The sequence below is a fragment of the Rufibacter hautae genome, from assembly GCF_008271695.1.
Lineage (GTDB): Bacteria > Bacteroidota > Bacteroidia > Cytophagales > Hymenobacteraceae > Nibribacter > Nibribacter hautae.
In genome coordinates, this window is sequence record NZ_VKKY01000002.1 from 57,672 (window position 1) to 115,342 (window position 57,671).

Below are 57,671 nucleotides of genomic sequence, written 5' to 3' on the forward strand. Positions count from 1 at the left end.
TTTCGTCCTCCACCAGCATCAGCAGCCGTGACAGTTTTTCTCCCGGAATATCGTTCAAGGTGGCTACTTGCAAAACGTCCGGGTTCTGGGTCAGTTCCTGCATGACCACCGGCAGTTTACCCAAGGTAGTAGAATCTGCTTTGGGCATTTCAATGGCTACCACCTGCTCTTTGTTGAACCCCAGGTTCTTGTTTTTCAGGAACTGCAACTGGCTGTACACCACCGCCGTGCCGATGATCAAGACCAGCGAAATGGTGAACTGTAGTACCACCAGGCTCCGCCGCAGCCAGGCATTGCTACCCCGGGGGCTCTTGTCAGATTTGAGCACATCTACCGGCTTAAACCCGGACAGGAAGAAGGCCGGGTAGCTGCCCGCCACCAAACCCACAAACAGCAGAATGGCCAACACTAGCAAACCAAAATTAAGGTTCAGGAAAGAGGAGAGGGCAAACTCGTTTCCGGTGAGTTGGTTGAAAAGGGGCAGCGATAACTCCACCATGGCCAAGGCTAGGATCAGGGCCAAAAGCGTGATCAGGATGGATTCGCCCAGGAACTGGCCCATGATCTGGCTTCGGTGCGCCCCCACTACTTTGCGCAAACCCACCTCGCGGGACCGGTTGACCGAGCGGGCGGTGGCCAGGTTCATGTAGTTGATGCAGGCAATGAGCAGAATAAACACCGCCACCAAAGAGAAAATGTACACATAGGCGCGGTTCCCCGAGGGACTGAGATCGGTCTGGAAATCATTGTTGAGGTGAATGTCCGTGATGGGCTGCACCGTCAATTCCATGGAGGCCGTGATCTGGTTTTCCTTCATCCAGGGCACCGCCCGCTGCTGCACCAAGTCGGCCAGTTTCTGCTCAAACGTGGGCAACGCAGCCGGGCTGTGGAGGGTGACATAGGTGTAGTAGGCAAAGTAAATCCACTCGTTTTGTTCCTGGGCAATGGTCTCGGCATCTTTCCCGGCCCTTTCCGCTTCTTCGCGGGTGACCATGGAGAGAAAGGCATCGGCCTCCAGGTGCGAGTGCTTTTCGGGTTGGAAGATGCCCGTAACGGTGTATTGGTTTTTGCTGAACTGCAGCGGTTTGCCCAGTGCCTGCTCGGTTCCCCCGAAATACTTCTGGGCCAGTTCGGCAGAGATCACGATGGTTCTGGGAGCTTTGAGCGCATTTTCCGGATTTCCGGCCAAAAACGTGTAGGGCACCACCTGGAAGAACGTGCTATCGGCGAAGAACAGCTTGTCTTCCAGGAAAGGTACCTGGTCTTTCCAGATGGTCTGTTTGGAGGAAGGCGCCAGGCGAGCCACTTTTTTCACCTCTGGAACTTCGCGCCGCAGATGGTCGGCGAGGGGTTTGGGGGAAAGCGAGAACAGGTCATTGTTGCCATGGAAATTCACGCGGCTCACCACCCGGTAAATATGCTCGGCATCAGCAAAGTTGCGCTCGTAGGTAAGCTCGTGGCCCACATACAGGAAAATAAGCAGGCACGCCGAAATGCCGGTCGCCAGCCCGATGATGTTGATAAACGAGTACGCTTTGTGCCGCAGCAGATTCCGCCACGCTATTTTGAGGTAATTCCTGAGCATCCGGTTGTAACATATCGCCCCGCCGTGGGCCGTACTAAGTTCTGAAATAGTTTTCGTTTAGGGGCCTTTTTCCCGAAATCAGCCCCTAAACGGCTTACTCGCTTCTGAGGGCTTTGATGGGGTCCAGCAACGCCGCCTTGGCCGCCTGCACACTCACCGTAGCCACCGCAATCGCCAACGCCACCACAGCCGCTCCCACAAACAGCCACGGGCTCAAAGGCACGCGGTAAGCAAATTCCTGCAGCCACTTCTGCATGCCGTACCAGGCCAGCGGCGAAGCCAGTACAATGGCAATGACCACCAGCAACGCAAAATCCTTGGTCAGCAGCATGACAATGCCCATCACCGAGGAACCCAGCACCTTCCGGATGCCGATCTCGCGGGTGCGCTGCTCGGCCATGAAAGAAGTGAGCCCGAACAAGCCCATGCAGGCGATCATGATGGTCAGAATAGAGAAGTACCCGAAGATCTTGAGCATCTTCTCCTCGCTCTGGTATTGTTGGTTGAAGCTTTCGTCCAGGAACGTGAGGTCAATAGGGCGGTTAGGGTCAAAGCGGGCCCAGGTGGTTTTCACGTGCGCCAGAGCTTCCTCAAAGTTATCGCCGGAGAGCCGCGCCAGCAGGTAGCCCGAGGTTCTGGGCCGCACCCGCAGCACCACCGGGGCAATCTTATCGTGCAAAGAGGTGTAGTTGAAATCCTTGACCACCCCAATGACTTTGCCGCTGGTAGTGTCACTGAACCCGATGCGTTTGCCCACGGCGTCCGGCCAACCTAGCAGGTTGGCCGCTGCCTCGTTGATGATGAAGCCCGCGCTTTGGTCGGTGCCCATATCTTGGGAGAAGTTGCGGCCGGCTTTAAGTTTGATGCCCATCAACTCCAGAAAGTCATAGTCCACGGTCATCATGTTCATGGTTTTCTCCACCATGGCGTTGTTGCGCTCTACCATAAAGATGAGTACCCCCGCACCCTGGCCCGGAATCTGAGCCGAGGCCGAGACCTGCGTCACGTTCGGGTTAGCCAGCAGCTCGCTCTTGATCAAAGGCAGCTTGGCCGTGAGCGTGGTGTCTCCGCTGGGAATGTCAATCACGGCCACCTGCTCTTTGTTGAAGCCCAAATCAGCCTTCTTCAGGAAATCCATCTGGCTGTAGACAACCACCGTCCCGATGATGAGCACCAGTGAGATAGTAAACTGCAGAATCACCAGCCCTTTGCGCAGGGTAGCCCCGCTGCCCCGCGGCGCTTTATCAGACTTGAGCACATCTACCGGCTTAAAGCCCGACAGGAAGAACGCCGGGTAACTGCCCGCTACCAAACCAATTAACAGTATAATGCCCAGCAACGTAAGCCCGAACACCGGGTTGAGCAGGTACGAAGAACCAATGTCTTTATTCGTGAGGCCATTGAACGTAGGCAACAGCAGTTCCACCAGCGCCAACGCCAGCAACACCGCCAGCAGCGTAATCACCAGAGACTCGCCCAGGAACTGACCTACCAACTGTGAGCGGTGTGCGCCCACCACTTTGCGTAGGCCCACTTCCTTCGCGCGTTTCGCGGAGCGGGCCGTGGCCAGGTTCATGTAGTTGATGGAAGCGATGAGTAGCACAAAAATGGCCACCGCCGAGAAAATGAAAATGTAAGACCGGTTGCCCGAGGGCGAGAGTTCATACAGCCAGTCGTTGGTGAGGTGAACATCGGTCAGCGGCTGAATCTTGTAGTCTACCCGGCCGGTGGACTGCATCTGGTCATAGGCTGGTTTTACCCTCCTTTGAAATAAATCGCCCATTTTCGCCTGCAAAGAAGCCATTTGCGAGGGGTTGCGCAGCACCACATACGTGTACGTGTTGGTGTTGCCCCATTCCCCTTCCATCATCTGCATGAACTCGTTGCCCAGCGAACTCAAGGAGGCATAGAAATCCGGCGTGAGGTGCGAAGGGCCGGAAGGAGCCAGTACGCCCGTCACCTTAAACGACTCGCCCTGGATTTTCACCAACTGCCCCTGCGCCGCCGCCGCGCTCCCGAAAAGCTTCTCGGCAGTAGCCTGGGTGAGGACCATGGAAAAAGGCGCCGCCAAGGCCGTGGCCGGATCGCCGCTCTGGAACTCGTAATCAAAAACAGAGAAAAAGGTGCTGTCTGCAAAGTAGGAATTGTTGAGGTAAAAGACCTTGTCATCGCTCACGCTTACAGCCTGCTTGTCGCCGTTGACCAGGCGTACAGCGGATTCCACCTCGGGGTAATCGGCTTTGAGGGCCGGAGCCAGGCCGCCGGTGGTGAGAGAGGCTTTCTCAATCTCGTCATCTACAATCAGGTCGTTCACCACCCGGTACGTGCGGTCGGCTTTGGCGAAATGCTTCTCGTAACTCAGCTCGTGCTGCACAAACAGAAAGATGAGCAGACACGCGGAGATGCCCGTCGCCAACCCGATGATGTTGATGGCCGAGTACGCTTTCTGCCGAAGCAGATTCCGCCAGGCTATTTTAAAGTAGTTTTTTATCATGAGGTTAGGTTTGTTTTAAAGAAGCAGGGTTCGTTAGAAGGAAGCTTGCCGCTTAGGTACAGGCGTGGCCCGATCCGTTCGCCGCTGGTGCAGGTAGTGGTCCAAAGACAAGGCGCCGGCGCCGTGCAGCAGGAAAAACACGCCTACCGCCATCAGCTGTACCGGCTGGAAAAACTGCTCGTAACTCTGCCCGCGGTGCGCAATGAGGAAAGCCAGAATAAAATTCACCAGGATGAAAAAGCCCGCCACCCGCACCTGCCAACCCACGATCAGGAAAATGCCACACAGAAACTGAACCGCCACCGAGACAATCGCCCCTACCAACGGAAATGGCACGCCTCGCACCTCTAAAAAATCCCGGAACTCCAGCATGCGCACATAACTGAACACATTGTCCTGCGTGAAATAAATGAGGTGAAACCCAAACGCCAGGCGCAGCAAAACCGCCGCGTACGGTTTGTACCGGTCCAGAAAGTCGGAAAGCGCCAGTTGGTCTGCCATACAAAGGATAAGTAAGGGGTTGAGGTGGTACAAGAAGCTCTGTTTCGGGGCCGATTTCCCATAACCCACCCCGAAACGGAAGCATAGTTTATTCTGTCCGAAGGGCTTTCACAGGGTTGAGGAAAGCGGCTTTGGCGGCATGGAAACTTACGGTGAGCATGGCAATGGTCATAGCAATCAAACCCGTCAGGATGAAGGTGCTCCAGTTCAGCGGCACACGGTAGGCGAAATCCTCCAGCCAGCGGTCCATGCTGAACCAGGCAATCGGCGAAGCCAGGGCAATGGCGATGATCACCAGCAGGGCGAAATCTTTGGACAGGAGCAGGATGATTTCCCGTACAGAAGACCCCAGCACTTTTCTTATGCCGATCTCCTTCGTGCGCTGCTCTGCGGTGTAGGACGCCAATCCGAACAGCCCCAGGCATGCGATGAAGATGGCGATAGCCGCGAAAATGGTGAAGATCTGCTGTTTCAGGACCTCGGCCTCGTAGAGCTTGCCAAACAGGTCGTCCATAAACTGGTATTCAAACGGGGTGCTGGGCAGGAATTTCTTCCAGGTGGCCTGGATATGCGCCAATGCCTCCTGCGGATCTCCCTTGAACTTCACGGTAATGTTGCTGTAGTTTCTGTTGTTGGGCGGCAGAAGGTACACCATAGGCGAAATGGCCTCGTGCATGGACTCAAAGTGGAAATCCCGCACCACCCCAATGACGTGGCCTTTGGTATCGCCGTACTTAAAGATTTGCCCAATGGCCTCCTGCGGGCTCTTCCACCCAATCATGCGCACCGAGGATTCATTGAGGATAAAGGAGGAGGTATCGGTAGGGTGGTCTTTGAGGAAGTTTCGGCCCGCCGCCAGTTTCACTCCGTAGGTAGGGAACAGGTCATGGTCCACGTTCACGAACCGGATGGTCAGATTGGTGCCTTGCAGGGAATCGCCCCGCTGCACGGCGGCACCCGAGGAGTTGAGCAACCGGTCTGAGGGCACCAGCAGCGAGCGCCCCACGTTCTGGATGTTGGCCGAAGCCACTAGATCGTTCCGGAATGCCTCGTATTTGTCGGTGAGCTCGTTGTCAAAGTCAAGCACCACCAGCCGCTCCTTGTCAAAGCCCAGCGCCTTGTTCTGCATGTAATTCAACTGCTGCGAGATGACGCCCGTGGCGATGATGAGCACGATGGAAATGGAGAACTGCGCCACCACCAGCGTCTTGCGCAGGAAGGGGTTACGGACGCTGCTACCAAGCGAGCCTTTCAACACCAACACCGGCCTGAACTTGGAGAGGTACACCGCGGGGTACAAACCGGCCATGCCGCCAATCACCAACGGCAGTAGCAGGATGATGCCCAGCAGGTAAGGCTTGGAGAACAAATCCAGGGCAAGCGTTTTACCCGTGAAATTATTCAACCAGGGCAAAAGCGCCTCGGCTAGGCCCAAGGCCAGGAAAGTAGACAAAATCGCCACCAGGATAGACTCCATCAGAAACTGCCCCACCAAGGTCTGCTGGTGCGCGCCTACTACTTTTCTAATGCCTATTTCCTTCGCACGGCTGGTGGACCGGGCGGTGCACAGGTTAATGTAGTTGATGCAGGCAATAAGCAAAATGAACAAGGCTACTGCACTCAAAATCAGAACCGTGTTGATGTCGCCGTTGGGTTCCTCCTCAGAGTCCAGGTGGGAGCGAAGGTGCACATCGGTAACTTTCTGCAGGTGCAGCGTGGTGAACGCAGAAGGTTTGCGGGAACGGGCGTGGTCTGTGCCGCCCAAGTGCTTGTCCAGAAAAGCAGGGAACTGGTCCTGCAGGTTCTGAGCCGGGTAGTTTTTGGGCAGCAGCAGGTACGTCCCGAAGGAGTTGTTCCCGAAATTGGTGGCCAATTGGTTGGCGCCGTAGATGGCGGTATCGGCTAAGGTGGTGAAGGACACCAGGAAATCGGGGTGCATGTGCGAATTGGCCGGAAACGCCTTGTACACGCCGGCCACCTTCACCGAAAACTGGCTGTACACTTTCAGGACCTTGCCTACGGGGTCGGCGCCGGAATAATATTTCTGGGCCATGGCATCACTCATGAGCAAGGTATAAGGCTCGGTGAGGGCTTTTTTGCCGTTGCCTTTGAGCATGGGAATGGTGAAAATATCCAGCAACTCCGGCTCCGCGAAGTACACCCTTTTTTCATTGAAGGCTTTCTGCTGCTCTTTGTCCTCCACCAACACCTGGGTGTTCAGCACGCGGGCTACCTTCTCAATATCGGGGAAATCCTGCTTTATCAACGGCCCGAACGGCGGCGCTACGTGCCCCAGCGCCAGACTCACGCTCCCGTCATCGCTTTTGAAATCGCGTGTCACGCGGTAGATGCGGTCGGCATTGGCGTGGTAGCGGTCATAGCTGAACTCGTCCAGCACATACAGCGAGATCAAAATACAGGCCGTGATGCCAATGGTGAGCCCGGCGATGTTGATGGTGGAGTAGATCTTCTGGCGGACAATGTTGCGCCAGGCTACTTTCAGATAGTTTTTGAACATTGCGGTAGTAGTTCTGAGTCTATAGTTCTGCGTCTTGAGTCAGGGAAAGCACGGGATGAAAAAGAGTCCTGAGTTCTAAGTCTTGAGTTCTGAGTCAGGGAAAGCACGAGTTCGTGTTGAGCCTTTTTCTATAAAAGTGAGCTGTAAATGGAGTCTGAGGTGAGTTTATCGATCTTAAGCCTATAGCTGCTGCCATTACCGTTCGCAACCAAGATCCTTTCAGGATGACAAAAGAGGAGGGAGGTTTGAGAGGAGGGTCGTTCACTTTTACCACTCAGGACTCAAGACTCAGAACTCAGAACTCAGGACTCAGGACTCTTTTCAAAACTCTGGACTCAGAACTCGTGCGGAGTGCCGCTCAGTAATGCTTTCAGTCACAATCTGGCCGTCTAGCAGGCGGATGATGCGGTGGGCGTAGTCGGCATCGGAAGGGGAGTGGGTGACCATCACCACGGTGGTGCCGGCCTCGTTCAGGGCGCTGAGCAGTTCCATGACCTCGCGGCCGTGGGCTGAGTCCAGGTTACCGGTGGGCTCATCCGCGAGGAGCAGGGCGGGCTTGCCTACCACTGCGCGGGCAATGGCCACTCGCTGCTGCTGTCCGCCGGAGAGCTGTTGCGGGAAGTGGTTGCGGCGGTGCGCGATCTGCATCTGCTCCATGGCCTCGTTCACCCGTTGGTTGATCTCGGAAGTAGACATCTTCTGGTAGATGAGCGGCAGTTCAATGTTTTCCTGCACGGTGAGTTCGTCAATGAGGTTGAAACTCTGGAACACAAACCCGATGTGCGCCTTGCGCAGATTCGCCCGCTGCCGCTCAGAAGTTCTGGACACCTCCTGACCCAGAAACCAGAACTCGCCGCTGTTAGGATTATCCAGCAACCCGATGATGTTGAGCAGCGTGGACTTGCCGCAGCCCGAGGGTCCCATCATGGCCACAAACTCGCCTTGTTTTATTTCAAAGGAAATGCCGTTGAGGGCGGTGGTCTCCACTTCATCGGTGGTGTATTTCTTCTGGAGGTTGACGGTTTTTAGCATGGTTCTTTTCTAGGCGGGTTAGTGGGTGAGGATTTCGCGCGGTTTTCCGGATTACAGGCCCTAAACGGTGAGGCCTGGCCGGAGCTTGGGCGCAGAAAGCAGCCTCCAAATGCAATGCCAAAAGAGGTAAGATGCAGAGTACGAGGCGCTTTGCAGGATTGGGCCTCTGGTGCTTGCCCAAAAGTGCACGGTTTCGTACATTTATTCGTCTGTAAGCGTACACCCCCTCCGCCGTAACCCTCACCGGGGTTGGCAGAAGCCTCTGATAAACAGTGCATAAGCTTACGTAAGGCTGCGAAATGGCCTTTGTGGCACCCTACTTGTGATACCTCGGCATTCACCTTTGAAATACCCCTTGCCCCATGAGCAAAATACCCTGCCGCCTCTTGATTGTGGATGACCAGGAAGACATCCTTACCGCCGGACGCATCTTCCTGAAACAGCACTTCTCGCTGGTACGCACCGAAATCAATCCGCAGCGCTTGCCAGAATTGCTCCAGAAAGAGCCTTATGACGTGATTCTGCTGGACATGAACTACACCGCCGGGGCTACGTCCAGCCGCGAGGGGCTTGATTTGCTGCAGCGGATTCTGGAGGTAGACCCGCAGGCAGTGGTGGTGATGATGACGGCCTACGGCGACATAGACCTGGCCGTGCAGGCCCTGAAACTGGGTGCCACCGATTTTGTGGTGAAACCCTGGCACAACGAGAAACTACTGGCCACCATGACCTCGGCGTGCAAACTCCGGCAGTCCACCTCCGAGGTCCAGCACCTGCGCACGAAACAGCAGCACCTGAACCAAACCCTCAACGAGCCGGGTGTGGAACTGGTAGGCTCTTCGCCGGCCATGCAGCGCGTGTACCAGACCTTGGAGAAAGTAGCCGCCACCGATGCGAACGTCCTCATTCTGGGTGAGAACGGCACCGGCAAGGAAGTAGCGGCCCGGCTGCTGCACCGCCTCTCGCACCGCGCCAAAGAAGTTTTTATTCCCGTAGACTTGGGCGCCGTGACCGAGAGTTTGTTTGAGAGCGAACTGTTCGGGCACGTGAAAGGCTCCTTCACCGATGCGAAGGAAGACCGCGCCGGCCGCTTTGAAGTCGCCTCCGGCGGAACCCTGTTTCTGGACGAGATCGGGAACCTGAACCTGCCGCTACAGGCCAAGTTGCTGACGGCGCTGCAAAGCCGCGTGATTACGCCGGTAGGTTCTAATCGGCCAAGGCCGGTGAACATCCGATTGGTGAGCGCTACCAACATGCCGCTGTACGAGATGGTGAAACAGGGCAGGTTCCGGCAGGATTTGCTGTACCGCATCAATACCGTGGAAATACAACTGCCGCCGCTGCGCGAGCGCAAAGAAGACATTCAGCCGCTGGCCGAGCATTTTCTGGCCAATTTTTCCAAAAAGTACCAAAAGCAGAATCTTCGGCTGGAGAAGCCGGTGCTGCAGAAACTGCTGGGGTATTCCTGGCCGGGCAACATCAGGGAACTGGAGCATACCATAGAGCGGGCCGTGATCATGAGCGAACCCGGCCACCTGCACCCCGCCGATGTGTACCTGGCGGAGCCTTCGAACCACACCGCGGTCACTATTGAAACGGAGGCTACGTTGGGCAACGTGGAGAAAACGCTGGTGCAGCAGGCGCTCCTCAAGCATAACGGCAACATCACACACGCATCTAAAGAACTGGGAATCACGCGCACCGCTTTGTACCGTCGCATAGAGAAGCATGGTTTATAACTACAACTATTTCACAGTAAGGGTGGTGGTGCGGGTGGTGTTACTGGCCTTCACGCTGCTGGTGGCGGTGTACGTGGGTTCGGTGCACGCCTGGTACATCTCGCTGTTTTGTCTGCTGGTCTTAGCGGCCGGGCAGGTGCTGGAACTCACCGAGTACGTGCAGCGCACGAACCGTGACCTCATCCGTTTCCTAATGGCTATCCGGCACTCAGATTTCACCCAGCGCTTCGCGGTGGAAGGCGCCCCGCCGCAGTACCGCGAGCTGCACACCATGTTCAACGACATCACGGGGGCTTTTGCCCGCATCAAAGCCGAGAAAGAGGTGCACCATTTGTACCTGCAAGGCGTGGTGGAACACCTGCGCATCGGGTTGATCACGTTTGACACGGAGGGGCACGTGCAACTCATGAACAAGGCCGCGCACCGCCTCCTGGATTTGCCATTCCTGCAGAACATCCACTCCGTAGACCGCATGTATCCGGCCCTGGCCGAAGCTGCTTTCGCGGAGCCCCGCAACGAGGCCCGCCTTATCCGGCTGCGGCAACTCACCGAGGAAGTGCTGCTCACCGTGCACGTGACTTCCATCCGGCTCCAGGACCAGGAAGTCAGGATCATGTCTTTCCAGAACATCCGCTCAGAGATGGAGGCGCAGGAACTGGAATCCTGGAAGAAACTGATCAGTGTGCTCACCCATGAAATTATGAACTCCGTGACGCCTATCATCTCGCTTACCTCGTCCATCAGCGATCTGGTGCAGTCAGAGCTTTCGCCCATTTTGGAGGCGGGCCACCTGGAGGAAGATACCATGGAAGACCTGCAGCTGGGCTTGCGCACCATTGAGAAACGGACCCGTGGGATGCAGCACTTCGTGGAGAACTACCGCCGCCTGACGCGCGTGCCGCCGCCGCACTTGGAGGAACTGTCTCTGCAGGCGTTGTGCGGCCACGTGAGCCGCCTGGTGGAGCCGCAGATGAAAAGCCGCACCATCGCGTTTGCGTTGCAACTGCCCGAGGAGCAACTCTGGCTTTCCGCCGATGCCGAACAATTGGAGCAAGTATTACTGAATCTGCTCAAAAACGCGATGGAAGCCTGCAGCGTGGTGGCGCACCCAGCCGTGATCCTGCGGGCCGTGCTGGACCACAAGCAACCTAACATGGTCCGGATAGAAGTCATTGACAACGGTCCCGGCATTGAGGCAGAGTCACAGGAGCAGATCTTTATTCCGTTCTACACCACCAAACCCGAAGGCTCCGGCATTGGCCTCAGTTTATCGCGCCAGATTGTGCGCCAGCACGGCGGCGTCTTGCACGCCACCTCTGCCCCGCACGTGCAAACCACCTTCCACCTTACGCTTCCGCTCAAGGAGAAATTAGACCACTAGGCACTTGGCCAACCGGTTTTTTGGCATTTCTCCTAAATCAGGAGGGGTTCTTTCTGTGCGCCGCTGGTTTAGCGCTAACTCCAAAGACCTCGCAGCGTCCGGAGGTCTTACGAGTATCTATTCCCAGAGCCGTTTAAGTCCTCGTTTCCTGAAAACAGGCCGGAAATGTTTACCCACCCCTAACCCCTCCGAGGAGGGGAATACCCGTTTTTGCCGTTATTCTAGAAGCTAACGGCAGGGCTCGCCAGTTTTGAACCTGTTTTCTGGAAACTGGCCCAAAACGCCTTCTTCTACTTCAGGTGCTGCTGTACTACCTGGCTTAACTGGTGGGCGGGCACCACGCCGGACTGGCGCCATAGCTGCTTGCCCTGGTGGAAGAGCAGGAGCGTGGGGATGCCCTGCACCCGGTACTGCTGCGCCACGGCGGGGTTCTTGTCCACGTCAATCTTGATTACCTTCAGTTTTCCCTCGTACTGGCGGGCTACCTGCTGCAGAATCGGCGCCATGGTCTTGCAGGGCCCGCACCAATCGGCGTAAAAGTCAACCAGCACCGGCATGCCCGGGCTACTGATGATTTCCTGGAATGATTTTTTAGGCATGGTATTTACTTTGAAGTTCAAGTTGTTTATACGGAAAAGGACAATTTCGGGTCAAACCCATCGTTGGGTAAACAAAAGCGTTTTCTGCTTGTTTTATTCAAATTAGGCCTAAAACGATATCGGGGAAAGGAACTTTAGGCAAGCCCTCATCCTTTATAAATCATACCCAAACTTAACTAAGAAAGACTTTGAAAACGATCATTATATCTGCCCTTTTGGCCATGACCTCTTGGTTTTCTTCCTGCAAGGAAACCGAGGTGATGGAGCAGCCGCCGGTGCTGCAAGCCGAAAAGGATTTGCTGGTTTCGGCGGAGAAGCTGACCACTATTCCGGCTGCCGGCCTGAAAGAGATCGCGGTCTCCAACGGTCGGTCAGAACTGGCTACCCTCATCAAATATGACGTGGATGTGTACCGCCTGATCTATCTCACCCAATACAACGGGCAGGAAATCCAGGCCTCGGGGTTGATGGTGGTTCCGTTGAACATGACGGCGCCGGCGCCTATTTTGAGTGCGCACCACGGTACTACCTTTGACCAGAAATATGCCCCAAGCAATTTCCAGATTACTTCCTTGACGGGTTTTGAGCCCTTCGGCGCCGCCGGGTACCTCACCCTGGTTCCAGACTTTATTGGTTACGGTGCTTCAAAGCAGATCCTGCACCCGTACTATGACGTGAAACATTCCGGCACCGCCGTGGTGGACATGATCAAAGCAGGGAAATCCTTCTTCAAGAAAAACAATGTGAAGACCTCTGACCAGTTGTTTCTGGCGGGTTACTCAGAAGGTGGTTACGTGACGCTGGCCACCCAGAAAGAGATTGAAGAGCATCCGGAGCACGGGTTGACGGTAACTGCTTCTGGCGCCGGCGCCGGCGGATACGACCTGGAGCATATGTTGGGCATGGTGTTGAGCGGAAAACCCTATGAGTATCCGGCCAACCTGGCTTTCATTCTGCAGGCCTACAACAAAACCTACAACTGGAACCGCCCTTTGACCGATTTCTTCCAGGAGCCTTACGCCACGCGTATCCAGGAACTGATTGATGGGACCAGAACCAGTTCTTCCATCAACAGCGCTTTGGCCAAAGATCCAGCGAAACTGTTCAACACGGCTTTCTTGGCGGCTTTGCGCGGAAACGGGGAACAAGCCTTGAAGGACGCTTTGAAAAAGAACAGCCTCACCGGTTGGGTGCCTAAAAGCCCCACCCGCCTTTACCACGGCACCGCCGACATTATGGTGCCGTACGCAAACACTGTTTCTACTTACAATGCCATGAAAGCCGCGAACGCACCTGATCTCAAATTCATCACCATTCCGGGCGGTGGACACGGCAGCAGCCTGGAACCCATGATCAAGGATCTGATTCCCTGGATGGAAGGCATCAGAAACATGTAGTGGAATTATTATCAGAAAGCCCGGTCCTTGTAAAAACCGGGCTTTTTTATGCACCTTAAGCAGCGAATTCACCAGAAAAGGCGTCTTAGTTTTAGAGCGCTTGCACAAGGGGGAATCGCAAACCCAAAGGGTATATTCCTGATGGGTGTTGGCCGGCAATCAGGTAGGGCGCATATTTTCTTACCTTTCAAACCAATGTTCGTAAAGAGAGATATGAGACAATCGCATACCCCCGCTCCGGAGACTTTTGCGCTTCAATATGTGAATTACCACTGCACAGACAGGGTGGCTTCTATTACCTTGAACCGCCCCGAGAAACGTAATGCGCTCAATTACCAGATGGTAACCGAGTTGAAGCATGCCTTTGACACTGCCGAGAATGATGACGAATGCAAAGTGGTCATTCTAAAGGCCACGGGGCAGGCATTCTGCGCAGGCGCTGATCTGGAATACCTGCAGCAACTGAAGAACAACTCCTACGCCGAAAACCTGGAGGATTCTTCGCACCTGATGCAGCTTTTCTACCAGATCTATACCTTGAAGAAAGTGGTCATCGCGCAGGTGAGCGGACCGGCGATTGCCAGCGGCTGCGGTCTGGCCACCGTCTGTGATTTCACCTATACCGTGCCTTCCGCGCGGTTTGGGTACACCGAGGTGAAGATCGGTTTTCTGCCGGCCATTGTCAAAGTGTTTCTGCTGAGGAAAATAGGGGAGGCCCGCTCCAAGGAGTTGCTCCTGACCGGTGATTTAATCTCGGCGGAGAAAGCCAAGGCCTTCGGTTTGGTGAATGAGGTGGTGCCTGAAGACGAACTGGACCAAGCCGTGCGCGATTTGGCCCAGCGTTTGTGCGTGCAGAACTCGGGCCAAGCCATGGAAGTCACGAAGGAGATGATTGCCCGGGTGCAGGAACTCCCGTTGCGAGACGCCTTGGAATACGCCGCAGAGCGCAACGCCCTGGCGCGGGCCACAGAAGATTGCCAGCTGGGCATCCAGGCGTTTCTGGACAAGCAACCTATGACCTGGTAATTTACAAGAAGCAGACTTCTATTTCTGGCCCTTTTTTCTTCTGGGGCTAATGGCGTTTTGACTACCTTTAAACTAAATTTAAAACAATTGACCAAACTGCTGGTTGAGAGAGTATGCTGACGAACGCGGCGATAGTTTTAGGAACCTTTGTTACGATGGAGTTGGTGGCGTGGGCGGTGCACAAATACATTTTGCACGGCTTTCTGTGGAGCATCCACAAATCGCACCACACCAAACACAACCATCTGTTTGAGCTGAACGATGTCTCGTTTATGTTCTACGGCGTCATTGCCATCCTGTGCTTTATCTATGGCTCAGAGAAGCATGACTACCGGTTCTGGATTGGGGTAGGAATCTCCTTGTATGGGGCGGCCTATTTCCTGGTGCATGATTTGTTTATCCATAGGCGGCTCAAGCTGTTTGGGAAAACAAAGAGTACCTATCTCAGGGCGCTGGACATTGCGCACAAAGTGCACCACAAAGCCAAAGACAAAGACAACTCAGAGTCATTTGGCATGCTCTGGGTCCATCCTAAATTCTTTCGTATCGCCCGGAAGCGTTAACTTTCCGTTCCGTTTCTAACCTCTCTCCTGTGGCGAATTACTCTATTAAAGAGTTAGAGCATCTGTCGGGCATTAAGGCCCATACCCTCCGTATTTGGGAGCAGCGTTACCAGCTGCTGGCGCCAAAGCGCACGGCTACCAATATCCGGTACTACGATGACACTGACCTGAAGAACCTGCTCAACGTGGCCTTGCTTTACCAGGAAGGGTACAAGATCTCGCGCATCGCCAAACTTCCACCGGACCAGGTAGCCAGCGAGGTGCTCAAAGTAACCGAAGCAGACCTGGGCCAGGATCAGTTCATGAGTCAACTCATTATTGCCATGGTGGAGTTGGACGAAGGGCTTTTTGAGCGGGTGCTTAGCCGGGCGGTGCTGCAACTGGGTTTCCCGGCCTCGGTAAAGCAGGTGATCTATCCGTTTCTTACCAAGATTGGCTTGCTGTGGCAAACGGGCAACATTACCCCCGCGCATGAGCACTTCATCAGTCAGCTTATTAGGCAGAAAATGCTGGTGGCCATTGATGGGCAGCGGCTCAGCCATACCTCCGACGCACCCAAAGTCCTGCTTTACCTCCCCGAGGGTGAGTTGCACGAGCTCTCGTTGCTCTACAGTCATTTCCAGTTCAGGGCCATGGGGTACCGCACGTTGTACCTGGGGCAGCATTTGCCTTTGCAAGACTTGATTGTGGCCGCCCAACAGTTCAGTCCGCAGTACATCTGCTCGGCTTACACCACCGCGCCCATCAGAGATGAGGTAGAAACCTACATGCATCAAATGCTGGACCAACTTCCCACGGTTCGCTTACTGTTGAGCGGATATATTTTACAGCCGTTTAAAGAAAATCTGCCCCAAAGGGTAACGTACTTTGAGACGCTGGAAAGTTTTGAGAGATGGCTCTCCCAGGACAGTATGGTGCCCGCCTGATCTTACTAACCTTCACATACCCTTCCTCTGTTTCACCTGCACCAGACCTGACGAAAGAAGTTAGGCTTGCACAGGCATGTCCTTCCCATCCCATTCCTAAAGCTTCTGCCTGACGTCATCAGGTAAAAGGAGCCGTTTGTTTAATGTTTCCTCCTTTCTATCCAGCAAACTGCTTCAAACCTTAGCGGCTGCAACAACTCTTGCCCTTGTTTTAAAGCTGTTTTTGGCAAAACAGGCGAAAAGCCCTCATGTCTTGTCCCTGATTTTCCATTCTGAAGGATGAAATTTTTTTGTCTTGGGTGAAATCCGGTTGGCTATTCTTTTTAGTATGTATTGCCATTGTGCAATACAAAAGCCTATAAACTGAACAATTATACCTAGGTAAACCGCCTTCCATCTTCATTGGATGTCAATTCTGCTGCCTGTTTGGGTTCTTAGCTTTTAGCTAAGTTCTATTTAGGTGGTTTAAAATAATTTGAAAATACTTCCACAAAGGTTGGCTTTAATCCATTTACTCTCGTATTATTGTTTAACGTTTGATTAAAAACATTAAACAAAATGACTGCACTAGATTTTACTTCCGTTGTAGAGCGCATGGCTCCTACTCTCCGTCCCGCCGCGTATAACCTGACCCGTGATAGTGATGATGCGAAGGATCTAGTGCAGGAAACCCTGCTGAAGGCCTTTGTGAACCGCGATAGGTTTAAGCCCGGCACCAACCTGAAGGCCTGGTTGTACACCATCATGCGCAACACCTTCATCAACCATTACAACAAGGTCACCAAACGGTCCAGCTCGGTAGACACCAATGACTACATCCAGACCCATCCGGCAGATGACCGCATGATTGCCGTGAACCGGGCTACTGGTGAATTCGCGCTCAATGACATCTATGCTGCCATTGACCAGCTACCCGAGGAGCTGCGTACCCCATTCATGATGTATTATGTGGGGTATAAGTATCTGGAGATAGCCGAGAAGCTCAAACTGCCCATTGGTACCGTCAAAAACCGCATTCACCTGGCCCGAAAAGAACTCAAACAAGAACTGAAAGGGTACGCCTACGCTGATTGATGTAACTGTACCTTCGGGCGCGCCAGGATTGATCAAAAACGAAAAACTGGATTATGCCCGAAAAAGAATGTAACTTGTTTCAGCAATAAATCTGGTTTTACAGTATAAGTACTGGATTTAAGGCTTTCCCCTATATTGAAGCTTCAAACATGCACGATCTCTCCCGGAAAAAAGTAATTGTCATTGGGGCCGGCTTTGCCGGTCTGGCGGCGGCGGCCAGTATGGCGCAAGCCGGATATGAGGTTACTTTGCTGGAGAAGAACGAGGTGGCCGGCGGGCGCGCCCGCGTGTTCTCGGCCCAGGGCTTCACCTTTGACATGGGCCCCAGTTGGTACTGGATGCCCGATGTTTTTGAGCAGTTTTTCCAAAAGTTCGGCAAAACCACTTCTGACTACTACCACCTGGAACGCCTGGACCCATCTTACCAGGTCTTGTATGGCCCCCAGGATACCATGGAGTTGCCCGCGGGCATGCCCCAACTGGAGGCGCTCTTTGAGTCCTTGGAACCCGGCTCGGCCCAGAAGTTGCGGACCTTCCTGAAACAGGCTGCTTACAAGTATGAGGTAGGCATCAACAACCTGGTCTACAAACCCAGCCGGTCCTTAACCGAGTTTCTGGACGTGAAGCTGCTGGTGGATGTGCTGCGCCTGGATGTATTCCAGTCCATGCACAAGCATGTGCGCAAGTACTTCAAGCACCCGCGGCTCATCCAGTTGATGGAGTTTCCCATCCTGTTCCTCGGGGCCCTGCCCCAAAATACGCCTGCGCTGTACAGCCTCATGAACTACGCCGATATGGCGCTGGGCACCTGGTATCCCATGGGCGGCATGCACAAGATTGTGGAAGGTATGGTAGCGCTGGCGAAGGAGCAAGGCGTGGAGATCAGGCTAGGGGAGGAGGTGGAAAGGGTGGAACTGGAAAACGGCACTATCACCAAAGTGATTACCTCCCAAGGCGCGTACGAGGCCGACGTGGTGATTGGAGGTTCTGATTACCACCACCTGGAGACTAAACTGCTTCCGGCTGAGGCCCGCAGTTACACCCCAAAATATTGGGAGACCCGCGTCATGGCACCTTCTTCGCTTATATTCTACCTGGGCGTGGATAAGAAACTAGAAGGCCTTAGACACCACAACCTGTTCTTCGATGAGGATTTCGGGCCGCACGCGCATGAGATTTACACCGAACCGGCCTGGCCTAAAAAACCGCTCTTCTACGTGTCTATGCCCTCTAAAACTGATCCTTCCGTAGCGCCTGAAGGCAAAGAGAACCTGTTCATCCTGATTCCGGTAGCCCCTGATTTGCAGGATACAGAAGAGGTGCGGGAGCATTACTACCAATTGGTCATGAACCGCTTGGAGCAGATCACCGGTCAGGAGGTAAAGCGCCACGTAATCTATAAGCGGAGTTACGCCCACAAAGATTTTATAAAGGATTACCACGCCTTCAAAGGCAACGCTTACGGCTTGGCCAACACGCTGCTGCAAACGGCGGTGCTCAAACCCAGCCTCAAAAGCAAAAAAGTACGCAACCTGTTTTACACCGGGCAATTAACCGTTCCCGGCCCTGGCGTACCACCGTCCTTGATCTCAGGACAAGTGGTGGCCGCCGAGGTCATGAAAGAATTTGCCCCACAGGAAACCACCTTAACCCTATGAAGATGATCCCGGCGCCCATGACCCTTTTTGACAACACCACGCTGGAATGTAGCAAACTCATCACGCAGCGCTACAGCACGTCCTTCACGTTGGGCATAAAAACGCTGCACCCGCGCTTCCATAATCCTATTTATGCCATCTATGGGTTTGTGCGCTTCGCCGATGAGATCGTAGACACGTTCCATTCTCATGACCGTGCCGGATTGCTGGAGCGGTTCAAGCAGGAGACGTACCAGGCGCTGGAGGAGAAAATCAGCCTAAACCCGGTGCTGCACGCCTTCCAGATGGTGGTGAACAAGTACAAAATAGACCTTGAGTTCATTGACGCCTTTCTGCGCTCCATGGAAATGGACCTCACGGACCAGAAGTATGACTGTGACTTATACGACGATTACATCTACGGCTCCGCTGAAGTAGTAGGCCTGATGTGCCTGCGCGTGTTCTGCGAGGGTGACAGTGAGATGTTTGACCGGCTCAAGGCCTCGGCCTGTGCCTTAGGGGCGGCTTTCCAGAAGGTGAATTTCCTGCGCGACATCCGCAGCGATTACCAGGACCGGGGCCGGGTGTATTTCCCTAAAGTGGATTTCCGGTCGTTCTGTAACAAAGACAAGGAAGAGATTGAGCAGGACATCCAACAGGACTTTGACGATGCCTATGCGGGCATTCTGGCCCTTCCCCGGGGCGCGCAACTAGGTGTTTACCTGGCTTATATCTACTATTTAAAGCTTTTCAAGAAAATTAAGCAGCTTCCTGCCGCCCAAATTTTGGCAGAACGCGTAAGAGTGCCTGATAATACGAAGTTCGCTTTATTGTTAAGTTCGTATATTAGGTTCCAGCTTAATACTATCTAATGCAAGTACTCAGTACGCTTCTTTTTCTTCTCTTTGTTCTGGTCTTCCAACAGCAGAAACCAGATCCGTACGCGCATGCCTCGTTGCTAAACTATTACCAGACGGCCGCCAAAGACGAGGAGATTGCCCAGAAGTTTGTGAACCTCATGAACAAATACCAAGGCAAAGATCCGCTGAAACTTGGGTACAAGGCGGTGTCGCACGCCATCATGGCCAAGCACGTCTGGAGCCCTTATGCCAAGATTAAATACTTGCGGCAATCCTCCCAATTTTTTGAGGACGCCGTGGCCATTGACAACCAAGATCCCGAAGTCCGTTTTCTACGGTTCTCCATTGAGAACTCCATTCCCAGGTACCTGAACATGAGCGCCCACCTGGAAGAAGACAAAAGAATTTTCATGTCGGCCATTCTCAAGCACCCAAGATCCGGTATTTCCACTGAGACCGTCAAGATCATGCGGGATTACCTCTTGCGCAAAGATCTTCTTACAGACCAAGAGGAGCAGCAGGTGGCCAAACTTAATCTTTAAGCAGGTTTTGAGCGACTTTAGCTGTTTTCTGAGTTGTATAGTTTGGTGATGGTCTCCTTAATTATAAGAGTTTTCTGTTTTAGAGGTAATTTCTTAAATCTAGGGGTAAAACAGAACTGCTGAAAGCCTTTTATATTGATTGATAATTTCTTCAAAAAGACGCCACAAAGTAATTTGTCTATCAAAAGATAAAATACGTAGGTACAAGTTGGAAGCTATTGTAAATTAGTAACTTCTAGTTTTGAAATACACACTAAGGATTTGCTGTCGGCTGAAGATTTTCTAATTACGTGCTGTCATGCTGATTGGGGTTCTTCAGAGAAAACCCCGATTTTACTTCAAAACCGATCCGCTTTCAAGGCGCTCATTTGTTGCAGAACCTGTTCATTTACCAACGAAGAATCTAACAATCAGACCCATCTGATTTGATAAAACAGAACGGTCTTCATCCTGATCATCGAAAATAAGGCGCCATTAGAGGGCGGAAAACCTGCCAAAGAATTTAGGTAAAAGCTGGAAAAACGAGCAAACAAACCGAAGAAGAATCTGTTTAGGGTATATGCGTCAGCTACAGGTACATATTGATTCAAATTCAGGCTTTTGCTTTGGGGTAATCTATGCCATTCAGATGGCCGAGGACTTGCTGGAGGAACAGGGTTACTTATATTGCCTGGGAGACATCGTACACAATGATGTGGAGGTGGAGCGATTGCAGCAAAAGGGCCTACGGATCATCAACTATGATATTCTAAGAACCCTCCGGGACGAATGCGTGCTCATCAGGGCTCATGGCGAGCCGCCTTCTACCTACCAATTGGCGCTCCAGAACAACCTCACGTTGGTAGACGCTTCCTGCCCGGTGGTGCTTAAACTGCAGAACCGCATCAAGAACTCCTTTGATAAGAAAGACCAGATTTTCATCTACGGCAAACACGGCCACGCCGAAGTGCTGGGCTTGCTGGGCCAGACGAACAACGAGGCCGTGGTCTTTGAGAACCTGGATGAACTGCTGCGCCACGAGCTGCCGCAGAACATCACCCTCTACAGCCAAACCACCAAAAGCACCGATAACTTCTACCGTATCAAGAGTGAGCTGGAAACCCGGGGCTACTCCGTAGACGCCAATGACACCATCTGCCGCCAGGTCTCTAACCGCGACAAAGAACTGCGCCGGTTTGCCCAGCAGTATGACAAGGTGATCTTTGTCTCCGGTACCAAATCCTCCAACGGCCGGGTGCTCTACCAGGTCTGCAAAGACACCAATCCCAACACGTTCTTCGTATCAAAGGTGGAAGAATTGAACCCAGATTGGTTTGAGCTCGGCGATACCATCGGGGTTTGTGGCGCCACGTCCACACCCATGTGGCTCATGGAAGAAGTGCGCAAGGCCCTGGTGACGTTCTAATTCTTCTCACCCGGCATCTGTTTTAGGCTTCTTTTGCTAAAATGAGCCGTTAAACAAACCAAACCTGTAACTTGCCTTTACCGCTAGATTCCCTGACATGGAAGTGCCTTCCGAGGTTTACAAACGGGTACATCAACAGGATCATCGGCAGAGAGGACACGAGTTACGTATAAGTCAGGAAGTCAAATACTATCAGTTTTGAGGCTATTTTTTCAGAAACATACCGGAATCATCATCGCGGCGGCTATTCTGCTGGCCTGGGGGAGCGTGCTGTGGTTTCTGCTGCACTGGCAGGTGAGTTTCTGGTCGCCTTTGACCTACCTGGCCGTGCTGGTGATGACCCACCTCTACACGGGTCTGTTCATCACGGCCCATGACGCCATGCACGGCGTGGTAGCTCCCGGAAATAAGAAACTGAACACCATCATCGGTACCATCACCGCCGGACTGTTCGCGTTCAATTACTACGGCCGGCTGTATCCCAAACACCACCTGCACCACCGCCACGTCGCCACCGACCAAGACCCAGATTACCACGGCGGAAACTTCTTCCTGTGGTTCTTCAATTTTGCTCGGCAATACATCACCATAATCCAGATGATTTTGATGGGGGCGGCCTATAATCTGCTCCAACTTTGGTTCCCGAAGGAGAATATTATCCTGTTCTGGATGGTACCCGCCATATTAGCCACATTCCAGCTATTTTACTTCGGGACGTACCTGCCCCACCGTGGGGAGCACGAGCCGGATAACCGCCACAAGTCCTCTACCCAGGGTCGTAACCACCTGTGGGCCTTTATCAGTTGCTACTTTTTCGGGTACCATTACGAGCACCATGACAAACCTTACCTGCCTTGGTGGAAGTTGTACCAAGAGAAAGACCGGTTGGTAAAAGACAGATAATCGTTTAGACTTCCTTTTCAGGAAAATAGCTTGAAAACAGAAAGCCCCGGCGGGATTGAATTCAATCCTGCCAGGGCTTTCTGTTTTGTGCCAAGGTTTACTTCACATCATACACATTGTCCCTTGGGTAAGAATCCGGGACGTAGGTGCCTTTCAGTTCCAGTTTTTTCACGGCTTTGGCGGGTTTGAAATCTACCTGCACGGTGCTGTTGCCGCTTTCCCAGACAGAAATGTTGCGGCTGATTTTGGACGTGCTGTTATCCGCGTACGTGACCACCAATTCCACAGGTACGGGCTTGGTGCCTTTTGACTGCACGGTGACCTGGTACTGACCGGCTTGCTGCTGCACCCCGGCAATGGCTAGATCTGGGTAGCCTTCGTCAAAAAACCAGCGTTTCCAGAACCAGTTGAGGTTGCGACCCGCGCCGGCGTTCATGGCGTTAAAGAAATCCCAAGGCAGCGGATGTTTGCCGTTCCATTGCGAGATGTAGTGGTGCAGGGCTTTGGTGAAGAGTTCGTCGCCCAGCATCTGTTTTACATACAGGTAACCCAAGGCCGGTTTGGGGTAGGAGTTCAGGAAGAAAGGCGCGCCGTTCTGCTGATTTGTGAGCGTCATGATGGGCATGTCGGCCTCCGTGGCGGCCATCTGAGCATAGGGCATCACTCCGTAATCGTCTTCCAGTTTAGGGTCGATGATGGAGGAAATAATCCATTCGCCGATGGTGGCCCAGCCTTCGTCCATCCAGCCGTACTTGGTTTCGTTTGTGCCCATGTAGAAAGGGAACATGGTGTGGAAGATCTCGTGGTCGGTGAGGGTGATGGCGTCATCGCGGGTTTTCACGGGGTTGTCGTTCACCATCATAGGATATTCCATCTGGTCCAACCCATCAAAAACGGTTTCGTGGGAGTAGGGGAAAGGCCACTTAGGGAAGGTATAGCTCATGCTTTCCACCGTTTTGCGGGCGAAATGGATGACCTCCTCAAAATCGTGGTGCTCTGGGTTGTAGGCCACATCCACGCGGGTGCGGCGTTTGGTTTTGGGGTCCACTACCAGGCTGCTGGAATTCCAGAGGTAATGGTCTGAGGTGGCGAACACAAAATCCACTACGTTATCAGCGGTGAACTTCCAGGTGTTGCGGGCATTGGGCGCAGTGATGTCGCGGCGCTGGAGGTCATTCTTTTCGATGACGGCGGTGATGGCGTCTTTCCGCTCGGCATCCTGCAGGCGCTTGGCGTACTTCTTCGTGAGCACGGCATCGGCGTTTTTCAGGTCACCGGTGGCCCAGACCACAAAGTCTTTGGGTACCGTGATCTCGGCATTGAACGAGCAGAAATCGTTGTAGAACTCAGCCGGACCCAAGTACGGGATGCGGTTCCAGCCGTCCACATCGTCATACACCGCGATGCGCGGGAAGAAGTACGCCACGAAGGCCGCGCCCTGCGGGTCTACCTGGCCGGTGCGCATGTGCGAGCCCGCGTTGAGGGTATAGTGGTACGCAATGGAGAAACTGGCCTTCTGTTTAGGCGCCAACGGCTTGATGGGCAGAACCATGTTGGTGCCGTCAATGCGCAGTTTCTGCACATTCTGGGGCTCCTGGTTTACCTGCAAGCGCTCAATCTGCACGCCTTCGTGAATGTCCTCGGGATCGATGGTATTGGCCCGGGGCGCTCCTCTCTGGTAATAGTTGGGGTACAGCTTGAACACGATCTGCTTGAGCGTATCGGGGCTGTTGTTCGTGTAGGAGATGTCCACGGTTCCGGCCAGTTTCCGCGAAGACGGGTCAAAATCTACCTTAATGGTATAGTCGGCGGTGTTCTGCCAGTAGCTTTTACCCGGCGTACCGTCCAGGCTGCGGGTGCCTTTCTGGTACGCAGCCGCGATGTTGCGGGGCATGGGCAGTTGTTGGGCAAAGGCGCTGGTGCTCAACGTGAGCAAAGCACAGAAAAGAAGTTGTTTAGGCGTTCGCATTCAGTGGGGCCAGGTTTAGAAGATGGCACACTAAAGGTAAGCGCTTTCTCTTTTTGGTGGGTCACCCCAGCCCAAATTTCCTGGGGGAAAAGCCAAAGCGGGTGTTTCAAGCCCATTTTTCTGAAAGGAGGCCTGAATTATCGGTATAAAATTTTGCATTCCATTAGAGGGTAAGCCGAGTAGGTTTTAAGCCAATTGTAGATGTAAGTGGCTAACATGTACGAACCACAGCCTGCGCCCAGATTCTAAATCAAGGCTAAGGTTGATTTTATAGGCAAATTCGAATTTCTGTTTTGGGCAGGTTTCTGGAAAAGGATGCCGTAAACGGAGGTTTTGGAAAACAAGAAAGCCTGCTCTTGAGGAACAGGCTTTCTTGTTTTATAGGTAGTGGAGAGGCTTAGTGAACAGCGTCTTTTTTGCAGCATCCATCCAGCCGGTCGTAGGCACGTGGAGTGGCCTTGGTGTCATCGGCGTCATAGCCTAACTCGTTCACGGCTTTTCTCAGTTTCTCTACCGATGTTTTCTGGCCGTTGAAAGAAACGGTAAGCACTTTGGAGTCTACGTCCAAGGTGGCTTTGTTCACGCCTTTCTCGTAAGCCAGGCCTTTTTCAATAGTGGCTTTGCACATATCGCACACCGCCGAGGTCTTGATTTTCACCTCTTCGGCTTTGCCGCCGCCTTGGGCGAAAGAGAAAGAAGCCAAACCGGTGAGCACTAAGGAAAGCATCCAGATTTTAAGGGTTTTCATTTGTTTTGGGTTATGGTTGAAGATATTCGTTTAAGTTCTGCCTTCTGTTTTAGGCCTGTTTTGCCATAATCGGGCCAAAAACCATTCATTATTGATTGTTTATTGCTGATTGTTTTCTGGTTTTTTGATAAAGCAATCAACAATCAACCATGAGCAATTATTTCAGGGTAAAGCGCAGGCCGGCGTAAATCACCCGCCCGATGACTGGGGCCCATACCATGCTGGCGTCAAACTCCTGACCGAAGGGATTGTCAGCGCCCACAATGGGGTTCTTCTGTTTGTAATCCAGCAGGTTTTCGCCGCCCAGGTACACTTCCCAACGTTTGAACGCCCGCGTGATCTGACCATTAAACACCGCGTACGGGCTAACAGTTCGGGTCATGATGGAGGTTTCGTGGTGGTTCATGTCGTGGTCCATGGAGGGCACCAGCCTCTTCCCGAACCACTGGGCCGTTAGATCGGCGCGCCACTTGTCAAAAGGCGTCGCGAAGCCCAGGTTCAGGAAGGCGCGGTGGTTGGGGATGAACGGGCGCCGCAATAGCTCGCCGTTGTAGGTGGTGCGCACGTCAAAGTACTTGTAGGCTGCCTTTATGTCCAGCATGGACGTGAGCTCGTACTGCACCTCGGCTTGGAAGCTTTTGGAGAATGAACGTCCGTTCAGGTTCGTGAACGCCACCTGATACGGGCTGCTGTACATATCGGGCACAATCTGGTTCTGGAAGGTGGTGTAGTAGTAATCGGTGATGAAGGCGCCTTTGCGCTCGCCCACCTCAAAGTACTGTGTGAAGCTTCCGCCCAGGTTCCAGGCTTTTTCGGGCTGCAGATCGTTCTGGAAAAAGAAAGCGCGGTTGCTGATGAGCGAGGCCACGTTCTCGGCGATAGGATTGGCTACCCTAAAGCCTTTTCCGGCCGCTACCCGCACAATGGAGTTGGGGTTGAAATCATACTTCACGTTGAACCGGGGCGTGTACACCCAGCCATAGAGATTGTGATGATCGGCACGTACGCCGCCTACCAACGTCAGATTGGTGCTGTTTTGGTAAATATACTCGAAAAACGCGCCGGGTACCCGCTCTTGGCGTTTCAGACGCTGCCCGGCCAGGTTCTCCTGGTAGTCTTCGTACTGGTAGCTCAGCCCGGTTTTGTACGTGTGGGCCGTGTTCCCAAACGCCGACTGGAAAATCAGATTGGCCAATCCGGTGTTCTGGAAGCCTTTGTAAGGTCTAGTACCATACTGCGAGTCAAAGTCGTGCCGGGCCCCGGAAAGAATCAACCCGATGCTCTGATACGGCTTATTTTTGAACGTGTAGGAAGTTTTGGAAAAGCCACTCACGCGGTCTGTCTCTGACTCAGTACCGTAAAAACTGCCTTCCTGCTGCGGCATACCCGAGCGGTAGCCTACCTGCCCCCCAATCCGGGTTTCCCGTAAGGCCTGGATGCCAAGCTCGGCTACCCACTGCTTGCCCGTGTTGTACTTCCACTTGTTGAACACGTTGTAATGCTTGCCCAGCGGCAGGTCCAGAAAACCGTCGTGGTTGTTGTCCACCCGATTGCTGAGCTGGTCGGTGTGCAGCATGAGCACGGTGCTGAGCTTGGGCGTAAGCGTGAAGGAGGTGTTCACGTTGGCATCCCACTTGGCCAAACTGTTGCCGTAGAGGTTCACAAACACCCGGTCAGACTTCTCCGGATCTTTCAGCCGTACGTTCACCTGCCCCGAGATCGACTCATAGCCATTCAACACCGAGCCGGTGCCTTTGATGATGTCTATGGCCTCTATATAAGTACCGGACAGGTAATTCAGGCGGTAGGGGGTAGCCAAGCCGCGTAGGGCCGGCACGTTGTCGGTGGTCATTAAGGTGTAGGCTCCGTCCAGGCCCAGCATCTGGATCTGCTTCGCGCCAGACACCGCATCTGAGGTGGAAACCTCTACTGAGGCGTTTGTCTCAAAACTCTCGGCCAAGTTGCAGCACGCCGATTTGGTCAGGTCCTTGGCCGTGATCACCTGCGAGTTGGTAGGCGTCATGGCCGAGTATCGGTCCTGTTTTCCCGTGATGGTCACTTCCTTGATGGAGGTAACAGATTTCAATTGCACTACTAGATGGGAACGGCCCTGCACCTGCACCGTGTCTGGTTTGTAACCGATGTACGTGACTAGAATGGCGGTTTGCCCGGCAGGGGCAGGAGCCAGCGTGAAGTGGCCGTTGGCATCAGTGCTGGTAGCTTGGTTTGTGCCCAGCCAGATCACCGAGGCCCCGATGAGCGGGGTGGCGTTGGCCGCATCTACCACGCGGCCTGCCAGGTTTTGGGCCTGTCCTGCAAAAGAAAGCAGAAGCCCCAAGAGTGTCATTGCCCAGAAAGCACGACGTCTATAAGATAACATGGATTGGATTTCATTTAGATTCAACATCTTTTCTGAAGGCAAAAACGCAGCTGACGCCGTTTTCTGCCCGATTTGTGAAAAGTAGGACCTAAACGATAAGGGTGTGCAGGCGGTGCAGGAGTTCCCGGCCCGCCAGCGGTGGGGAGCTATCTGAATAAAAAGCCCAGGAACCAATGACCGGCACGGTAGCTACCGGCGGCACCAGAAAAGAAGTAGTGAGCATGGGCGAGATAGCCAGCAATTCCACCTTGCTGAATTTCAGGATGGAAGGAATGTCCAGTTTGTGGTAGGTCACTGAAAAGCTGCAGCAAGACTGCTGGTCCACCTTGGTGACCTCCGCTGGGCAAGAAGACTTTTTCTCCGCCGCGCAACAGTCAGAGCCATCAGATTTCAGTCCGGCTTCCTCCATTTGAGACATGCCCAACATGGCACAGAACCTATGCGTTGCTGCCACGCCAATAGAGCCCGTCAGGAGGCAAAAAGCCACTACCAGAAGCACAATATGTCGGAGTTTCCCACGCATACCGCAAAGATATGGAATTTCGCTCCACTTTCCTCCACCTTCCACCCACCGCCGGTTTTTAGGGGGATTTTTAGCTTTATAATTTATGTAAGTAATTGTTAATCAATATACTGTGTAAGTGTTCACGTGTTATTTAGCAAATATTTCAGAAAGGTTTTCCAAAACTTATCCCGAAGTGAAAGAGGGAAAATGTGGATAATGTGTATAAGTGGAGTGGATAACCATGATTTATCCACAAAGTGGGAAAAAGTGGGAGACCGTGGTTGACTTTGCTTCGGCCTTTAGTACTTTTGCTTTGTACCAAAGACTGTCGTCACTGCCCAAGCTACCATGAACTTCCTCTCCGGCGAATACGAATGTAAGCTAGACCCGAAGGGAAGATTGGTGCTGCCTGCCAAAATCAAATCCAACCTGCCCGAAGAGTGCGGAAACCAGGTGGTGTTAACCCGAGGGTTTGAGCCCTGCCTGGTGTTGTACCCCAGAACAGAGTGGAAAACGATCTATGACCGGGTGGCGGGGCTGAACGAGTTCAACGAGGAGTACCGGCATTTCCAGCGGAATTTCTTCCGCGGAAACACTGAGATTGAGCTTGACAATGCCGGCCGTTTCATCTTGCCGCGCACCATGGTGCGGTACGCTGAGATTGAGAAGGAGACCATTGTGGTAGGGTTGGGGAACCGGGTGGAAATCTGGAACCCAGACAAATACGACGCATTTTTAATTAAGGACCAACAGAACTTCTCGCAGTTAGCGCAGAAGTTCCTCGGGGATTCCCCGGGTGTACCACCAACTGAATAAACGCCTATGCAGTACCACCAGCCCGTTTTGTTGCAGGAATCGGTAGATGCGTTGGCTATTAAACCCGGCGGCATTTACGTAGACGTCACCTTTGGCGGTGGCGGCCACTCCGCGCACATCTTAGAGCAGATGCAGGGTGGGCAACTCTACTCCTTTGACCAGGACACCGATGCCGAAAAACAGGCCGAACGGCTGATCTCCGATAAATTCACGTTTGTCAAAGCCAATTTCCGCTACCTCAAGAAATACCTGCGCCTCTACGGCGTGCGCCAGGTAGACGGCATTCTAGCTGACCTGGGGGTTTCCTCCCATCAGTTCAACACCGCTGAGCGCGGGTTCTCCACTAGGTTTGACGGTCCTCTGGACATGCGCATGGACAACGAAAGTCCGCTCACGGCGCGGGAGGTGGTCAATACCTACGAGGAAGAGCAACTGCACAAAATCTTCGGGTTGTACGGTGAGGTGAAGAACGCCAAAACCCTGGCCCGGGAGCTGGTCTCGGCCCGGAACGTGCAGCCCATTGAGACCATCGCAGATTTCAAGAAAGCCATTGCCGGCATCACGCCCAGAGGCAAAGAGAATAAGTACCTGGCCCAAGTGTTCCAGGCGCTCCGCATTGAAGTGAACGATGAACTCAAAGCTCTGGAGGAAATGCTGGAGCAGGCCGTGGAAGTGCTGAAGCCCGGCGGAAGATTATCGGTGATTTCCTACCATTCCCTGGAGGACCGCTTAGTGAAGAACTACATCGCAAAAGGCAAGTTCTTTGGGGAAGTGGAGAAAGACTTCTTTGGGAATGAGATCAAACCCTTGGATTCCGTGACCCGCAAGCCCATTGTGCCCGGCGCGCTGGAGTTACAGGAAAACAACCGTTCCCGCAGCGCCAAGCTACGGGTAGCGCAGAAAAGAGAGACACCTGAATCGTTGAAGAAGTAGAGAGATAGCAGGGGAGAAAACACACTTACGATTTAATTATGGCAGTCAACACCGTACGTCCACAAGTGAATCGGCCTAAGGCGAACACCGTGAGGGAAACGCCCAGGGTAGAGAAACCGCGTCCGGCGCGCGCTCCGCGCCAGAAGAGCACCAGTTTGTTTGAACTGTTGGACCGCTACACCAAAGTAGACTGGTTTTTCGCCGAAGGTCTGCCGGTTCGCTATTTGCCTAAGGTGTTATTCCTGATGGCCGTGACCTTGTTCTACATTGGCAACACCCACTACGCAGACCGCACGCTCCGCCGCATTGACAAAACCAAAGCCGAGACCGAAGACCTGCGCGCCGACTATACCACGCTCAAATCTGAGTACATGGAGGCGAGCAAGCAATCTGAGGTGGCCCGCAATGTGGCGCCCCTTGGCCTCATGGAAAGTTCCACTCCACCCATCCAAGTAGTTCTGAAGAAAGATGAATATTAAGAGGTCCATCGTTACGCGGGTACGGTTGGCTTTTTTGGCCATCTGTCTTTTCGCGTTCGCGATTATCTACAAAGTAGGCTACATCCAGATCAAGGACGGCGACCGGTGGCGCGAGATCGCCAATGAGAAGCGTTTCCATTACCAACCGGTTTTCGCTACCCGCGGAAACATCTACTCCAATGATGACCGCATCATGGCTACGTCATTGCCGTTCTACCGGGTGGCGTTTGACCCCACCATCTCGCCCAGCGATATCTTCTCCAAAGGCATTGATTCGTTGGCCATTCAGCTGTCGCGCTTCTACGGAGATCGTTCTCCGTCTTATTACAAGCAGAAAATCAAGAACGCCCGCAGCGCTGGACGCAAGTACGTGCGCCTGAACGGCCGCCTCATCAATTACCAGGACAAGAAGATGATGGCCAAATGGCCTATTTTCCGGGCCGGTAAAAACAAAGGCGGGGTGATCTTTGAGAAACTAGATCGCCGGTTCCTGCCGTTCGGGTCCCTGGCCAAGCGGACCATCGGGTTTATTAACGAAGACCGCAACGGCGCGGGGCTGGAGTTCTCCTTTAACCGCCACCTGGCCGGTAAAGACGGCGAGGCCCTATACGAGCGCATGGCGGGTGGTAACAAGCCTATCAACGACGGTACCGAGGTGAAACCCATGCCCGGTTTCGATATCCAGACGACTATTGACATCAACCTGCAGGACGTTGCCGAGAACGCGCTTAACCGTGCCCTTACCCTCAATGACGCGGCCCACGGCTGCGTGATTCTGATGGAAGTAAGTACCGGCCACATCAAAGCCATTGCTAACCTGGGCCGCCAGGCGGAAGGCGTGTACGCCGAGGATTACAACTACGCAGTGGGTAACCAGGGTCGTACCGAGCCAGGTTCTACCTTTAAGTTGGCATCTATGATGGCCCTGCTGGAGGAAACCGATATGAGCCTGAATGATACCATAGATACCGGCAACGGTTCTGAGCGCATTGGAGGGGCCGTGAAAACGGATACCCACGGCAACGGCAGAATCAGTTTACAGCAGGTTTTTGAAAAATCATCCAATATTGGGGTAGCCAAGCTCATTCAGCAGACCTTTGAGAAAGACCCGCAGAAGTACGTGGATTACCTGCACAAATTCGGGTTGCACCAGCCGCTGGGTTTCCAGATGAACGGCGAGGCGGTGCCTTACATCAAATCACCCAAAGACCGCAGCTGGAGCCGCCCGTCACTTTCCACCATGGCTATTGGCTATGAGCTGAAAATCTCTCCCTTGCAGACCCTGGCGTTTTACAATGCGGTAGCCAACAACGGTGTGAAAGTGCAGCCCATGATTGTGAAAAGCATCAAGCGCGCCGACCAGATCCTGGAGTCTTACGAGGCCAAAATCCTGAACCCTAAAATCTGCTCTGACCAGACCCTGGTGCAGTTGCGCCAGATGATGGAAGGCGTGGTAGAGAACGGAACCGCCAAAAACCTGAAAAGCAAAGACTACAAGGTGGCCGGCAAAACCGGTACTGCCCGTAAGGTGATCAACGGCCAGTACACCAGAAAATACTCCACTTCTTTTGTAGGCTACTTCCCGGCAGACCGGCCGAAGTATAGCTGTATTGTGATTATTGACTCTCCGCAGAAAAACGCCCAGTACGGGGGCGATGTGGCCGCCCCGGTTTTCCGGGAACTGGCTGACAAAGCCTACGCCCAGGATCTGGCCATCCACGCGCCTATGGTGCGCAAGCCGGTAGGGGTACAGCCCAAACTGCCCGTGCTGCACGCCGGAAGCCAGGAAGAACTGACTATCCTGTGCAACAAGCTGGGCGTGAGCGCCCACCCGCTGAGCCCCGAGGAAGATTGGGTGCGGGTAGACACCCAGAAACAATCGGTGGCGCTGAAACCGGTGCCGGTGAAAATGGGCCAGGTGCCCGATGTCACCGACATGACCCTGAAAGATGCGCTGTACCTCCTGGGCAACCACGGCATCAAGGTAAGGGCCATTGGGCTGGGACGGGTAGAGAGCCAAAGCATTCCGCCGGGGCAACCCGTGGCGAAAGGAACAATCATCACCATTACACTAACTACACATGGCGCAACTAGAAAACCTGCTTCAGGTACTCCAGTCAACGCAATTGCTCGGGCCTTCTAACCCCGAGCTTTCTGCGTTAACAATGGATTCTCGCCAGGCTGGCCCGGGCGTGGCTTTCTTTGCTATCCGGGGTACGCTCCGCGATGGCCATGACTTCATTGACACCGCCGTGCAGCAAGGCGTTTCAGTCGTGTTTTGCGAAAAACTGCCCCAAAACGCCCCAGAGACCGTCACTTTTGTGCAGGTGCCCAGTGTGGCCGAGGCCATGGGCCTGGTAGCCGCCGAGTTCTACGGCAATCCATCCCGCAAACTGAAACTGGTGGGCGTAACCGGCACCAACGGGAAAACCACCTGCGTAACGCTGCTGCACAAACTCTACCGTGACCTGGGCTACAACGCCGGCCTGCTGTCCACGGTGCAGAACCAGATCAACGAGACCGTGATCCCAGCCTCGCATACCACCCCAGACGCCATTACCCTCCAGGGTTTGCTGGCCCAGATGGTGAAAGCCGGCTGTACGCACGCTTTCATGGAAGTGAGCTCGCACGCGTTGGTGCAGCACCGCGTGACCGGCGTGCAGTTCACCGGGGCGGTTTTCACCAACATCACCCACGACCACCTGGACTACCACGGCACCTTTGACGAGTACATCCGGGCCAAGAAGCTGTTTTTTGACCACCTGAGCAGAAAGGCCTTCGCGCTGGTGAACGCTGATGACAAGCGCAGCATGGTCATGTTGCAGAACACAAAAGCTGCCAAATACACCTATGCCCTCCGCAAAGAGGCCGATTTCAAAGCCCGCCTGCTGGACAATTCTATCCAGGGTCTGCAACTGGAGCTGGAAGGACAAGAAGTGTGGTTCCGGCTGATCGGGACGTTCAACGCCTACAACCTGCTGGCCGTGTACGGCGCGGCTACGTTGCTGGGCGATGATTCCAGAGAGGTGTTAGCCAGTCTTTCGAACCTTTCCTCGGCCGCCGGCCGGTTCGATTACGTGGTGTCGCCGGGCCAGATTACCGGGATTGTGGACTACGCCCACACGCCCGATGCGCTGGAGAACGTACTGCAGACCATTCAGCAGATCCGGAAACCGGAGCAGAAAGTGATCACCATTGTGGGCTGCGGCGGAAACCGCGATGCCACTAAGCGTCCGGTCATGGCCGATATCGCCGCTAAAATGAGTGACCGCGTGATCCTGACGTCGGATAATCCGCGGGACGAGGATCCGCAGGAAATCCTGAACCAAATGCAGGCCGGCGTGAAACCCACCGATCTGAAAAAAGCACTCTCGGTGATTGATCGCCGGGAGGCAATTAAGACGGCCGTACTGCTGGCCGAAGCCGATGACATCATCCTGGTGGCGGGCAAAGGCCACGAGACTTACCAGGAAGTGAAAGGCGTGCGGTCGCCGTTTGACGACAAGCAGGTGCTGCAGGAGTCATTTGCCTTGCTCCAGAAGTAACGCGAAGGCTGAAAACTAAACTGATGGAAGTGAGAAGAGAACTGAAACTGACTCTTCTCCCACGATAAAAAGAAACGGATGCTTTATTACCTTTTTGATTTTCTGGACAGGCAGTTTGACTTTTACGGGGCGGGCGTCATGCGCTACATCTCGTTCAGGGCCGGATTGGCTGCCCTCTTTTCGCTTCTGATTGCCATGATCTTTGGGGGGCGCCTCATCCGGTTGCTGCACCGCCGGCAGGTGGGAGAGTCCATTCGGGATCTTGGGTTGGAAGGTCAGCTGGAAAAAAGAGGAACTCCCACCATGGGCGGTCTTATCATTTTGCTGGCCATTCTGCTGCCTACGCTTTTGCTCGCGCGCCTGGACAACGTGTATATTCTGCTCATGCTGGTGTCTACTGTGTGGCTAGGCGCCATCGGGTTTCTGGATGACTACATCAAAGTCTTCCGCAAGAACAAAGAAGGGTTGGCCGGTCGTTTCAAAGTGATGGGCCAGGTAGGTTTGGGGTTGATTGTGGGCCTTACGCTGTTCTTCTCCGAGGACGTGGTGGTGCGCCAGTACCTGACCACCAAAGGCCTTTCCGCGATTGACGTCTCCACCACGTTCAACGATGTCCGGAAGATGATCACCACGGTGCCTTTCACCAAGAACAACGAGTTGGACTACTACCAGTTTTTCAGCTTCGCAAGTCCGCTGCTGGGTTCTTATGCCCGTTTTCTCTACATCCCGCTGGTGATCATCATCATCACGGCCGTGTCAAACGGCGCCAACATCACCGACGGGATTGACGGTCTGGCGGCCGGTACCTCGGCCATTATCGGGACTACTCTGGCGGTGTTCGCTTGGGTATCCGGTAACTCCATTTTCGCCGATTACTTTGACATCATGTACATCCCCAACACCGGGGAACTGGTGATTTTCTGTACCGCCTTCGTGGGCGCCTGCGTGGGTTTCCTGTGGTACAACTCGTATCCGGCCCAAGTGTTCATGGGCGATACGGGCTCACTTTCCATCGGCGGGATCATCGCTGTTTTAGCCCTGATTTTGAGAAAAGAGCTCTTAATCCCTATTCTGTGCGGCATCTTCCTGGTGGAGAACCTCTCGGTGATGCTGCAGGTGAGCTACTTTAAATACACCAAAAAGAAATACGGCGAAGGCCGGCGCATTTTCAAAATGTCGCCGCTGCACCACCACTACCAGAAGCTGGGCTACCATGAATCCAAGATCGTGTCCAGGTTCTGGACCGTGGGCATCATGCTGGCCATTCTGACTCTGGTGACTCTGAAATTAAGATAAGCTGTTTTGAGTCCCTTTCAAGGAAAATAGGCCCGAAACGAAGAACATAAAAACAAAAGCGATGCAGAAAATAGCCATACTAGGAGCAGGGGAGAGCGGCGTTGGGGCAGCCTTGTTGGCACAGGCCAAAGGCTTTGACGTGTTCGTCTCAGACCGAGGTTCCATTGCGGAAAAGTACCGGCAGCAACTGGCCCAGGCGCAGATTCCTTTTGAGGAAGGCACGCACACCTTGGAGCAGATCTATGCCGCCACAGAAATCATTAAGAGCCCGGGCATTCCGGATACTGTGCCGGTAATCTCCGGAGCGGTGGAGCGGAACATTCCGGTGATCTCCGAGATTGAGTTCGCGGGACGCTATGCTTCGGGCAAGTTCATCTGCATCACGGGCACCAACGGCAAAACCACTACCACGCTGCTGACTTACCACCTGCTGAAAAGCGCTGGCTTGAAAGTGGCCTTAGCCGGAAACGTGGGTGAGAGCCTTGCGGGCAAAGTGCTGGAAGGCGGATACGATTACTACGTGGTGGAGCTGAGCAGTTTCCAGTTGGACAACATGTACAGCTTCAAAGCGCATATCAGCATTCTGCTTAACATCACCCCCGATCACTTGGACCGCTACGGATACAAGATGGAGAATTACGCAGGCGCCAAGTTCCGCATCACCCAGAACATGACCTCGGCGGATTTCTTCCTCTTCAACCAGGACGATGCCGAGATCATGAAGTACAAAGCTTCGCACGAAGTGCCGGGCACGCAGATGCCGTTTGGCCTGAAAGATTCAGATGGCTTGGCGATCCAGTTTCAGGATCAACTGATTTCAGCCTCTTTTTCGAAAATCAAGGCGAAAGTAGATACGTCCAAGTCTCCTTTGATTGGGCAGCACAACCAGTACAACACCATGGCCGCGGTGGGCGCCGCGCTGCTCGTCGGCATCGCGCCAAATCAGATTGAAGAAGCCTTGGGAACGTTCCAGAACGCCGAGCACCGTTTGCAGCCGGTAGGGGAGGTAGAGGGAGTGCGTTTCATCAACGATTCCAAAGCCACGAACGTGGAAGCGGTTTGGTACGCGTTGGACGGCATTCAGCAGCCCATTGTGTGGGTGGTAGGCGGCACTGACAAAGGAAATGACTACACACCGCTGCTGCCGCTGGTGCAGGAGAAAGTGAAAGCCATTGTCTGTCTGGGCATGGATAACAGCAAGATTTTGGCTGCTTTTGCAGAAACCGGGCTTAAAATGGTAGAGACCCGCGACGTGAACGAGGCAGTGCAACTGGCTAAAGACTTCGCCGAGGCCGGTGATGTGGTCTTGCTTTCCCCGGCTTGTGCCAGCTTTGACCTATTCAACAATTACGAACACCGGGGCCGCTCGTTTGCCCAGGCCGTGGCCACCCTTAAAAGTACCGTAGCATGACTCCTGTAAAAAACTGGCTTCGCGATAACCTGAAAGGCGACCCTATTTTGTGGGGGATTGTCCTGACGTTTGGGCTCATCAGTATCGCGGTGGTATATTCCGCCACCGGTACGCTGGCCTATAAAAAGATGGGCGGCAACACGGAGTACTACCTGTTCAAACACTCCAGCTTGATCTTCATAGGCCTCGCGTTTGTGTGGCTCGCGCATAAGATCAACTACCGCTACTATGCCAAATTGAGCTTGCTGGCCCTGATTTTCTCAGTACCGTTGCTCATCTATACGTACCTGAAAGGCTCTAACATCAACGAGGCCTCGCGTTGGTTGACCATCCCGGTGATTAACCAGACCTTCCAGCCTTCGGATTTGGCCAAACTGGCCTTGATCTCTTACCTGGCCAGCATTCTGAGTAAGCGCCAGATGAACATTGAGTCCAAGCAGACCTTGATTCCGCTGTTTCTCTGGAGTGGTTTGATCTGCGGCTTGATCGCTATGAGTAACATCTCCACCGGTTTACTTTTGTTTTTGACCTGCCTGCTCCTGATGTTCATCGGCCGGATTCCTATGAAATCCATCATGATCATGATTGCGGTGGGGGCATTGTTCGGGTCCATCGCGCTGGCGCTGGGACAACGGGCTTCCACGGCACTCTCCCGGATTGAGAACTTTATGGACAAAGACCAGACGGTTTTCCAGTTGGAGCAGTCGTATATCGCCATTGCTACGGGCGGGGTTTTGGGAAAAGGACCCGGAAACTCAGATCAGCGAAATGTGTTGCCGCACCCGTATTCCGACTTTATTTACGCCATCATCATTGAGGAATACGGTATGTTGGGCGGCGCCGTGATCCTGTTCCTGTACCTCGCCTTTCTTTACCGGGGCATGATGGCGGTGACCAACAGTTTGGGGGCTTTCGGCGGATTGCTCTCCGCGGGCATCAGTTTCAGTTTGGTCATTCAGGCCATGGTGAACATGGGCGTGGCCGTTGGACTGGGCCCGATCACGGGTCTGCCGCTGCCGCTCCTGAGTATGGGAGGAACCTCCCTCATTTTCACCGGGATCTCCATCGGGATTATTCTGAGTGTTAGCCGCAGCGAGCACGAAGCCAAACTCGCCGCCACGCCTACGGCCAATAAACCCGCTAATGTGTTGACGCATGCCTGAGAGACAATATAGATTCATCATCAGCGGTGGTGGTACCGGCGGGCACATTTACCCGGCCGTGGCCATTGCCAACGAAATCAAACGCCTGCACCCGTCGGCGGAGATTCTGTTTGTGGGTGCCCAAGGGCGCATGGAGATGACGCGCGTGCCGGAGGCCGGCTATAAAATTATCGGGCTCTGGATCAGCGGACTACAGCGCCGGCTTACGGTGGACAATCTTTCCTTTCCGCTGAAAGTGATTTCCAGCATCCGGAAGGCCTACAAAATCATCAAAGACTTCAAGCCCGATGCGGTGGTAGGGGTGGGCGGTTACGCTAGTGGCCCTCTGCTGTACGCAGCCACCAAAATGGAGATTCCGTCTCTCATTCAGGAGCAGAATTCCCACGCGGGCATCACCAATAAGCTGCTGGCCAACAAAGTGGACAAAGTTTGCGTGGCCTATGACAGCATGTACAAGTATTTCCCCAGCGCCAAGATCGTGCTCACCGGTAACCCTGTGCGCCGTGACATCACTGAACTGGACGGTAAACGAACCGAAGCCATGCAGTTTTTCGGGCTGAACCCAGACCGGCTGACGTTCTTGGTCATTGGGGGCAGTCTGGGGGCACGCACTTTGAACCAGAGCACGCAACTGGCGCTGCAGAAAATCCAGGAAGCGGGCTATAACCTGATCTGGCAAACCGGAAAAGCCTTTTTCCCCACCGCCGAGGAATCGGTGGGAAACTACCCTGCGGACCAGATCAAAGCCTCTGATTTTATCAAACGGATGGACTTGGCCTACGCCGCCGCTGATGTGGTGATTTCGCGGGCCGGAGCGCTATCCATCTCGGAGTTGTGCCTGGCCAAAAAACCATCTATCCTGGTGCCCTCGCCTAACGTGGCCGAAGACCACCAGACCAAAAACGCCATGGCCCTGGTGCAGAAAGATGCCGCCGTGCTGGTGAAAGACTTTGAGGCCTCGCAGAAACTATGGGATGCCGCTTTTGCTTTGGCCAAAGACCCAAACAAGCAACAGGCCTTGCGTGAGAACATTGCCCAGTTGGCAAAACCGCACGCCACAGAAGCCATTGTCCAAGAACTTTTGAAACTAACCTGATGAACCTGCACCAATACCGCCATATCTATTTTCTGGGCATCGGGGGAATTGGCATGAGCGCCATTGCCCGGTGGTTCCTGGCCAAGGGGTTCACGGTGGCCGGCTATGACCGTACGCCCACCCCCTTGACCCAAAAGCTGACCGAGGAAGGCGCCACCATCCATTTTGAGGATGACGTGCAGCTGATTCCTGCCTCTTTTAGGGAAAACAAGGCCGAAACGCTGGTGGTCTTAACGCCAGCCGTTCCGGCTAACCACGCCGAGCGGCAGTATTTGGAGCAGGAAGGCTTCACCATCATGAAGCGCTCGCAGGTGCTGGGGCTTCTCACCCATGACCAGTATTTGGTGGCTGTGGCAGGCACGCACGGAAAAACGACTACCTCGTCAATGGTGGCGCACCTGCTGCACCACGCTAATGTCTCCACCTCTGCCTTTTTAGGGGGTATTTCTACGGATTTAGGCTCAAACCTGCTCTTGCCGCACCAGGAAGAGGAGCGTGCCCTGGCCGTGGTGGAAGCCGATGAGTATGACCGCTCGTTCCTTACCCTTCACCCAGATATCGCCATTGTCACCTCCACCGATCCGGACCATTTGGATATCTATGGGGAGAAGGAGGCATTGGTGGAATCGTTCCGGCAGTTTGTGCGGCAGATCAAACCAAACGGCTATTTGTTGCTCAACCATACGGCAGATCAGAGTCTGGCGGAGGCCATTGACCCATCCGTAACCGTGATCAGGTACCGGCTTGAGAATGAGGAACTAAGCGCTACGGACGTGAAGATTGCCGGGGGCGCCATGAAATTTTCGGCTCGGGGGCGGAACTTACTTCTGCCCGAGACTGCTTTGCAGGTCCCTGGCTTTCATAACGTGGAGAACGCTCTGGCGGCCGCACAGGCGGTTTCCTTGCTCGGCGTTCCAGTGGAAAAAATAAGGTCGGGAATTTCAGAGTATACGGGTGTAAAAAGGCGGTTCGAAAAGGTATTTGCATCTGAAAAAAGAGTATATTTAGATGATTATGCTCACCACCCCAAAGAGATAGAGGCGTTCCTTCAATCGGTAAGGGCGTTGTATCCGGGGCAGAGGCTGAGGGTAATCTTTCAACCGCACTTATTTACTCGCACCCGCGACTTTTTAGATGGATTTGCCCGAAGCCTGAGCCTCGCGGATGAGGTATGGCTTTTGGAGATATATCCCGCCCGGGAGCTGCCAATTCCGGGGGTAAACTCGGCATTATTGTTTGAGCAATTGAAGACGAATAAGCGCCTATTGCGAAAAAATGAAGTGTTGGAGTTATTGGCAAACGATTTGGACTATAATGTGTTAGCTACCGTTGGGGCCGGGGATATAGACACCTTGGTGCCAGAGATTAAATGCTTACTGGAGGAGAAGGACCATGTTATGGAATAGAAAGGTAAAAGCGCTTCTATTTGCCGTTTTTTGCATGGGGGGCTTTGTGTTTTTAGCGGGATTTTCAAAAGCTAGACAGGAGGGAAAAATATGTAAAAAAGTTAATATTAAAATTGATAATGAGTATAACAATTACTTTCTTAGTGAATCGGAAGTGATGGCACTGCTGACCCGTAACGGGAGTCAGCCGCTCACGGGAATGAAAAAAGAGGAGATTGATCTCAAGCGTCTGGAAATGCGGATTAAATCGCATAAATTTGTGCGCGAAGCAGAGGTCTCTCGTGATCTGGAGGGAAACATCAATGTCACGATTCAGCAAAACCGGCCAATAGCCAGGTTGCTAAGCACTGAAAAGGACGTGTACCTGGACGAAGAAGGAAATCAGCTGCCTTTGTCTACCCTGTACACGGCCCATGTCATCCCCGTGACAGCTTCAGTGGTGACATCTGCCAAAGGAGGTTCCTTTTTTCAGGACTCAGTGGGAATTGCGTATCTGTCCCTGCTACGGTACATTGAAAAAGACCCGTTCTGGAACGCCCAGCTTGCCCACATGGACATTGATCCGCAAGGCAAGGTGAGCTTTTTGACCCAGGTGGGTGACCAGCGCATTGAATTCGGGAAACCGGTGAATGTGCAGGAGAAATTCAGACGGCTTTTCATTTTCTACAAGGAAGTGATGCCGGTTGTAGGTTGGGACAAGTACAGCCGCTTGAATGTGGAATACAAGGATCAGATTATTTGTGAATAGTTAAAAACATGACGCAGAACGACAAAATAGTTGTAGGCTTAGACATTGGAACAACCAAAATTTGCGCGCTCGTAGGTAGGAAGAATGAATACGGCAAGCTAGAGATCCTTGGCTTGGGAAAAGCGGTTTCTGAAGGGGTAGTGCGGGGCATGGTAAGCAACATTGACAAAACCGTTGAAGCCATCCGTAAAGCGATAAGACAGGCAGAAGAGCAATCTGGCATTGACATAAAGGTAGTGAACGTGGGTATTGCCGGGCAGCACATCAAGAGCCTGCAGCACAACGGCAGCATTACGCGCACTTCCCTGGACAGCGAGATCACCGTTGAAGACGTGAACCGTCTGACCAATGACATGTACCGTCTGGTGACACCGCCGGGCAGTGAGATCATCCACGTCATGCCACAAGACTACAAAGTGGATTACGAGGACGGCATCATGGACCCCGTGGGTATGTCTGGCGTGCGTCTGGAAGGCAATTTCCACATCATCACGGCCCAATCTAACGCGGTGAACAACATCACTAAGTGCATCACTCGTGCCGGTCTTGAAATTGACCAACTCATTTTGGAACCATTGGCTTCCTGCATGTCTGTGCTGAGCGAAGAGGAGCGCGAAGCCGGTGTAGCCCTGATTGACATTGGGGGCGGAACCACAGACTTGGCCATCTTCAAAGACAATATTATCCGGCACACCGCAGTTCTTCCATTCGGGGGGAACATCATCACCTCAGACATCAAGCAGGGCTGCATGGTCATGCAGAACCAGGCTGAGCAACTGAAGGTGCGTTTTGGCAAGGCAATCGCGGACGAAGCCTCTGATAATGAGATCGTTTCCATCCCTGGCCTGCGTGACCGGACTCCTAAAGAAATATCCTTAAAAAACCTTGCTTTTATTATAGAAGCAAGAATGGAGGAAATTGTTGAACTCGTTTACTCAGAAATTGTTAGAAGCGGGTATGCCAACCAATTGGCGGCAGGCGTTGTGATCACCGGTGGTGGTGCGCAACTGCAGAACCTGGTGCAATTAGTAGAGTACTTGACAGGCCTTGATGCCCGTATCGGATATCCGAATGAGCATTTGGGTAAGAGCAAGATAGACTCTGTGAAAAGCCCCATGTTTGCAACTACCGTAGGTTTGGTTCTGGCTGGTTACCAGGCACTGGATGAGCGGGTAAACCGCTATACAGAAATGGCTAACACTCCGGTTGTCCGGAGCACCAATGAGGCAAAACCAGTTCAGAAACCTAGTGGCGGCGGGGGAAGCGACTTCTTCAAGAAGATCTTTGAACGCACCAAAGGCATGCTGATCGATGATTTTGACGATAAGCAACAGAACTATTAACGCGTAATTTCAGGAGAGATAACATGAGTTTTTCATCGTATAAGTTTGATGTGCCATCACACTCCAAGTCTATCATCAAGGTGATTGGTGTTGGCGGAGGGGGAAGCAATGCCGTGAACCACATGTTCAACCAAGGCATTAAGGACGTGGAGTTCGTGGTGTGCAATACCGATGAACAGGCGTTAAAAAGCAGCAGCGTGCCTAACAAACTCCAGATCGGGACCACCCTTACCGAAGGGCTTGGTGCCGGCGCTAACCCAGAGCGTGGCAAACAGGCTGCCTTGGAAAGCAAAGAGGAGATTAGAGAACTGTTAGGCGCCCACACCAAGATGGTCTTCATCACGGCGGGTATGGGTGGTGGAACCGGTACCGGTGCCGCCCCGGTAATTGCCAAAGTAGCCAAGGAGATGGACATCCTGACGGTGGGTATCGTTACGGCTCCTTTCGCGTTTGAAGGCCGTAAGAAGCGCACCGCCGCTGACAACGGAATCAAAGAACTCAGCGACAACTGCGATACCGTTCTTGTTATCCTCAATGATAAACTGCGCGAGATGTTTGGGAACCTGCCTATTAGGGCGGCGTTTGCCAAAGCCGATAACGTCCTGACCACTGCTGCCAAAAGTATTGCCGAGATCATCACGGTGACTTCTGAGGTGAACGTGGACTTTGAAGACGTGAAGACGGTCATGAAAGACTCCGGCGCTGCCGTTATGGGTTCTGCCATCACCGAAGGTGAGAACAGAGCGCTGCGGGCTGCGGAGGAATCCCTGTCTTCTCCATTGCTAAACAACACTGATATCCACGGAGCGCAGAAAATCCTTCTTTCCATTATGTCTGGTGACCAGGCTGAGCTGGAGATGGATGAACTGACCGAAATCACTGATTACATCCAGGAGAAAGCCGGCGATGATTCAGAGGTGATTTTTGGCCATGGTATTGATTCTTCTTTGGGAGCTAGCATCCGGGTAACCGTGATTGCTACTGGTTTTGCACGCGAAATAGAAAGCCTGCCAGCCCCAAAAAAGTCTTTTGAGGCAGCAGCACCCGTTGGAGCAACTGCGCCTCAGGCCATAACTGAGGAAGTTGTTGAGCCAGTCGCTCCGGTAGTATCCGCTACGTACACAGTAACCCCGCCGGCCACCGCTACCCAATTGGTAGCCAATGAGCCCGTGCGCAAACCCGCTCCGGTAGCTGAGAACACCAACCGTATCGTTTTTGACCTGGATTCTGATAATGGGGTGGTAACGCCAGCCTACGAGGAAGAGGTTTTCGTGCCAGAGCCGATCCAGGAAAGCAGAGACCCACAGCAAAGCAGAATGGATGAGCGTCGCGAGCGTCTCCGCAGACTGAGCGCTGATGCTTACTCAGATGCCTCCATCAAGGAGAAACTGGAAGTGCCTGCTTACCTGCGCAGAAACGTGCAACTGGAAAACGTGGTGCCTTCGGCTGAGCAGAAGATCTCCCGCTTCAACTTGAACGATGACAATGAACTTTTAGGAGACAACCGTTTCCTGCATGATAATGTAGACTAGGCATTTTAGCCCTGTTTTTAAAAAAGAAGCCCTGAAACGGATTGCGTTTCAGGGCTTCTTTTTTGTGTTTAGATGCAACAGACAGAGGAAGGTTTTTCTTATTGAATGAATCAGCCTATAGTTGATTTCAACTTACCTTTAGGTATCGGCTTGATTCCTAAAAAGAGAGAAATTCCTCTATCTGTTCTTCCAGAAGCTGGCGGTACAGAGGGTTGGTGAACTGTCCTTCCTGCATGTGTTTGTGGATGTAAGGAAAGCGGGGTTTCTGGGCCAGCACGTGCAGCCCACAATAATGGAGCACATCGGTGAGGTGGCTTAGGGCAATGTTTCCGCCCTGGCTACCGGTAGAGAGGCCTACTAGAGCACCTTTCTTTCTGCGCAGGGCCGCCGGGTACTCCAGGCCATCAATAAACGCCTTCAGCACGCCAGGGTAGGAGCAGTTGTATTCCGGCACAATAAACACGATTTTCTGCACCTCGGCCACGCGTTTCCTTAGGTCAATGAATTCCTGCGAGTAGAGTTCACTCTTGTAGAGGTTGGGTGAGGCGAAATCAAGGGGAAGATCCTGCAAATCCAGAATGTCTGATTCCTGCCCACGGGCCGAGAGTGATTGTTGGTACAGGTTGGCCACTTTCAGGGTGATGGAATTAGGTCGGTTGGTGCCCGATATTATGAGTATCATTAAGCTATAGGTTAGGCTAGTGTAACAGCGTAAGCAGGGCTAAAGTTACTGCTTTTGTGCGCTTCCCCGCTAAACGCAGATTCCTTCGGCTTTTGTTTCAAGGCCATATTCTTGAAAATGGCCAAAAACGAAAGGCGGAGCCTCTTAGGGAAGCTCCGCCTTTCGTTATGGAATTAGTTGTTCTTACACGTTCTCTGACGTGAAAGAAGCGTTGATGTACTCGCGGTTCAGCATGGCGATGTTCTCCAGGGAGATACCCACCGGGCACTCAGCGGCGCAAGATCCGATGTTGGTACAAGCCCCGAACCCTTCTTTGTCCATCTGAGCCACCATGTTCTCCACGCGCGTTTTGCGCTCTACTTTCCCCTGTGGCAGCAAAGCCAATTGGGAAACCTTAGCAGAGGTGAAAAGCATAGCCGAGCCGTTCTTACAGGCCGCTACACAAGCCCCGCACTGGATACAGGTAGCAGCGTCAAACGCCTTATCAGCAATGGATTTAGGGATCGGAATCTCGTTCGCGTCCGGAACCCCACCTGTGTTCACCGAGATGTAACCACCGGCCTGCTGGATTCTATCCAAGGCGGAACGGTCGGTGCAAAGGTCTTTCAAGATTGGGAACGGACCTGCTCTCCAAGGCTCAATGGTGATGGTGTCACCGTCAGAGAATTTGCGCATGTGCAACTGGCACGTGGTGGTACCACGCTCAGGGCCGTGGGCCCGGCCGTTGATGTACAGGCTGCACATCCCGCAGATACCTTCGCGGCAGTCATGGTCAAACGCAACCGGGTCAATCCCCTGCAGGAGAAGGTCTTCGTTGAGCACGTCCATCATTTCCAGGAAAGACATTTCAGGAGAGATGTTTTTGATGTTATATGTTTCCAGCTTACCGGTCGCCTGGGAGTTTTTCTGTCTCCACACTTTCAGCGTCAGGTTCATTGGTTTGCTGTTAGGATTATTACCAGCCATTTCTTTCTAATTAAGAATTAAGAATGTTGAATTAGGAATCAGAAAAAGGGGTGTTGTCATGTATAGAACAAAGTACAAGGCCTCTTAATTCTTATTCCTAATCCTTAATTATCCATTATTTGTAGCTACGCTGCGTCAGTTTCACGTTCTCGAACTTCAGCTCCTCTTTGTGCAATACGGGCTGTTGGTTGGTGCCGGTGTACTGCCAGGCAGCTACATACGTGTAGTTCTCATCGTCACGGAGGGCTTCGTTCTCTGGGGTCTGGTATTCCTCACGGAAGTGACCGCCGCAAGACTCATTGCGGTTCAGGGCGTCATCTACCATCAGTTCGCCCAGTTCCAAGAAATCCGCAACGCGGCCGGCTTTCTCCAGGGTCACGTTCAGCTCTTCGTTTACGCCAAGGATTTTCACGTCTCTCCAGAACTCATCACGCAGCTTTCTGATCTCCTGTTTGGCGTACTGCAGACCTTCGGCGTTACGGGCCATACCGCAGTAATCCCACATCAAAAGACCAAGGGCTTTGTGGAAATCGTCTACGGTTCTGGTTCCATTTACATTCAACAGGCGGTTCACCTCTGTCTGAACGGCAGCCTCGGCCTCTTTGAAGGCAGGGTGGCTGGTCTCAATCCTAGCGGTAGGATTCTGCGCCAGGTAGTCACCAATGGTGTACGGGATCACGAAGTAACCATCCGCCAGACCTTGCATCAGGGCAGAAGCTCCTAGGCGGTTTGCACCGTGGTCAGAGAAGTTGCACTCACCGGTGGCGTACAGACCAGGGATAGTGGTCATGAGGTTGTAATCTACCCAAAGACCGCCCATGGTGTAGTGCACCGCAGGGTAGATCCGCATGGGTTGCTCATATGGGTTCTCGCCGGTGATTTTGGCGTACATGTCAAAGAGGTTACCATACTTCTGAACTACCGTGTTCAAACCATCGCGTTTAATAACATCGGCGAAGTCCAGGTAAACGGCCAGCTTGGTGGTTCCTACGCCACGTCCTTCGTCGCAAGCCAGTTTGGCGTTACGGGAGGCCACGTCACGTGGTACCAGGTTACCGAAGGATGGGTATTTACGCTCCAGGAAGTAATCGCGCTCATCTTCTGGAATGTCCTGAGGGGCACGGTTGTCACCCACTGCTTTCGGTACCCAAACGCGTCCGTCGTTCCGGAGGGACTCAGACATCAGCGTCAGCTTAGACTGATACCCGCCCGATACCGGGATACAGGTTGGGTGAATCTGGGTAAAGCATGGGTTGGCGAACAAGGCGCCTTTTTTATAGGCTCTCCAAGCGGCAGTGGCGTTAGAGCCCATGGCGTTGGTGGACAGGTAGAACACGTTGCCGTATCCACCGGTGGCCAAAATCACGGCGTGCGCGCTGTGCGATTCAATCTTGCCCGTCACCAAATGACGGGTCACGATACCACGGGCTTGGCCGTCTACCATTACCAGATCCAGCATCTCGGTACGTGGGTACATTTTCACCTTACCGTAAGCGATCTGACGGTTCAGGGCAGAGTAGGCACCCAACAACAGCTGCTGTCCGGTTTGGCCCCTGGCGTAGAACGTCCGGCTAACCTGGGCACCCCCGAAGGAGCGGTTCGCCAGCAATCCGCCGTACTCACGCGCGAAAGGAACGCCCTGCGCCACGCATTGGTCAATGATATTCACGCTCACTTGGGCCAAACGGTACACGTTGGCTTCGCGGGCGCGGTAGTCACCGCCTTTGATGGTATCATAGAACAGCCGGTACACGCTGTCACCATCGTTCTGGTAGTTCTTGGCAGCGTTGATACCTCCCTGCGCAGCAATGGAGTGCGCACGGCGTGGGCTGTCTTGGTAGCAGAAAGCCTTCACGTTGTACCCAAGCTCAGCCAGGGTAGCGGCGGCAGAGGCTCCGGCCAGACCGGTACCTACCACAATGATATCGTATTTCCGTTTGTTAGCCGGGTTTACCAGCTTCACATTGAATTTATGCTTTTCCCATTTTTCGGCCAATGGCCCTTCGGGAATCTTTGAATCTAAAATCATAGTGATCTACTTAACTCAAGATAACGTCTTTGATGAAAAAGTACAGGGGCATGGCGGCAAAGCCAGCCGGTACCACAAAAGAGAAAAACGCCCCGAATTTCTGAATGGCCGGAGTGTATTTCTTGTGGTTTAAGCCCAGCGTGTGGAAAGAACTGGAGAAGCCATGGTACAAGTGGTAGCCAAGCGCAATCTGGCCCAATACATAGATCAACACATACCACCAGATATGGAAGGACTGCACCACTACTGAGTACAGGTCATCATAGCCGGTGCCTTCAATGTCAATCATGTTCGGCTCCCCGAAGCGGGCGCGCCAGAAGAAATTGTACAGGTGAATGATCAGGAACACCAGGATAACGGTACCCAACAGACCCATGTTGCGGGAAGACCAGTTGCTGTTGTCCTGTGGTCTGTTGTAGGCGTAGGCTACGGTTCTCACGCTCTTGTTGCGGCGGGTAAGCACCAGCGCCTCATAGATGTGAAACACAAAACCCAGTACCAGAACTATTTCCATGGTGCGGATGATAGGGTTAGTGGCCATGAAATGGGAGTAGATGTTGAAGGAAGCTCCTCCATCACCCTTGAACAGCTGCAGGTTGCCCACCAGGTGCACCACCAAAAAAGAGCAGAGAAACAAACCAGTGACAGCCACCAGAAGTTTGCGGCCTATGCTACTGGAAAACGTTTTAGAAAACCAACTCATTTTGTTGTGTTAAGGTTGATAAATAAGGTGTGTAAAGGATTGGTTAAATCTGTTCAAAGGTACATGCCGCGGCTTTCTCAAGCAATTGAACTGTCTATTTTGATTTATTCTAAATTAAATTCTACTAAGGACGAGATTCAATAATGCAGGCTAGTGTTTTTGAACTGTTTTTGGGAAAATGGCTTAAAAACGGGAATAGCGCTTTAGAATTACAACAGTAGAAAGGAGAATTCGTTATAGCCATAAACCTGTACATATATAACCATGGTACAATACATTTGTTGTAATCATCCATGGTCAATTTAGAGATTCTTCTATCTTTGTTTTTGCATGCAAACCGCTACTATATGCCTCTAATTTTACAAAAAGTAAGGGCCTTCCTGTTTTTGTTGTGTGGGCTGTTCCTTTTCTCTTTATTTTCTTCACATCAGGCGCAGGCTACCCACTTACGCGCCGGGAACATATACGTGAAAAGTGATACCACCGCCGGTCAAAATCCCCTGCGTTTTTTCTTTACGTTGATTACCTACAGTGTGGCACCGCCGCCATTTGAGGATCTGGAAGCCACTCTTTATTTTGGAGACTGTACAAGCCAGCGGGTGCCCCGGGAGTCCAGAACGTTGATTGCCCCGGGAGGCGCTTGTGGCCAGAACAATACCTTCGTAAACGTCTACCGTTTTGAGCACATTTACTCCGGGCCAGGGACTTTCACGGTGACTTTTGTGGGGGAGAACCGCAACGGGGGCGTCGTAAACATTTCTTCCTCGGTACAGCAGACGTTCTTTTTGCAGAGCACCCTCACTGTTGACCCTTTCCTAGGAATCAACCGCTCCCCGATCTTACAGTCTATCCCTGTGGATGTGGCCGCCCGGAACAAGATTTTCGTGCATAACCCGGCCGCCTATGACCCAGACGGAGACAGTCTTTCTTTCAGATTCCTGGAGCCAAGGATCTCCAACGGCAGTGATGCCTGCGGAAATCCCCTGGGCAGAACCGCTCCCGGTTACCGCGGATTGGAGAATTTTTTGGGGCCAGCCCTTCCCGGAGGACCAGCCGGTTTCAGTTTTGATGTAAGAACCGGGCAATTGACCTGGAATACACCCAATGTGATTGGGGAGTTTAACATCGCGTTTGCGGTGGAGGAGTGGCGCAACGGGCGTCTTATTGGGCAGGTGATCCGGGATATGCAGATCAATGTGAAGGAAGATCCTAACCAGCCTCCGGTCCTCATTATTCCCAAGGATACCTGTATTGTGGCGGGAACCTTCCTGCGGGCCACCATCAAAGCCAGAGACCCCGATAAGGACCCGGTGGTTATCTCCGCTATAGGGAGCATTCTGCCTCCTGCCTCCAACAAGGCATCCTTCCCCAGGCTGAATGACTCAACCCACACGTTTAATTGGCAGACTTCCTGCTTGGACGTGCGCAGGGAGCCTTACCAGGTGGTGTTCAGGGCAGAAGACAAGCCAACCGATTGTAGGCTGGTGTTAGTAGATCTCCAGCCCTGGCGAGTCACCGTAGTGGGGCCGCCTCCGGTCTTGGTGAGCGCAGTGCCGCAGTCAAGCAGTAGCATCAGGTTAAACTGGAATGCCTACACTTGTCCCAATGCCACCATCATGTACATCTACCGCAAAGAGGGGCCTTCTGACTTTGTGCCTGATGCCTGCGAAACCGGTATCCCAGCATCTGCCGGTTATACCAGAATAGGGCAGGTCAGTGCCGGGATTACCACTTTTCTGGATAACAACAACGGTCAAGGACTGGAGCGCAACAAAACGTACTGTTACCGGATTTATGCAGAGTTTCCGCAACCAAGCGGAGGTGAAAGCATCGCCTCCAACGAAGTCTGCGCCACGCTGGAATCTATTTCGCTCACTAAAGTTAGCGTAACAGAAACCAGCACCACCACCGGGAAGATGCGGGTGGAATGGAGCAAGCCAAGACCAGCTAACGTAGCCCAGCTAACCGCGCCGTTCCGTTACCGCTTGTTGCGCGTTCCGGGCCAGAACCGTAGCGCTACCGCTGCCTTCGTACCGGTGACCGGCTATAACTTCACTAGCTTGAACGATACGGTCTTCACCGACAATAACCTGAACACCCAGGACACCTCCTATACCTACAAAGTGGAGTTCTACCACTCAGGAACAGTGGGCAGCCCAACCGTTATGGTAGACTCTTCCACGGCTTCCAGCGTCTATTTGACCGGACGGGCCAATGGGCCAACCATGGAACTGAACTGGACTTACAATGTGCCCTGGAACAATGCCAGCACCGCTGGCGACCAGAAATGGCACGTGATCTTCATGGACCAGAACGGAGGCAGAAACTTTGTGCGCTATGACAGCGTGCAGGCGACGGCCACCTCTGGAACGTATTCCAGAAGTGTGCCTTTGGAACCTGGCAGGCAGTATAGAGTCTATGTGCAGACGGAAGGATCCTTCGAGAACCCGTTCCTGCCAGACCCTATCCTCAACAACAGCCAGGAAGTGATCATCAACCGGTTGTGCGTGCCGGTGCTGGCCATTGACCCGCTGGTGTGCGATGAGAACTTCGTGCCAAACGGACCGCCTTTCTCCAATACGCTCACCTGGTCTTTACCACCTGGCTGTGATGCCGCGGCCATTGACTTCTATACGCTGTATTACCGTGAAACCGAGGAAGGCGATTTCGTGAAGTTGGCCACGGTAGACAATACCAATCTGGCGGTGTACCAATACATCCACCAGAACCTGCTTTCGTACGCCGGGTGCTACGTGGTAACTGCCACTGATATGAATGGCGTGGAAGGAGAGCAGAGCAACATCGTCTGCAAAGACAACTGTATCATCTTCTCGCTGCCAAACATCTTCACGCCAAACGCTGACGGCAAGAACGATGTCTTTACGCCTAAGCAGGGGGCAACCTTTATTAGAAGGGCTACTTTACGGGTGTTCAACCGGTGGGGCAACAAGGTGTATGAAAGCACCGGAGACCCGGGCCTGAACTGGCGCGGCGTAGACAACGGCGGGAAAGCCCTCTCTGAAGGCACCTACTACTACCAGGTGGAGGTAGAGTTCTTCGGCCTCAAGCCCGATGTCAGGAATTACAAAGGCTGGGTGGAAATCGTCCGGTAGTATCCAAATTTTCGTAAGTGGTTTAAAGAATGGTGCCTGTTCTCACAATGGGCACCATTTTTATATCTTTGCGATCACCAAAAATCTAAACCACCGGTTTTAGGGTTGTTTTGCAGAAAACGGGCCTAAAACAATATAACACGCAACGCATGAAAGCATATGTATTCCCGGGCCAGGGCGCTCAGTTTGTGGGCATGGGCAAAGACCTGTATGAGCAACACCAGGCCGCCAAAGACCTTTTTGAACGCGCCAACGAGATCCTGGGCTTCCGCATCACCGATATCATGTTCTCCGGCACCGATGAAGAACTAAAGCAAACCAAAGTAACCCAGCCAGCTATTTTCCTGCATTCCGTGATTCAGGCGGCCGTGGCGCAGGACTTCGCCCCAGAGATGGTAGCGGGGCACTCCTTGGGAGAGTTATCGGCGTTGGTGGCCAACAAAGTGCTGGCCTTTGAAGATGCGTTACGGTTGGTGTCTGCCAGAGCGTTGGCCATGCAGGCGGCCTGTGAGGAGCAGCCCTCTACCATGGCTGCTATTTTAGGCCTGGAAGACGAAAAAGTAGAGCAAATCTGCGCCGAGGTCAATGATGTAGTAGTGGCGGCAAACTATAACTGCCCAGGCCAGCTGGTGATCTCGGGAACCATTGCCGGCGTGGAAGAAGCTTGTGAGCGCATGAAGGCCGCCGGTGCCAAACGCGCCCTCATTCTGCCGGTAGGCGGAGCTTTCCACTCACCGTTGATGAAATCGGCCGAGGCCGAATTGGAAAAGGCCATCATGCAGACCGAGTTCAAGCATGGCATTTGCCCGGTGTACCAGAACGTGGATGCCAGACCGCACACAGACCCCCAGGAAATTCAGCAGAACCTGATCAAGCAGCTGACGGCGCCCGTACGCTGGACCCAGTCTGTGCAGCAAATGATCGCTGATGGCGCTACCTTCTTTATTGAGTGCGGCCCGGGCAAGGTGTTGCAAGGCCTGGTGAAGAAGATTGACAAGACGGCAGAGGTAGGACAGGTAAGCTAGTCCCTAGAAGTACAATCTGCCAAAATCAAGATCAAGAAGATGGGGCACATGCAACAGCTTTTCAAGCAGAAAATGCCTAAGCAATTAGTGTTTGGGGTGGACATCTGTTTATGTGCCCTGTCTTTTTTCATGGCGTACCTGCTACGCTTTAACTTTGACCTCCGGAAGTACACAGAGCTGTCTGTAACGCAGATGCTGCCCATTGTGCTGGCCGTGAGGGCCATTGCCTTCTATTACGGAAGAACCTACGCCGGCATTATCCGCTACACCAGCCTGAACGACCTCCGCAAGCTGTTCGTCGCCCTGACGGCTAGCTCCTTCGTGCTGGTGATGGCGCAATTGGTGTACAACAAAATCCTGGGGTACCAGAACTTTATTCCCATCTCGGTTCTGCTCATTGATTATTTAGGTTGTATTCTGGCACTGTCGCTGTTCAGGGGATGGGCCAAGATCGTGCATTATGAATGGAACCACGCCAACACCCACAAAGTAAACGTGGCCATTTTCGGGGCTGGGGAAGTGGGAAGCACCACTCTTCAGACTCTGCAGCAGGACATGGGCACCTATTACCATTTCGCCTCTTTTCTGGACGACGACCCTAAAAAGCAGAACTTGGTAATCAACGGGGTAACCATTCAGCGGCCCGCTGAGGATCTGGTGGCGCAATTGAGGGCTTTGCAGATTGACTTGCTTATCGTGGCCGTGCAGCATCTGCCTATGAATCGCAGAAGGCAATTGGTGGAGGCTTGTCTTAACGCCGGAGTGCAGGTACTGGTGGTGCCGCCGGTCTATAAATGGATCAACGGTGAGCTCAGCTTTAAGCAGATCAGGGAAGTGCGCATTGAAGATGTTTTGGGTCGGCCCACCGCCGAGATAGACTCCCCGTTGCTGCACAATGAACTGCAGAACCGGACCATTCTGGTCACCGGCGCCGCGGGTTCCATCGGGAGCGAATTGGTGCGGCAACTGATCAAATTCAAACCGAAGCAACTCATTTTATTAGACCAGGCCGAATCTTCGCTCTATGACCTGGAACTGGAACTAACCGAGCTGTACGTGAAGCTGAACTTTGAGGTGGTGCTGGGCGATATCTGCAACAAGGCCCGGGTGGAGGCGATTTTCCGCCATTTCAAACCGGAGATTGTCTTCCATTGCGCCGCTTACAAGCACGTGCCTGTCATTGAAGAGAACCCCACGGAGTCGCTCAATACCAATATTCTGGGCACCAAAGTACTGGCCGATCTGGCGGTGAAATACCAGGCGCTGAAATTTGTGTTACTCTCCACGGACAAAGCGGTGAACCCCACCAGCGTGATGGGGGCCTCCAAGCGCCTATGCGAGATGTACGTGCAGGCCATGGACCATTACCTCCGCGATTCGGGAAACAAACAAACCCGCTTTATCACCACCCGGTTTGGGAACGTACTGGGCAGCACCGGCTCGGTAATCCCGCGTTTCCGGAAGCAGATTGAAGAGGGCGGACCCGTTACGGTCACCCACCCCGATATTTCCCGTTATTTCATGTCCATCAGGGAAGCCTGCCAGTTGGTGTTGGAGGCATCCGCCATGGGTACCGGCGGAGAGATCTATATCTTTGACATGGGCGACTCTATTAAGATCGTGGACCTGGCCAAAAAGATGATCAAGCTGTCTGGCCTGACCTTGGGGAAGGACATCCAGTTGGTGTATACCGGTTTACGCCCCGGCGAGAAACTGGAGGAAGAGCTCTTCCATGAACATGAATCGGTGCAAAGCACGGCGCATCCTAAAATCAGCCTGGCCAACGTGCAAACGCCGCAAAGCGAGAAAGTGCTTCAGGAGATACAGTTGCTCATTAACTTATTTAACTCCCAGAACAACGTGGCTGTCATTAAAAAGATGAAGCAACTGGTACCGGAATACGTGAGCCAAAACTCCATTTACCAGAAATTTGATAGACCTTAAGGTGCTTTAAAAGGGGTGCTAATTAATTAATGTGCTGATGTGCTATTCTTGAATTTGCATGTAGCACTAACTTCCTCTACTCTGTTTTTGCCCTGATTTTCCGATACTAGCTTCAAAACGCTTTTTTAATCTTGCGTTGATCTAGACTTTCAGGTTTTCTGTCTAAAATCCGCCTCTCGATCACTGATCGTCACCTTACCTAATTAGCAAATCAGCACATTATCCAATTAGCACATTAGGAGACCGGTTTCACTTCCAACTCATCGGGGCATTCCTCCAAGAGGTCTTTGATGGTCTTGTGGAGGACTGGGTGCGTAAAATCAGGAGCTACCTCGGCGAGGGGAGCCAAGGTGAACCTGCGCAGGTGGAGTTGGGGGTGGGGAAGGTGCAGTTCCGGGGTGTTGATCACATTTTGGCCGTAGAACAGCAAATCAATGTCAATGACCCGGGCACCCCAGCGCTCTTTCCTGATTCGGCCCAGTTCCTGTTCTATGCGCTGGGTTAAGGCCAGCACCACTCTTGGCGAAAAACCAGTGTTGAAGACCAGCACCTGATTCAGGAAAGCAGGTTGGTCTTCCAGGCCCCAGGCGGCTGTTTCGTAAAGCTTCGATTTTTGAGCCGTTTTCCCGAAAAGCGCTTCTAAACGGGTTGCCGCTTCTGATAAATAGAAAACCCGGTCGCCCAGGTTGCTGCCCAACAGCAGAAACAATGGAGTCATTACAGCCGGTCTAGCGTGGTCTGGAAAAATTGAATGGTTTTATCGGCGGCGGCTTTGGCCAGCCCCGGCAACTCAGGCTGTTCATAGGGGTGACGTCCCCCGAAGGAATGGTCCCCCTCTGGCAGCAGGTGAAGCTCCGCGAAGGGATTCAGGGCGTGGAGGGTGTGCGCCATCTGCACGGGCAGGGTCTCGTCCTGCTCGCCATGCAGGATCAGCAACGGAATCTGCAGCTTCTCCACGGCATTGGGGATGTCCAGCCGGTTGCGGTTGGCCTGGTAATTCTCTACCAACTGGTAATACAAAGGCATCTGCTGGCCGGTGCGCACGTTAGGAATGTATTGCACGCCATCGCGTTTCCAGCGTTCCATGACCTCCGGTGACCAGCGCTGGTCAATGTCACTGATGGCAGACCAGGTGGCCACGCCCGTTACCTCGGCGGCCTCGGCGGCCTTCAGCAGCACCAATCCGCCTCCGCGGCTGTGCCCAATCAAGAAGATATAGTCTGCCTCCATTTCCTGGGCTGGGATCTCGGCGGGATTGTTTTTCAGGTATGCCAGCAGGGTACCCACATCGTCCAGCTCAATGCAGAAGTTGTTGTTCCCAAAGGCCTCCAGGTTGGTGAGATCATCGCCGTACGGCTCCACGCCGTTGTGCGAGAGGTTAAGTTTCACAAACACAAAGCCATGGTGGGCAAAGTAGTCGGCGAGGAGGTTGAAATGGCCCCAATCCTTGAATCCTTTGAAACCGTGCACGAACACCACCACGGGTTTGGCCTGTCCGTCTGGGAGCCAGCGGGCATCTACGGCGAAGTCGCGGCCGTGGGCCGAGGAGAGCAAAAAGTCTTTGCGAAGTATCATGGGCAACAATATCTGAAAAAGGCGACGAAGTAACACCTGAATAACGGCAAATCCAAACCCAGCGTTTGCTTCTGAGGGCGCCGCCTCGTAATATTGCGCCCGAGAGATGAGCAGCCCCCTAGACCAGATACAGGCCCCGATTGCAGTGGAGATGCAGGAGTTCGAGAAGAAATTCCGCCAGTCCATGCAATCAAACGTTTTGCTCCTGGACAAGATCATGGGCTACATTGTAAAGCGCAAAGGGAAGCAGATGCGGCCCATGTTTGTGTTCTTCATGGCTAAGCTCATTCAGGAGCAGATCCCCGATGCCACCTACCGCGGCGCGGCCCTAATTGAACTGCTCCATACCGCCACCCTGGTCCACGATGACGTGGTGGATGACTCCAACTACCGCCGCGGCTTTTTCTCGGTGAACGCCCTCTGGAAAAACAAGATTGCGGTGCTGGTGGGCGATTACCTTCTTTCCAAAGGTCTGTTGCTTTCCCTCAACAACGATGATTTCGGGCTGCTGAAAATTGTGAGCAACGCCGTGCGTGAGATGAGCGAGGGCGAGTTGCTGCAGATGGAAAAAGCCCGCCGCCTGGACATCACTGAGGAGGTCTACTTTGACATCATCCGGCAGAAAACCGCCTCGCTGATTGCTTCCTGCTGCGCTGTGGGCGTGGCCTCCATCGGGGCCGATGCCGAAACGGTGGAACGCGCGCGTCTGTTCGGCGAGAAAGTAGGCCTGGCTTTCCAGATCAAAGACGATTTGTTTGACTACGGCACCGCCGAGATTGGCAAGCCCGTGGGCATTGACATCAAGGAAAAGAAGATGACGCTGCCCCTCATCTACGCCCTGCAGCAAGCCGACTGGCTCACCAAACGCCGAGTCATCTACAACGTCAAAAACAACAACGGTAAAGCCGATAAAATCAACGCTGTAATTGATTTCGTGAAGAAGTCCGGCGGGCTGGAATACTCCATTAACTGCATGAACAACCTCCACGCAGAGGCCCTGAAACTGCTGCACACTTTTCCCGCTTCTCCTTCCAGAGACTCCCTGGAGCAACTCATCCGCTATACCATAGAGCGCGAGAAATAAGCCAATTACCGTTTAGCGGCTCCTTTTTTGAAAATGCCTTTAAAACCTGCGATACTTGGATAATCAAGCTATTATATTTGGTTTCAGCTTTAGCAGGGCTTTGTTAATTGTCCTTTAAGATTTTTATTCAAAAAGCCAGAATCCATGAGGAAGGCCGTTAAGCGTATTCCATAGTTTGCCTAAAATTGTAGCACCTTAAAATGTATATGAAATTCCTATTATTATTCTTTTTAACAATTCTATTTTCAGGCTGTATGTTTGATGAAAAAGAGAAGAGTCATTTTGAAGATTTGATGGGCAAAGAAGATGTCGTTTTAGTTTTAAGCAATTATCCTCCTGACAGTATTCCCAAAGTATTTGCGCTTCTTGGAAGTGCCAAGAGCCTTAGTGTTGTATCAGATTCAGCATTCTTGACGAGTCATACCTTATATCCGCCCCTAAGTGCTTTAGGTACTTCTTATGTGTCAGGTGAACCTTCCTTGAAATTTCTGCCAAAAGAGATTACAACCTTGAAGAAATTGCAGAGGCTTAGTTTAGTAGGACTAGGGATTGAAAAGCTTCCGGAAGACTTTTCAAATCTTGAGAACCTAGAAGCCTTAGATCTCACTTTCAATGAACTTGAGATTTCGGAAGAACTAGATAAATTAAAAAGGCTGCCTAAGTTGAAAGAAATTGGGCTATTTGGTAATAAGGTAGATTCATTAGACATCCAAAAGTGGCAAAAGGAAAAGCCAAGCTTGAGATTGGATTACCAAGTAACTATTGAATTATAAACACCTTCTCCACCTCAAAAGGGGTAATACGCTTTGAGCCTATTTTTCTAGAATAAGCCTTAAAAGGCAAAATTTGCAACTGGCAAGCCAAAACGAATAAAGTGACCATATCAATCAAACCCGGTATGGCAAGCTTGTTTATGAGCCTTCTGTTCAAGTTCAAGCCCTCCTCAATTCCTATGAAAAGCTTCACAGATGACAAGGAAGCAAAAGAATGGCTGAAGC

47 protein-coding genes (2 of these 47 cut by a window edge) are annotated in these 57,671 nt (G+C 52.9%); 31 read left to right on the forward strand and 16 right to left on the reverse strand.

What is annotated here, in order from left to right; translation table 11 throughout:
• The 5 genes from FOA19_RS09385 to FOA19_RS09405 all read right to left on the reverse strand — a co-directional run.
• On the reverse strand, positions 1-1,585 hold the 5' portion of the coding sequence (locus FOA19_RS09385) for an ABC transporter permease (RefSeq protein ID WP_149090585.1). It extends 836 nt beyond the left edge of the window; the window shows 1,585 of its 2,421 coding nt (coding positions 1-1,585); the start codon lies at positions 1,583-1,585; the stop codon falls past the left edge of the window.
• 94 nt (positions 1,586-1,679) lie between these two features.
• Complete coding sequence (locus FOA19_RS09390) at positions 1,680-4,079, reverse strand: ABC transporter permease (protein ID WP_149090586.1); 2,400 nt, start codon at positions 4,077-4,079, stop codon at positions 1,680-1,682.
• A 33-nt stretch (positions 4,080-4,112) separates the two neighbouring features.
• A complete protein-coding gene (locus tag FOA19_RS09395; RefSeq protein WP_149090587.1) occupies positions 4,113-4,580 on the reverse strand; it encodes a DoxX family protein in 468 nt (155 codons plus the stop codon).
• 88 nt (positions 4,581-4,668) lie between these two features.
• Positions 4,669-7,098, reverse strand: coding sequence for an ABC transporter permease (locus FOA19_RS09400; protein WP_149090588.1), 2,430 nt, complete (start codon positions 7,096-7,098; stop codon positions 4,669-4,671).
• A gap of 321 nt (positions 7,099-7,419) precedes the next feature.
• Positions 7,420-8,130, reverse strand: coding sequence for an ABC transporter ATP-binding protein (locus tag FOA19_RS09405; RefSeq protein ID WP_149090589.1), 711 nt, complete (start codon positions 8,128-8,130; stop codon positions 7,420-7,422).
• Positions 8,131-8,492: 362 nt separating this feature from the next.
• On the opposite strand from FOA19_RS09405, the gene FOA19_RS09410 reads away from it, so the two are divergent.
• Both FOA19_RS09410 and FOA19_RS09415 read left to right on the forward strand, forming a co-directional pair.
• Complete coding sequence (locus tag FOA19_RS09410; protein ID WP_149090590.1) at positions 8,493-9,869, forward strand: sigma-54-dependent transcriptional regulator; 1,377 nt, start codon at positions 8,493-8,495, stop codon at positions 9,867-9,869.
• The gene (locus FOA19_RS09415) at positions 9,859-11,250 is read left to right on the forward strand and encodes a sensor histidine kinase (protein WP_149090591.1); all 1,392 of its coding nucleotides are present in this window, start codon (positions 9,859-9,861) and stop codon (positions 11,248-11,250) included. The genes FOA19_RS09410 and FOA19_RS09415 overlap by 11 nt, the downstream gene beginning before the upstream one ends.
• Before the next feature lie 290 nt (positions 11,251-11,540).
• Here the strand turns inward: FOA19_RS09415 and trxA are convergent, their stop codons facing one another.
• Positions 11,541-11,870, reverse strand: coding sequence for a thioredoxin (gene trxA / locus FOA19_RS09420; RefSeq protein WP_223808815.1), 330 nt, complete (start codon positions 11,868-11,870; stop codon positions 11,541-11,543).
• 167 nt (positions 11,871-12,037) lie between these two features.
• Between trxA and FOA19_RS09425 the strand changes: the two genes are divergently transcribed.
• The 10 genes from FOA19_RS09425 to FOA19_RS09470 all read left to right on the forward strand — a co-directional run bounded on the left by FOA19_RS09425 (position 12,038) and on the right by FOA19_RS09470 (position 22,182).
• A complete protein-coding gene (locus tag FOA19_RS09425; protein ID WP_223808816.1) occupies positions 12,038-13,246 on the forward strand; it encodes an alpha/beta hydrolase family protein in 1,209 nt (402 codons plus the stop codon).
• A 195-nt stretch (positions 13,247-13,441) separates the two neighbouring features.
• A complete protein-coding gene (locus FOA19_RS09430; protein ID WP_223808817.1) occupies positions 13,442-14,272 on the forward strand; it encodes an enoyl-CoA hydratase/isomerase family protein in 831 nt (276 codons plus the stop codon).
• Between the two features lie 113 nt (positions 14,273-14,385).
• Entirely contained in the window at positions 14,386-14,835 is a 450-nt protein-coding gene (locus FOA19_RS09435) for a sterol desaturase family protein (RefSeq protein WP_149090594.1), read from the forward strand.
• 29 nt (positions 14,836-14,864) lie between these two features.
• Positions 14,865-15,761, forward strand: coding sequence for a MerR family transcriptional regulator (locus FOA19_RS09440; protein ID WP_149090595.1), 897 nt, complete (start codon positions 14,865-14,867; stop codon positions 15,759-15,761).
• 558 nt (positions 15,762-16,319) lie between these two features.
• Positions 16,320-16,835: an RNA polymerase sigma factor gene (locus FOA19_RS09445; RefSeq protein WP_149090596.1), complete on the forward strand. Its 516-nt coding sequence runs from the start codon at positions 16,320-16,322 to the stop codon at positions 16,833-16,835.
• A 149-nt stretch (positions 16,836-16,984) separates the two neighbouring features.
• The gene (locus tag FOA19_RS09450) at positions 16,985-18,493 is read left to right on the forward strand and encodes a phytoene desaturase family protein (protein WP_149090597.1); all 1,509 of its coding nucleotides are present in this window, start codon (positions 16,985-16,987) and stop codon (positions 18,491-18,493) included.
• Complete coding sequence (locus FOA19_RS09455; protein ID WP_394344092.1) at positions 18,490-19,344, forward strand: phytoene/squalene synthase family protein; 855 nt, start codon at positions 18,490-18,492, stop codon at positions 19,342-19,344. The genes FOA19_RS09450 and FOA19_RS09455 overlap by 4 nt, the downstream gene beginning before the upstream one ends.
• Positions 19,344-19,874, forward strand: a complete 531-nt coding sequence (locus FOA19_RS09460; RefSeq protein WP_149090598.1) for a hypothetical protein — start codon at positions 19,344-19,346, stop codon at positions 19,872-19,874. The genes FOA19_RS09455 and FOA19_RS09460 overlap by 1 nt, the downstream gene beginning before the upstream one ends.
• Before the next feature lie 559 nt (positions 19,875-20,433).
• A complete protein-coding gene (locus FOA19_RS09465) occupies positions 20,434-21,279 on the forward strand; it encodes a 4-hydroxy-3-methylbut-2-enyl diphosphate reductase (protein ID WP_149090599.1) in 846 nt (281 codons plus the stop codon).
• Positions 21,280-21,477: 198 nt separating this feature from the next.
• Positions 21,478-22,182: a fatty acid desaturase gene (locus tag FOA19_RS09470; RefSeq protein ID WP_149090600.1), complete on the forward strand. Its 705-nt coding sequence runs from the start codon at positions 21,478-21,480 to the stop codon at positions 22,180-22,182.
• 97 nt (positions 22,183-22,279) lie between these two features.
• On the opposite strand, the gene FOA19_RS09475 is transcribed toward FOA19_RS09470, so the two are convergent.
• The 4 genes from FOA19_RS09475 to FOA19_RS09490 form a co-directional block, all read right to left on the reverse strand.
• A complete protein-coding gene (locus FOA19_RS09475; RefSeq protein WP_149090601.1) occupies positions 22,280-24,151 on the reverse strand; it encodes a M1 family metallopeptidase in 1,872 nt (623 codons plus the stop codon).
• 397 nt (positions 24,152-24,548) lie between these two features.
• Positions 24,549-24,899, reverse strand: a complete 351-nt coding sequence (locus tag FOA19_RS09480; RefSeq protein WP_149090602.1) for a heavy-metal-associated domain-containing protein — start codon at positions 24,897-24,899, stop codon at positions 24,549-24,551.
• Positions 24,900-25,056: 157 nt separating this feature from the next.
• Positions 25,057-27,279, reverse strand: coding sequence for a TonB-dependent receptor (locus FOA19_RS09485; protein ID WP_149090603.1), 2,223 nt, complete (start codon positions 27,277-27,279; stop codon positions 25,057-25,059).
• Positions 27,280-27,367: 88 nt separating this feature from the next.
• A complete protein-coding gene (locus FOA19_RS09490) occupies positions 27,368-27,802 on the reverse strand; it encodes a hypothetical protein (protein ID WP_149090604.1) in 435 nt (144 codons plus the stop codon).
• A 330-nt stretch (positions 27,803-28,132) separates the two neighbouring features.
• Between FOA19_RS09490 and mraZ the strand changes: the two genes are divergently transcribed.
• From mraZ to ftsZ, 13 genes are all read left to right on the forward strand, one after another.
• A complete protein-coding gene (gene mraZ / locus FOA19_RS09495) occupies positions 28,133-28,600 on the forward strand; it encodes a division/cell wall cluster transcriptional repressor MraZ (protein WP_149090605.1) in 468 nt (155 codons plus the stop codon).
• 6 nt (positions 28,601-28,606) lie between these two features.
• A complete protein-coding gene (rsmH, locus tag FOA19_RS09500) occupies positions 28,607-29,533 on the forward strand; it encodes a 16S rRNA (cytosine(1402)-N(4))-methyltransferase RsmH (protein ID WP_149090606.1) in 927 nt (308 codons plus the stop codon).
• A 38-nt stretch (positions 29,534-29,571) separates the two neighbouring features.
• The gene (locus tag FOA19_RS09505) at positions 29,572-30,012 is read left to right on the forward strand and encodes an FtsL-like putative cell division protein (RefSeq protein WP_149090607.1); all 441 of its coding nucleotides are present in this window, start codon (positions 29,572-29,574) and stop codon (positions 30,010-30,012) included.
• Positions 30,002-32,155, forward strand: a complete 2,154-nt coding sequence (locus FOA19_RS09510) for a penicillin-binding protein (RefSeq protein WP_149090608.1) — start codon at positions 30,002-30,004, stop codon at positions 32,153-32,155. The genes FOA19_RS09505 and FOA19_RS09510 overlap by 11 nt, the downstream gene beginning before the upstream one ends.
• Positions 32,094-33,557: a UDP-N-acetylmuramoyl-L-alanyl-D-glutamate--2,6-diaminopimelate ligase gene (locus tag FOA19_RS09515; protein ID WP_149090609.1), complete on the forward strand. Its 1,464-nt coding sequence runs from the start codon at positions 32,094-32,096 to the stop codon at positions 33,555-33,557. The genes FOA19_RS09510 and FOA19_RS09515 overlap by 62 nt, the downstream gene beginning before the upstream one ends.
• Before the next feature lie 78 nt (positions 33,558-33,635).
• Entirely contained in the window at positions 33,636-34,853 is a 1,218-nt protein-coding gene (gene mraY, locus FOA19_RS09520) for a phospho-N-acetylmuramoyl-pentapeptide-transferase (protein WP_149090610.1), read from the forward strand.
• Positions 34,854-34,914: 61 nt separating this feature from the next.
• Entirely contained in the window at positions 34,915-36,264 is a 1,350-nt protein-coding gene (murD, locus tag FOA19_RS09525) for a UDP-N-acetylmuramoyl-L-alanine--D-glutamate ligase (RefSeq protein ID WP_149090611.1), read from the forward strand.
• On the forward strand, positions 36,261-37,427 hold the full coding sequence (locus FOA19_RS09530) for an FtsW/RodA/SpoVE family cell cycle protein (RefSeq protein ID WP_149090612.1): 1,167 nt from the start codon (positions 36,261-36,263) through the stop codon (positions 37,425-37,427). Before murD ends, FOA19_RS09530 begins: the two co-directional genes overlap by 4 nt.
• Positions 37,420-38,523, forward strand: a complete 1,104-nt coding sequence (gene murG / locus FOA19_RS09535) for an undecaprenyldiphospho-muramoylpentapeptide beta-N-acetylglucosaminyltransferase (protein WP_149090613.1) — start codon at positions 37,420-37,422, stop codon at positions 38,521-38,523. The genes FOA19_RS09530 and murG overlap by 8 nt, the downstream gene beginning before the upstream one ends.
• Positions 38,523-39,929: a UDP-N-acetylmuramate--L-alanine ligase gene (gene murC, locus FOA19_RS09540; RefSeq protein ID WP_149090614.1), complete on the forward strand. Its 1,407-nt coding sequence runs from the start codon at positions 38,523-38,525 to the stop codon at positions 39,927-39,929. Before murG ends, murC begins: the two co-directional genes overlap by 1 nt.
• Positions 39,930-40,086: 157 nt before the next feature.
• Positions 40,087-40,677 (forward strand): cell division protein FtsQ/DivIB, encoded by a 591-nt coding sequence (locus FOA19_RS09545; RefSeq protein ID WP_223808818.1) that lies wholly within the window; start codon positions 40,087-40,089, stop codon positions 40,675-40,677.
• Positions 40,678-40,685: 8 nt separating this feature from the next.
• Positions 40,686-42,020 (forward strand): cell division protein FtsA, encoded by a 1,335-nt coding sequence (gene ftsA, locus FOA19_RS09550; RefSeq protein WP_123126329.1) that lies wholly within the window; start codon positions 40,686-40,688, stop codon positions 42,018-42,020.
• 23 nt (positions 42,021-42,043) lie between these two features.
• On the forward strand, positions 42,044-43,552 hold the full coding sequence (ftsZ, locus tag FOA19_RS09555; RefSeq protein ID WP_149090616.1) for a cell division protein FtsZ: 1,509 nt from the start codon (positions 42,044-42,046) through the stop codon (positions 43,550-43,552).
• A 157-nt stretch (positions 43,553-43,709) separates the two neighbouring features.
• On the opposite strand, the gene FOA19_RS09560 is transcribed toward ftsZ, so the two are convergent.
• The 4 genes from FOA19_RS09560 to FOA19_RS09575 all read right to left on the reverse strand — a co-directional run bounded on the left by FOA19_RS09560 (position 43,710) and on the right by FOA19_RS09575 (position 47,932).
• Positions 43,710-44,234, reverse strand: a complete 525-nt coding sequence (locus FOA19_RS09560; protein WP_149090617.1) for an NADPH-dependent FMN reductase — start codon at positions 44,232-44,234, stop codon at positions 43,710-43,712.
• Between the two features lie 183 nt (positions 44,235-44,417).
• Entirely contained in the window at positions 44,418-45,170 is a 753-nt protein-coding gene (locus tag FOA19_RS09565) for a succinate dehydrogenase/fumarate reductase iron-sulfur subunit (protein ID WP_149091881.1), read from the reverse strand.
• A 145-nt stretch (positions 45,171-45,315) separates the two neighbouring features.
• Complete coding sequence (locus FOA19_RS09570) at positions 45,316-47,229, reverse strand: fumarate reductase/succinate dehydrogenase flavoprotein subunit (RefSeq protein ID WP_149090618.1); 1,914 nt, start codon at positions 47,227-47,229, stop codon at positions 45,316-45,318.
• A 10-nt stretch (positions 47,230-47,239) separates the two neighbouring features.
• Positions 47,240-47,932, reverse strand: coding sequence for a succinate dehydrogenase cytochrome b subunit (locus FOA19_RS09575; RefSeq protein WP_149090619.1), 693 nt, complete (start codon positions 47,930-47,932; stop codon positions 47,240-47,242).
• Positions 47,933-48,399: 467 nt separating this feature from the next.
• Here FOA19_RS09575 and FOA19_RS09580 point away from each other — a divergent pair, with 467 nt between their 5' ends.
• The 3 genes from FOA19_RS09580 to FOA19_RS09590 all read left to right on the forward strand — a co-directional run bounded on the left by FOA19_RS09580 (position 48,400) and on the right by FOA19_RS09590 (position 54,014).
• Positions 48,400-51,045 carry a T9SS type B sorting domain-containing protein gene (locus FOA19_RS09580; protein WP_190300346.1) on the forward strand — a complete coding sequence of 882 codons (2,646 nt, stop codon included), beginning with the start codon at positions 48,400-48,402 and terminating at the stop codon, positions 51,043-51,045.
• 149 nt (positions 51,046-51,194) lie between these two features.
• Positions 51,195-52,070 (forward strand): ACP S-malonyltransferase, encoded by an 876-nt coding sequence (fabD, locus tag FOA19_RS09585; protein ID WP_149090621.1) that lies wholly within the window; start codon positions 51,195-51,197, stop codon positions 52,068-52,070.
• Between the two features lie 48 nt (positions 52,071-52,118).
• On the forward strand, positions 52,119-54,014 hold the full coding sequence (locus FOA19_RS09590; RefSeq protein ID WP_190300347.1) for a polysaccharide biosynthesis protein: 1,896 nt from the start codon (positions 52,119-52,121) through the stop codon (positions 54,012-54,014).
• A 235-nt stretch (positions 54,015-54,249) separates the two neighbouring features.
• On the opposite strand, the gene folK is transcribed toward FOA19_RS09590, so the two are convergent.
• Both folK and FOA19_RS09600 read right to left on the reverse strand, forming a co-directional pair.
• The gene (gene folK, locus FOA19_RS09595; RefSeq protein WP_149090623.1) at positions 54,250-54,732 is read right to left on the reverse strand and encodes a 2-amino-4-hydroxy-6-hydroxymethyldihydropteridine diphosphokinase; all 483 of its coding nucleotides are present in this window, start codon (positions 54,730-54,732) and stop codon (positions 54,250-54,252) included.
• A complete protein-coding gene (locus FOA19_RS09600; RefSeq protein WP_223808819.1) occupies positions 54,732-55,589 on the reverse strand; it encodes an alpha/beta hydrolase family protein in 858 nt (285 codons plus the stop codon). The genes folK and FOA19_RS09600 overlap by 1 nt, the downstream gene beginning before the upstream one ends.
• Positions 55,590-55,695: 106 nt before the next feature.
• Here FOA19_RS09600 and FOA19_RS09605 point away from each other — a divergent pair, with 106 nt between their 5' ends.
• The 3 genes from FOA19_RS09605 to FOA19_RS23780 all read left to right on the forward strand — a co-directional run.
• The gene (locus FOA19_RS09605; protein ID WP_149090625.1) at positions 55,696-56,673 is read left to right on the forward strand and encodes a polyprenyl synthetase family protein; all 978 of its coding nucleotides are present in this window, start codon (positions 55,696-55,698) and stop codon (positions 56,671-56,673) included.
• Between the two features lie 206 nt (positions 56,674-56,879).
• Positions 56,880-57,446: an acyl-CoA synthetase family protein gene (locus FOA19_RS09610; RefSeq protein WP_149090626.1), complete on the forward strand. Its 567-nt coding sequence runs from the start codon at positions 56,880-56,882 to the stop codon at positions 57,444-57,446.
• A 101-nt stretch (positions 57,447-57,547) separates the two neighbouring features.
• On the forward strand, positions 57,548-57,671 hold the 5' portion of the coding sequence (locus tag FOA19_RS23780) for a DUF7793 family protein (protein WP_449421248.1). It continues 11 nt past the right edge of the window; the window shows 124 of its 135 coding nt (coding positions 1-124); it begins with the start codon at positions 57,548-57,550; its stop codon lies beyond the right edge, outside the window.

Coding starts and splice junctions, on each gene's coding strand:
- FOA19_RS09570 (WP_149090618.1), bottom strand. CDS start 47,229: ATGATTTTAGATTCAAAGATTCCCGAAGGGCCATTGGCCGAAAAATGG.
- murD (WP_149090611.1), top strand. CDS start 34,915: ATGCAGAAAATAGCCATACTAGGAGCAGGGGAGAGCGGCGTTGGGGCA.
- FOA19_RS09435 (WP_149090594.1), top strand. CDS start 14,386: ATGCTGACGAACGCGGCGATAGTTTTAGGAACCTTTGTTACGATGGAG.
- FOA19_RS09395 (WP_149090587.1), bottom strand. CDS start 4,580: ATGGCAGACCAACTGGCGCTTTCCGACTTTCTGGACCGGTACAAACCG.
- FOA19_RS09565 (WP_149091881.1), bottom strand. CDS start 45,170: ATGAACCTGACGCTGAAAGTGTGGAGACAGAAAAACTCCCAGGCGACC.
- FOA19_RS09515 (WP_149090609.1), top strand. CDS start 32,094: ATGGCGCAACTAGAAAACCTGCTTCAGGTACTCCAGTCAACGCAATTG.
- FOA19_RS09405 (WP_149090589.1), bottom strand. CDS start 8,130: ATGCTAAAAACCGTCAACCTCCAGAAGAAATACACCACCGATGAAGTG.
- FOA19_RS09600 (WP_223808819.1), bottom strand. CDS start 55,589: ATGATACTTCGCAAAGACTTTTTGCTCTCCTCGGCCCACGGCCGCGAC.
- FOA19_RS09545 (WP_223808818.1), top strand. CDS start 40,087: ATGGCACTGCTGACCCGTAACGGGAGTCAGCCGCTCACGGGAATGAAA.
- FOA19_RS09475 (WP_149090601.1), bottom strand. CDS start 24,151: ATGCGAACGCCTAAACAACTTCTTTTCTGTGCTTTGCTCACGTTGAGC.
- mraZ (WP_149090605.1), top strand. CDS start 28,133: ATGAACTTCCTCTCCGGCGAATACGAATGTAAGCTAGACCCGAAGGGA.
- FOA19_RS09590 (WP_190300347.1), top strand. CDS start 52,119: ATGCAACAGCTTTTCAAGCAGAAAATGCCTAAGCAATTAGTGTTTGGG.
- rsmH (WP_149090606.1), top strand. CDS start 28,607: ATGCAGTACCACCAGCCCGTTTTGTTGCAGGAATCGGTAGATGCGTTG.
- mraY (WP_149090610.1), top strand. CDS start 33,636: ATGCTTTATTACCTTTTTGATTTTCTGGACAGGCAGTTTGACTTTTAC.
- FOA19_RS09465 (WP_149090599.1), top strand. CDS start 20,434: ATGCGTCAGCTACAGGTACATATTGATTCAAATTCAGGCTTTTGCTTT.
- FOA19_RS09505 (WP_149090607.1), top strand. CDS start 29,572: ATGGCAGTCAACACCGTACGTCCACAAGTGAATCGGCCTAAGGCGAAC.
- FOA19_RS09410 (WP_149090590.1), top strand. CDS start 8,493: ATGAGCAAAATACCCTGCCGCCTCTTGATTGTGGATGACCAGGAAGAC.
- FOA19_RS09390 (WP_149090586.1), bottom strand. CDS start 4,079: ATGATAAAAAACTACTTTAAAATAGCCTGGCGGAATCTGCTTCGGCAG.
- fabD (WP_149090621.1), top strand. CDS start 51,195: ATGAAAGCATATGTATTCCCGGGCCAGGGCGCTCAGTTTGTGGGCATG.
- FOA19_RS09400 (WP_149090588.1), bottom strand. CDS start 7,098: ATGTTCAAAAACTATCTGAAAGTAGCCTGGCGCAACATTGTCCGCCAG.
- FOA19_RS09530 (WP_149090612.1), top strand. CDS start 36,261: ATGACTCCTGTAAAAAACTGGCTTCGCGATAACCTGAAAGGCGACCCT.
- FOA19_RS09490 (WP_149090604.1), bottom strand. CDS start 27,802: ATGCGTGGGAAACTCCGACATATTGTGCTTCTGGTAGTGGCTTTTTGC.
- FOA19_RS09560 (WP_149090617.1), bottom strand. CDS start 44,234: ATGATACTCATAATATCGGGCACCAACCGACCTAATTCCATCACCCTG.
- FOA19_RS09450 (WP_149090597.1), top strand. CDS start 16,985: ATGCACGATCTCTCCCGGAAAAAAGTAATTGTCATTGGGGCCGGCTTT.
- FOA19_RS09510 (WP_149090608.1), top strand. CDS start 30,002: ATGAATATTAAGAGGTCCATCGTTACGCGGGTACGGTTGGCTTTTTTG.
- murG (WP_149090613.1), top strand. CDS start 37,420: ATGCCTGAGAGACAATATAGATTCATCATCAGCGGTGGTGGTACCGGC.
- murC (WP_149090614.1), top strand. CDS start 38,523: ATGAACCTGCACCAATACCGCCATATCTATTTTCTGGGCATCGGGGGA.
- FOA19_RS09445 (WP_149090596.1), top strand. CDS start 16,320: ATGACTGCACTAGATTTTACTTCCGTTGTAGAGCGCATGGCTCCTACT.
- ftsZ (WP_149090616.1), top strand. CDS start 42,044: ATGAGTTTTTCATCGTATAAGTTTGATGTGCCATCACACTCCAAGTCT.
- FOA19_RS09610 (WP_149090626.1), top strand. CDS start 56,880: ATGAAATTCCTATTATTATTCTTTTTAACAATTCTATTTTCAGGCTGT.
- FOA19_RS09485 (WP_149090603.1), bottom strand. CDS start 27,279: ATGTTATCTTATAGACGTCGTGCTTTCTGGGCAATGACACTCTTGGGG.
- FOA19_RS09415 (WP_149090591.1), top strand. CDS start 9,859: ATGGTTTATAACTACAACTATTTCACAGTAAGGGTGGTGGTGCGGGTG.
- FOA19_RS09455 (WP_394344092.1), top strand. CDS start 18,490: ATGAAGATGATCCCGGCGCCCATGACCCTTTTTGACAACACCACGCTG.
- FOA19_RS09605 (WP_149090625.1), top strand. CDS start 55,696: ATGAGCAGCCCCCTAGACCAGATACAGGCCCCGATTGCAGTGGAGATG.
- FOA19_RS09480 (WP_149090602.1), bottom strand. CDS start 24,899: ATGAAAACCCTTAAAATCTGGATGCTTTCCTTAGTGCTCACCGGTTTG.
- ftsA (WP_123126329.1), top strand. CDS start 40,686: ATGACGCAGAACGACAAAATAGTTGTAGGCTTAGACATTGGAACAACC.
- FOA19_RS09575 (WP_149090619.1), bottom strand. CDS start 47,932: ATGAGTTGGTTTTCTAAAACGTTTTCCAGTAGCATAGGCCGCAAACTT.
- FOA19_RS09430 (WP_223808817.1), top strand. CDS start 13,442: ATGTTCGTAAAGAGAGATATGAGACAATCGCATACCCCCGCTCCGGAG.
- folK (WP_149090623.1), bottom strand. CDS start 54,732: ATGACTCCATTGTTTCTGCTGTTGGGCAGCAACCTGGGCGACCGGGTT.
- FOA19_RS09460 (WP_149090598.1), top strand. CDS start 19,344: ATGCAAGTACTCAGTACGCTTCTTTTTCTTCTCTTTGTTCTGGTCTTC.